This window comes from Streptomyces doebereineriae (assembly GCF_031845645.1).
Lineage (GTDB): Bacteria > Actinomycetota > Actinomycetes > Streptomycetales > Streptomycetaceae > Streptomyces > Streptomyces canus.
Map to the genome: position 1 here is coordinate 166,210 of NZ_JAVREZ010000014.1, position 54,318 is coordinate 220,527.

Annotated in this window: 62 protein-coding genes (2 of these 62 cut by a window edge); 28 read left to right on the forward strand and 34 right to left on the reverse strand. The window is 69.6% G+C overall.

Features of this window, described 5'->3' with window-relative positions; translation table 11 throughout:
- The 3 genes from phoU to RNB18_RS33965 all read left to right on the forward strand — a co-directional run.
- Positions 1 to 156 carry the 3' portion of a phosphate signaling complex protein PhoU gene (phoU, locus tag RNB18_RS33955; RefSeq protein WP_266563049.1) on the forward strand. The gene continues 534 nt to the left of window position 1, outside the view, so 156 of the gene's 690 nt are visible here — the last part of the coding sequence; its start codon lies off the left edge, out of view; the stop codon is at positions 154 to 156.
- A 155-nt stretch (positions 157 to 311) separates the two neighbouring features.
- Positions 312 to 470: a hypothetical protein gene (locus RNB18_RS33960; RefSeq protein WP_167348002.1), complete on the forward strand. Its 159-nt coding sequence runs from the start codon at positions 312 to 314 to the stop codon at positions 468 to 470.
- Between the two features lie 130 nt (positions 471 to 600).
- The gene (locus RNB18_RS33965; RefSeq protein ID WP_311717931.1) at positions 601 to 1,248 is read left to right on the forward strand and encodes an SAM-dependent methyltransferase; all 648 of its coding nucleotides are present in this window, start codon (positions 601 to 603) and stop codon (positions 1,246 to 1,248) included.
- A 33-nt stretch (positions 1,249 to 1,281) separates the two neighbouring features.
- Here the strand turns inward: RNB18_RS33965 and RNB18_RS33970 are convergent, their stop codons facing one another.
- Together RNB18_RS33970 and RNB18_RS33975 are read right to left on the reverse strand one after the other, a co-directional pair.
- Positions 1,282 to 1,908: an NADPH-dependent F420 reductase gene (locus tag RNB18_RS33970; RefSeq protein WP_311717932.1), complete on the reverse strand. Its 627-nt coding sequence runs from the start codon at positions 1,906 to 1,908 to the stop codon at positions 1,282 to 1,284.
- Positions 1,909 to 1,939: 31 nt separating this feature from the next.
- Positions 1,940 to 2,674, reverse strand: a complete 735-nt coding sequence (locus RNB18_RS33975; RefSeq protein WP_311717933.1) for an SDR family NAD(P)-dependent oxidoreductase — start codon at positions 2,672 to 2,674, stop codon at positions 1,940 to 1,942.
- A 172-nt stretch (positions 2,675 to 2,846) separates the two neighbouring features.
- On the opposite strand from RNB18_RS33975, the gene RNB18_RS33980 reads away from it, so the two are divergent.
- The gene (locus RNB18_RS33980) at positions 2,847 to 3,749 is read left to right on the forward strand and encodes a LysR family transcriptional regulator (protein WP_311717934.1); all 903 of its coding nucleotides are present in this window, start codon (positions 2,847 to 2,849) and stop codon (positions 3,747 to 3,749) included.
- Between the two features lie 124 nt (positions 3,750 to 3,873).
- Here RNB18_RS33980 and RNB18_RS33985 read toward each other — a convergent pair whose 3' ends face one another.
- Complete coding sequence (locus RNB18_RS33985) at positions 3,874 to 4,635, reverse strand: phosphoglyceromutase (RefSeq protein ID WP_057608717.1); 762 nt, start codon at positions 4,633 to 4,635, stop codon at positions 3,874 to 3,876.
- A 150-nt stretch (positions 4,636 to 4,785) separates the two neighbouring features.
- On the opposite strand from RNB18_RS33985, the gene RNB18_RS33990 reads away from it, so the two are divergent.
- Complete coding sequence (locus RNB18_RS33990) at positions 4,786 to 6,045, forward strand: MDR family MFS transporter (RefSeq protein WP_311717935.1); 1,260 nt, start codon at positions 4,786 to 4,788, stop codon at positions 6,043 to 6,045.
- A gap of 4 nt (positions 6,046 to 6,049) precedes the next feature.
- Here RNB18_RS33990 and RNB18_RS33995 read toward each other — a convergent pair whose 3' ends face one another.
- Entirely contained in the window at positions 6,050 to 6,475 is a 426-nt protein-coding gene (locus RNB18_RS33995; protein WP_311717936.1) for a DUF2000 domain-containing protein, read from the reverse strand.
- 49 nt (positions 6,476 to 6,524) lie between these two features.
- Between RNB18_RS33995 and RNB18_RS34000 the strand changes: the two genes are divergently transcribed.
- Positions 6,525 to 7,340 carry a helix-turn-helix transcriptional regulator gene (locus RNB18_RS34000; RefSeq protein ID WP_311717937.1) on the forward strand — a complete coding sequence of 272 codons (816 nt, stop codon included), beginning with the start codon at positions 6,525 to 6,527 and terminating at the stop codon, positions 7,338 to 7,340.
- Between the two features lie 57 nt (positions 7,341 to 7,397).
- Positions 7,398 to 7,904: a hypothetical protein gene (locus RNB18_RS34005; protein WP_311717938.1), complete on the forward strand. Its 507-nt coding sequence runs from the start codon at positions 7,398 to 7,400 to the stop codon at positions 7,902 to 7,904.
- A gap of 26 nt (positions 7,905 to 7,930) precedes the next feature.
- Here the strand turns inward: RNB18_RS34005 and RNB18_RS34010 are convergent, their stop codons facing one another.
- Both RNB18_RS34010 and mshA read right to left on the reverse strand, forming a co-directional pair.
- Complete coding sequence (locus RNB18_RS34010; protein WP_266517426.1) at positions 7,931 to 8,431, reverse strand: type III secretion system chaperone family protein; 501 nt, start codon at positions 8,429 to 8,431, stop codon at positions 7,931 to 7,933.
- Positions 8,424 to 9,761, reverse strand: a complete 1,338-nt coding sequence (gene mshA / locus RNB18_RS34015) for a D-inositol-3-phosphate glycosyltransferase (protein ID WP_311717939.1) — start codon at positions 9,759 to 9,761, stop codon at positions 8,424 to 8,426. The genes RNB18_RS34010 and mshA overlap by 8 nt, the downstream gene beginning before the upstream one ends.
- A gap of 217 nt (positions 9,762 to 9,978) precedes the next feature.
- Here mshA and RNB18_RS34020 point away from each other — a divergent pair, with 217 nt between their 5' ends.
- The 3 genes from RNB18_RS34020 (at position 9,979) to RNB18_RS34030 (ending at position 13,673) form a co-directional block, all read left to right on the forward strand.
- A complete protein-coding gene (locus tag RNB18_RS34020) occupies positions 9,979 to 10,809 on the forward strand; it encodes a class I SAM-dependent methyltransferase (protein WP_311717940.1) in 831 nt (276 codons plus the stop codon).
- Between the two features lie 217 nt (positions 10,810 to 11,026).
- The gene (locus RNB18_RS34025; protein ID WP_311717941.1) at positions 11,027 to 12,100 is read left to right on the forward strand and encodes a C40 family peptidase; all 1,074 of its coding nucleotides are present in this window, start codon (positions 11,027 to 11,029) and stop codon (positions 12,098 to 12,100) included.
- 274 nt (positions 12,101 to 12,374) lie between these two features.
- Entirely contained in the window at positions 12,375 to 13,673 is a 1,299-nt protein-coding gene (locus tag RNB18_RS34030) for a PP2C family protein-serine/threonine phosphatase (RefSeq protein ID WP_311717942.1), read from the forward strand.
- A gap of 42 nt (positions 13,674 to 13,715) precedes the next feature.
- Here the strand turns inward: RNB18_RS34030 and RNB18_RS34035 are convergent, their stop codons facing one another.
- The 3 genes from RNB18_RS34035 to RNB18_RS34045 form a co-directional block, all read right to left on the reverse strand.
- Positions 13,716 to 14,054: a DUF2516 family protein gene (locus tag RNB18_RS34035; RefSeq protein WP_030318102.1), complete on the reverse strand. Its 339-nt coding sequence runs from the start codon at positions 14,052 to 14,054 to the stop codon at positions 13,716 to 13,718.
- A gap of 144 nt (positions 14,055 to 14,198) precedes the next feature.
- Positions 14,199 to 14,876 (reverse strand): hypothetical protein, encoded by a 678-nt coding sequence (locus RNB18_RS34040; protein WP_266517411.1) that lies wholly within the window; start codon positions 14,874 to 14,876, stop codon positions 14,199 to 14,201.
- Between the two features lie 74 nt (positions 14,877 to 14,950).
- Positions 14,951 to 15,460 carry a helix-turn-helix domain-containing protein gene (locus tag RNB18_RS34045; protein ID WP_311717943.1) on the reverse strand — a complete coding sequence of 170 codons (510 nt, stop codon included), beginning with the start codon at positions 15,458 to 15,460 and terminating at the stop codon, positions 14,951 to 14,953.
- 110 nt (positions 15,461 to 15,570) lie between these two features.
- Here RNB18_RS34045 and RNB18_RS34050 point away from each other — a divergent pair, with 110 nt between their 5' ends.
- The 3 genes from RNB18_RS34050 to RNB18_RS34060 all read left to right on the forward strand — a co-directional run bounded on the left by RNB18_RS34050 (position 15,571) and on the right by RNB18_RS34060 (position 18,765).
- Entirely contained in the window at positions 15,571 to 16,311 is a 741-nt protein-coding gene (locus RNB18_RS34050; RefSeq protein WP_311717944.1) for a VOC family protein, read from the forward strand.
- Positions 16,312 to 16,444: 133 nt separating this feature from the next.
- The gene (locus RNB18_RS34055; protein ID WP_311717945.1) at positions 16,445 to 16,936 is read left to right on the forward strand and encodes a DUF3592 domain-containing protein; all 492 of its coding nucleotides are present in this window, start codon (positions 16,445 to 16,447) and stop codon (positions 16,934 to 16,936) included.
- A 74-nt stretch (positions 16,937 to 17,010) separates the two neighbouring features.
- On the forward strand, positions 17,011 to 18,765 hold the full coding sequence (locus RNB18_RS34060) for an ankyrin repeat domain-containing protein (protein WP_311717946.1): 1,755 nt from the start codon (positions 17,011 to 17,013) through the stop codon (positions 18,763 to 18,765).
- A gap of 6 nt (positions 18,766 to 18,771) precedes the next feature.
- Here the strand turns inward: RNB18_RS34060 and RNB18_RS34065 are convergent, their stop codons facing one another.
- The 3 genes from RNB18_RS34065 to RNB18_RS34075 are packed head-to-tail and all read right to left on the reverse strand — an operon-like array spanning position 18,772 to position 20,692.
- Entirely contained in the window at positions 18,772 to 19,497 is a 726-nt protein-coding gene (locus tag RNB18_RS34065; RefSeq protein ID WP_311717947.1) for a class I SAM-dependent methyltransferase, read from the reverse strand.
- Positions 19,498 to 19,541: 44 nt separating this feature from the next.
- Positions 19,542 to 20,045 carry an HAD domain-containing protein gene (locus RNB18_RS34070; protein WP_311717948.1) on the reverse strand — a complete coding sequence of 168 codons (504 nt, stop codon included), beginning with the start codon at positions 20,043 to 20,045 and terminating at the stop codon, positions 19,542 to 19,544.
- A 23-nt stretch (positions 20,046 to 20,068) separates the two neighbouring features.
- Entirely contained in the window at positions 20,069 to 20,692 is a 624-nt protein-coding gene (locus RNB18_RS34075) for an RraA family protein (protein ID WP_311717949.1), read from the reverse strand.
- A 157-nt stretch (positions 20,693 to 20,849) separates the two neighbouring features.
- On the opposite strand from RNB18_RS34075, the gene RNB18_RS34080 reads away from it, so the two are divergent.
- Complete coding sequence (locus RNB18_RS34080; protein WP_311717950.1) at positions 20,850 to 21,698, forward strand: nitroreductase/quinone reductase family protein; 849 nt, start codon at positions 20,850 to 20,852, stop codon at positions 21,696 to 21,698.
- Between the two features lie 85 nt (positions 21,699 to 21,783).
- On the opposite strand, the gene RNB18_RS34085 is transcribed toward RNB18_RS34080, so the two are convergent.
- From RNB18_RS34085 to RNB18_RS34120, 8 genes are all read right to left on the reverse strand, one after another.
- Positions 21,784 to 23,829, reverse strand: a complete 2,046-nt coding sequence (locus RNB18_RS34085) for a HelD family protein (protein WP_311717951.1) — start codon at positions 23,827 to 23,829, stop codon at positions 21,784 to 21,786.
- Positions 23,830 to 23,885: 56 nt separating this feature from the next.
- Complete coding sequence (locus RNB18_RS34090) at positions 23,886 to 24,494, reverse strand: TetR family transcriptional regulator (RefSeq protein ID WP_311717952.1); 609 nt, start codon at positions 24,492 to 24,494, stop codon at positions 23,886 to 23,888.
- Positions 24,495 to 24,524: 30 nt separating this feature from the next.
- A complete protein-coding gene (locus RNB18_RS34095) occupies positions 24,525 to 26,393 on the reverse strand; it encodes an aminoglycoside phosphotransferase family protein (protein WP_311717953.1) in 1,869 nt (622 codons plus the stop codon).
- Positions 26,394 to 26,596: 203 nt separating this feature from the next.
- A complete protein-coding gene (locus tag RNB18_RS34100) occupies positions 26,597 to 27,466 on the reverse strand; it encodes a GntR family transcriptional regulator (RefSeq protein ID WP_311717954.1) in 870 nt (289 codons plus the stop codon).
- A 132-nt stretch (positions 27,467 to 27,598) separates the two neighbouring features.
- A complete protein-coding gene (locus tag RNB18_RS34105; RefSeq protein ID WP_311717955.1) occupies positions 27,599 to 29,824 on the reverse strand; it encodes a phosphotransferase family protein in 2,226 nt (741 codons plus the stop codon).
- Positions 29,825 to 30,000: 176 nt separating this feature from the next.
- Positions 30,001 to 30,957: a GntR family transcriptional regulator gene (locus RNB18_RS34110; RefSeq protein WP_311717956.1), complete on the reverse strand. Its 957-nt coding sequence runs from the start codon at positions 30,955 to 30,957 to the stop codon at positions 30,001 to 30,003.
- A 162-nt stretch (positions 30,958 to 31,119) separates the two neighbouring features.
- Positions 31,120 to 31,905, reverse strand: coding sequence for an HAD family hydrolase (locus RNB18_RS34115; RefSeq protein WP_311717957.1), 786 nt, complete (start codon positions 31,903 to 31,905; stop codon positions 31,120 to 31,122).
- A complete protein-coding gene (locus tag RNB18_RS34120; RefSeq protein WP_311717958.1) occupies positions 31,854 to 32,735 on the reverse strand; it encodes a FadR/GntR family transcriptional regulator in 882 nt (293 codons plus the stop codon). The genes RNB18_RS34115 and RNB18_RS34120 overlap by 52 nt, the downstream gene beginning before the upstream one ends.
- 169 nt (positions 32,736 to 32,904) lie before the next feature.
- Here RNB18_RS34120 and RNB18_RS34125 point away from each other — a divergent pair, with 169 nt between their 5' ends.
- Positions 32,905 to 33,093: a hypothetical protein gene (locus RNB18_RS34125; protein ID WP_266517371.1), complete on the forward strand. Its 189-nt coding sequence runs from the start codon at positions 32,905 to 32,907 to the stop codon at positions 33,091 to 33,093.
- Positions 33,094 to 33,128: 35 nt separating this feature from the next.
- Here RNB18_RS34125 and RNB18_RS34130 read toward each other — a convergent pair whose 3' ends face one another.
- Positions 33,129 to 34,046: a winged helix-turn-helix domain-containing protein gene (locus RNB18_RS34130; RefSeq protein WP_311717959.1), complete on the reverse strand. Its 918-nt coding sequence runs from the start codon at positions 34,044 to 34,046 to the stop codon at positions 33,129 to 33,131.
- Positions 34,047 to 34,231: 185 nt separating this feature from the next.
- Here RNB18_RS34130 and RNB18_RS34135 point away from each other — a divergent pair, with 185 nt between their 5' ends.
- Positions 34,232 to 34,417: a hypothetical protein gene (locus RNB18_RS34135; RefSeq protein WP_057608742.1), complete on the forward strand. Its 186-nt coding sequence runs from the start codon at positions 34,232 to 34,234 to the stop codon at positions 34,415 to 34,417.
- A 211-nt stretch (positions 34,418 to 34,628) separates the two neighbouring features.
- Here the strand turns inward: RNB18_RS34135 and RNB18_RS34140 are convergent, their stop codons facing one another.
- From RNB18_RS34140 to RNB18_RS34155, 4 genes are all read right to left on the reverse strand, one after another.
- Positions 34,629 to 35,891, reverse strand: coding sequence for a GNAT family N-acetyltransferase (locus RNB18_RS34140; RefSeq protein ID WP_311717960.1), 1,263 nt, complete (start codon positions 35,889 to 35,891; stop codon positions 34,629 to 34,631).
- Positions 35,892 to 35,945: 54 nt separating this feature from the next.
- On the reverse strand, positions 35,946 to 36,596 hold the full coding sequence (locus tag RNB18_RS34145; protein ID WP_311717961.1) for an HAD family hydrolase: 651 nt from the start codon (positions 36,594 to 36,596) through the stop codon (positions 35,946 to 35,948).
- An 80-nt stretch (positions 36,597 to 36,676) separates the two neighbouring features.
- On the reverse strand, positions 36,677 to 37,534 hold the full coding sequence (locus RNB18_RS34150) for a winged helix-turn-helix domain-containing protein (RefSeq protein ID WP_311717962.1): 858 nt from the start codon (positions 37,532 to 37,534) through the stop codon (positions 36,677 to 36,679).
- A gap of 71 nt (positions 37,535 to 37,605) precedes the next feature.
- Complete coding sequence (locus RNB18_RS34155) at positions 37,606 to 38,235, reverse strand: RsiG family protein (RefSeq protein ID WP_311717963.1); 630 nt, start codon at positions 38,233 to 38,235, stop codon at positions 37,606 to 37,608.
- A gap of 158 nt (positions 38,236 to 38,393) precedes the next feature.
- On the opposite strand from RNB18_RS34155, the gene dtd reads away from it, so the two are divergent.
- Positions 38,394 to 38,819, forward strand: coding sequence for a D-aminoacyl-tRNA deacylase (gene dtd, locus RNB18_RS34160; protein ID WP_311717964.1), 426 nt, complete (start codon positions 38,394 to 38,396; stop codon positions 38,817 to 38,819).
- A gap of 15 nt (positions 38,820 to 38,834) precedes the next feature.
- On the opposite strand, the gene ygfZ is transcribed toward dtd, so the two are convergent.
- The 6 genes from ygfZ to RNB18_RS34190 all read right to left on the reverse strand — a co-directional run bounded on the left by ygfZ (position 38,835) and on the right by RNB18_RS34190 (position 43,570).
- Positions 38,835 to 39,800, reverse strand: a complete 966-nt coding sequence (gene ygfZ / locus RNB18_RS34165) for a CAF17-like 4Fe-4S cluster assembly/insertion protein YgfZ (RefSeq protein WP_311717965.1) — start codon at positions 39,798 to 39,800, stop codon at positions 38,835 to 38,837.
- 10 nt (positions 39,801 to 39,810) lie between these two features.
- On the reverse strand, positions 39,811 to 40,248 hold the full coding sequence (locus RNB18_RS34170; protein ID WP_057608747.1) for a Fur family transcriptional regulator: 438 nt from the start codon (positions 40,246 to 40,248) through the stop codon (positions 39,811 to 39,813).
- 32 nt (positions 40,249 to 40,280) lie between these two features.
- Positions 40,281 to 40,856 (reverse strand): FABP family protein, encoded by a 576-nt coding sequence (locus RNB18_RS34175; RefSeq protein WP_059206787.1) that lies wholly within the window; start codon positions 40,854 to 40,856, stop codon positions 40,281 to 40,283.
- 214 nt (positions 40,857 to 41,070) lie between these two features.
- A complete protein-coding gene (locus RNB18_RS34180) occupies positions 41,071 to 41,973 on the reverse strand; it encodes a hypothetical protein (RefSeq protein ID WP_311717966.1) in 903 nt (300 codons plus the stop codon).
- Entirely contained in the window at positions 41,970 to 42,815 is an 846-nt protein-coding gene (locus RNB18_RS34185; RefSeq protein ID WP_311717967.1) for a hypothetical protein, read from the reverse strand. Before RNB18_RS34185 ends, RNB18_RS34180 begins: the two co-directional genes overlap by 4 nt.
- A complete protein-coding gene (locus RNB18_RS34190) occupies positions 42,812 to 43,570 on the reverse strand; it encodes a hypothetical protein (RefSeq protein WP_311717968.1) in 759 nt (252 codons plus the stop codon). Before RNB18_RS34190 ends, RNB18_RS34185 begins: the two co-directional genes overlap by 4 nt.
- 183 nt (positions 43,571 to 43,753) lie before the next feature.
- Here RNB18_RS34190 and RNB18_RS34195 point away from each other — a divergent pair, with 183 nt between their 5' ends.
- The 6 genes from RNB18_RS34195 (at position 43,754) to RNB18_RS34220 (ending at position 47,328) form a co-directional block, all read left to right on the forward strand.
- Entirely contained in the window at positions 43,754 to 44,116 is a 363-nt protein-coding gene (locus tag RNB18_RS34195) for a DsrE family protein (RefSeq protein WP_037711040.1), read from the forward strand.
- A gap of 134 nt (positions 44,117 to 44,250) precedes the next feature.
- Positions 44,251 to 44,979 carry an LmeA family phospholipid-binding protein gene (locus RNB18_RS34200; RefSeq protein ID WP_311717969.1) on the forward strand — a complete coding sequence of 243 codons (729 nt, stop codon included), beginning with the start codon at positions 44,251 to 44,253 and terminating at the stop codon, positions 44,977 to 44,979.
- A gap of 410 nt (positions 44,980 to 45,389) precedes the next feature.
- Positions 45,390 to 46,229, forward strand: a complete 840-nt coding sequence (locus RNB18_RS34205; RefSeq protein WP_311717970.1) for a sulfurtransferase — start codon at positions 45,390 to 45,392, stop codon at positions 46,227 to 46,229.
- Between the two features lie 58 nt (positions 46,230 to 46,287).
- Positions 46,288 to 46,575 (forward strand): DUF1416 domain-containing protein, encoded by a 288-nt coding sequence (locus RNB18_RS34210; RefSeq protein ID WP_020122955.1) that lies wholly within the window; start codon positions 46,288 to 46,290, stop codon positions 46,573 to 46,575.
- Positions 46,576 to 46,649: 74 nt separating this feature from the next.
- Positions 46,650 to 46,910: a DUF3099 domain-containing protein gene (locus RNB18_RS34215; RefSeq protein WP_311717971.1), complete on the forward strand. Its 261-nt coding sequence runs from the start codon at positions 46,650 to 46,652 to the stop codon at positions 46,908 to 46,910.
- Positions 46,911 to 46,920: 10 nt separating this feature from the next.
- A complete protein-coding gene (locus RNB18_RS34220) occupies positions 46,921 to 47,328 on the forward strand; it encodes a VOC family protein (RefSeq protein ID WP_311717972.1) in 408 nt (135 codons plus the stop codon).
- On the opposite strand, the gene RNB18_RS34225 is transcribed toward RNB18_RS34220, so the two are convergent.
- From RNB18_RS34225 to RNB18_RS34235, 3 genes are read right to left on the reverse strand one after another with little or no spacing between them, the layout of a single operon-like run.
- Complete coding sequence (locus tag RNB18_RS34225; RefSeq protein ID WP_311717973.1) at positions 47,325 to 48,749, reverse strand: hypothetical protein; 1,425 nt, start codon at positions 48,747 to 48,749, stop codon at positions 47,325 to 47,327. The genes RNB18_RS34220 and RNB18_RS34225 overlap by 4 nt on opposite strands.
- Positions 48,750 to 48,751: 2 nt before the next feature.
- Positions 48,752 to 49,006, reverse strand: coding sequence for a MoaD/ThiS family protein (locus RNB18_RS34230; protein ID WP_007382997.1), 255 nt, complete (start codon positions 49,004 to 49,006; stop codon positions 48,752 to 48,754).
- A 37-nt stretch (positions 49,007 to 49,043) separates the two neighbouring features.
- Positions 49,044 to 49,943, reverse strand: coding sequence for an alpha/beta hydrolase (locus RNB18_RS34235; RefSeq protein WP_311717974.1), 900 nt, complete (start codon positions 49,941 to 49,943; stop codon positions 49,044 to 49,046).
- A gap of 119 nt (positions 49,944 to 50,062) precedes the next feature.
- On the opposite strand from RNB18_RS34235, the gene RNB18_RS34240 reads away from it, so the two are divergent.
- The 5 genes from RNB18_RS34240 to RNB18_RS34260 form a co-directional block, all read left to right on the forward strand.
- A complete protein-coding gene (locus tag RNB18_RS34240; protein ID WP_311717975.1) occupies positions 50,063 to 50,863 on the forward strand; it encodes a response regulator transcription factor in 801 nt (266 codons plus the stop codon).
- Between the two features lie 117 nt (positions 50,864 to 50,980).
- On the forward strand, positions 50,981 to 52,003 hold the full coding sequence (locus RNB18_RS34245) for a LacI family DNA-binding transcriptional regulator (protein WP_266562955.1): 1,023 nt from the start codon (positions 50,981 to 50,983) through the stop codon (positions 52,001 to 52,003).
- Positions 52,004 to 52,134: 131 nt separating this feature from the next.
- Positions 52,135 to 53,349: a S1C family serine protease gene (locus RNB18_RS34250; RefSeq protein WP_311717976.1), complete on the forward strand. Its 1,215-nt coding sequence runs from the start codon at positions 52,135 to 52,137 to the stop codon at positions 53,347 to 53,349.
- Positions 53,350 to 53,378: 29 nt separating this feature from the next.
- Positions 53,379 to 53,561 (forward strand): hypothetical protein, encoded by a 183-nt coding sequence (locus tag RNB18_RS34255; protein ID WP_311717977.1) that lies wholly within the window; start codon positions 53,379 to 53,381, stop codon positions 53,559 to 53,561.
- Between the two features lie 98 nt (positions 53,562 to 53,659).
- A protein-coding gene (locus tag RNB18_RS34260) for a response regulator transcription factor (protein WP_057608761.1) crosses the window boundary here: on the forward strand, positions 53,660 to 54,318 show its 5' portion. Its footprint extends 79 nt past the window's final position; only the first 659 of its 738 coding nucleotides appear in the window; it begins with the start codon at positions 53,660 to 53,662; the stop codon falls past the right edge of the window.

Genomic DNA, 54,318 nt, shown 5'->3' on the forward strand with positions numbered 1-54,318 from the left:
ACGGCGGTCGACGTGACGCTGCTCGGCCGCTACTACGAGCGGTTCGCCGACCACGCGGTGTCGGTCGCCAAGCGGGTGGTGTACCTGGTGACGGGTGAGCACGCGGACGACCTCCAGCAGGACATCCAGCCGGTGACGGGAGTGGAAGGGGCCTGACCCCTCCCGGAGTGTTCCCGGGTGTGCCGGGTCCCGTTCCGGCCGTGCGCAAGCCTCTGTGCGCCGTTGATGCGCCCAGTGGAGCGGGCATGCAATGGGTACAGGGCCTGGTCCGACAGTCGGGACGTTCTGGCCCTCGCCTCGAGGAGGGACCCATGGCCGAATCCCCCAGCACTCCCCAGCCCGACCCCACACAGGAACGTCCGACCGAGCAGCCCGCCGCGATCAGGACCCTGACGGTCATCGGCGCGTGCGGCTGCGGCTCGGGCTGCGGGTGCGGGTGCCAGTCGGGCAATCCGTGCCAGTGCGGCTGAATCCGGTACGGCTGGATCTCGTACGACGACGAGGGGCCCCGGGTGACGTCGGGGCCCCTCGTGGCAGGTCGGCTCGCGTCCCGCGAATATCGGTTGGAGCCACGTCCGGAACGCTCGTAGGGTCCCGCGCATGGACTGGCAGAAGTGGCACGACCGTTACGACGCCCCCCAGTCACCGCTGGCCCTGCGCCTGCGCGCGGTCCAGGACCGGATCCGCCTGGCCCTGGACGCCTCCCCACCCGGCCCGCTCCGGGTGGTCAGCCTGTGCGCCGGCCAGGGCCGCGACCTGCTGGGCGTGCTGCCCTCGCACCCACGGCGCGAGGACGTCCGCGCCCGTCTGGTGGAACTGGATCCGGCGAACGTGGCCGCGGCGAAGGCGACCGCCGCCGCTTTCGGCCTGCCCGGCGTCGAGACGCTCGCCGCGGACGCAGCCCTCCTCGACCACTACGCCGACCTGACCCCGGCCCATCTCGTCCTGCTCTGCGGGGTGTTAGGCAACATCACGGACGCGGACATCGAGCGCACGGTGGACGCATGCACGCACCTGTGCGCTCCCGGCGCCCGGGTCATCTGGACCCGCCACCGCAATCCTCCCGACCGAGTCCCGCAGATCTGCGAGTGGTTCGAGCAGCGGGGCTTCACCCGCGAGTGGCTCACGGACGCGGACCAGGTCCAGTCGGTCGGCGTACACCGCTTCGACGCGGCCCCTGTCCCCCTCCGACCGGGCACGCGGATCTTCGAGTTCGTGGGTTACGACCAGCTGTCGCCGAGTCGTTGATCAGGACTCGCCGACTGCTCGGCCCCGGGGGGCTCAGCCGGTGAATTCGTTGATGCCGAGGGCGAAGTCCCAGTGTCCGACCCCGTTGCCGGCGAGGCCCACCGTGACCAAGCCCATTCCTTCCAGCCAGTGCGCCATTTTCAGGCCGCCGACGTCCAGCGGGCGCAGCCCGAGGCTCTCGATGAATGCCGCCACGTCCGCCTTGGCCTGCTCATCGTCGCCGGCGATGAAGACGTTGGGCCGGCCCTTCTCCAGGACATTGCGGAAGATGGTGTTGAAGGCCTTCACCACGCCGGCGCCGGCCGGGGCCACCTTGGCGACCTCCTGCGCGATCGAGGTCTCCTCGCTGTGGGCCAGTCCGTCGAACGTGGCGTTGAAGGGGTTGCTGATGTCGACGATGACCTTGCCCGCGAGGGCGTCGCCGTACTCGGCGACGACCGGAACGACACCGTCGTACAACAGGGCCGTGATGACGATGTCCCCGGCCGGTACGGCGCCCCACTTGCCCGTCGTCGCGCCGCCGCCGCCCAGAACCTTGGCCAGGTCATCGGCCTTGGACTGATCGCGTCCCATGACCTCGACGGTGTTGCCGCCCGCCACCGCGAGCGTGCCGATGGTTCGGGCCATGTTCCCCGTACCGATGAGGGTGATGCTGCTCATGAGGTGTGCTCTCTTCCTGTTCTCGAGGAGTTCAGATGGCGGTGGTGCCGCCGTCGGTGACCAGTTCCAGGCCGTTGACGTAGCTGGAGTCGTCGGAGGCGAGGAACAGGGCGACGGTGGCGATTTCCTCGGGGCGGCCCATCTTTCCGCGGGGGATCAGGGACTCGAATTGGGCCCTGGTTGCCTCGTCGAACAGTTCCTCCTGCTTGGCCGTGGCGACCTGGCCGGGGGTCAGGACGTTGACCCGGATCTTGCGGTCGCGCAGTTCGTTGAGCCAGACGCGGGCCCAGGCCTGCTGGACGGCTTTGCTTCCCGCGTAGAGGCTCCAGCCGGGGAAGGCGCCGAGGGAGGCGTTGGATCCGGTCATGAAGATCGAGCCGTTGTCGTTGATCAGCGGCAGTGCCTTCTGCACGGTGAACAGGGTGCCGCGCGCGTTGAGCGAGAAGGCGCGGTGGAACTGTTCCTCGGTGATCTCGCCGAGGGCGGCGGGTTCGCCCATCCCGGCGCTGGCCCACAGCACGTCGATCGAGCCCTTTTCCCGCTTGACGGTGTCGAACAAGCGGTCCAGGTCGTCCAGTTCGGCCGCGTCACCCTGGACGGCGGTGACGTTGCGGCCGATCAGCTTGACGGCCTCGTCCAGTGCTTCCTGCCGCCGGGCCTGGATGAAGACGTGCGCTCCTTCCTCGACGAACAGTTTGGCGCCGGCCAGTGCCATGCCGGTGGATCCGCCGGTGATCACCGCTACCTTGCCATCGAGCTTTCCCACGATCACTCCATTGAATTGATGGATATCCGAAACAGTGCTTATTCTGGGTTGTGTCGAATTCACTTCGGCCCCAATAGGCACCTATTCAGGTTGCCATTGGCCTCAGCCGGGTGTCCAAGACTTCTTTTGGCCGTGGTGATACCCTTAAGGCATCACCGGCCTGGGAGATGCCATGGATCTGGACCTGCGTAAATTGCGTTACTTCGCCGCGGTGGCCGACCAGTTGCACTTCGGCCGCGCCGCCGATGAGCTGCATATCGCGCAGCCGGTGCTCAGCCGGCAGATCCGCGCGCTGGAGCAGGATCTCGGCGCTGCGCTGTTCACCAGGGATCGCCATGGCGTAGCGCTGACCGACGCGGGCCGACAGTTGCTGGCCGACGCCGGTCCGCTGCTCGCCTCCGCGCACGCGGTCCGCCGCCGGGTGTCCGCGGCAGCCCGTGGCAGCCGGCGGCTGGTGGTCGGTTTCCGGGCCGGCATCCCGGTCATCCCGGCGACGCGGGCGTTCGAGGCCCGGCACCCGGACGTGGTGGTGGACGTGCAGCGGATCGAAGGGGACGACCAGGCCGCGATGCTGCTCGACGGCCGCATCGACGTCGCCTATGTGCGGCTGCCCATCGACGAGACCGGCCTGCGCGTCACCCCGCTGTACGCCGAGCCGCGGGTGGCGGTGCTGCCCGCCGGCCACCGGTTGGCCGGCAAGGAGGAGGTCACCGAGGCCGACCTGGCCGGCGAACCGCTGGTCTGGCATGCCGACCCGAGCACGCAGCCCACCAGGCGCCCGCACCCCAACGCCGGGTACCTGGTGCGCGGGGTGGACGAGACGCTCGAGCATGTCGCGGCCGGCCGGGGCATCTCGTTCCTGGCCCGATCGGCGTCCGTGTTCTACTCACATCCGGACGTCATCTATGTGCCCATCCCGGATCTGGCGCCCGACCAGGTGTGCCTCGCGATGGCGGCATCGCGCATCTCGCCGGTGGTCGACGACTTCTTCACCGCGGCTCAGGAGACTGCCGAGATCACGGCAGAATGCGGGAACTATGAAATGTGGCAGCTTGGAAGCGATGCTGTTTCATAAACGCGGTCGAGCAGACCGGCTGACGAGCACCATATCGCTATTTCCATTCATCTCTTCCGTTCCCCAAAGCAAAAACGCCCCTGAGCCGCGCTATATGCGCGGGTCAGGGGCGTGATCGTAAACCCTACTTCTTCTTTCCCTGATTCTTGACCGCCTCGATGGCCGCCGCGGCCGCCTCCGGGTCCAGGTACTTGCCGCCCGGGGTGACCGGGTTGAAGGACGCGTCGAGTTCGTAGTACAGCGGGATGCCCGTCGGGATGTTGAGGCCCGCGATGTCGGCGTCGGAGACGCCGTCCAGGTGCTTGACCAGGGCGCGGAGGCTGTTGCCGTGGGCCGCGACCAGGACCGTGCGGCCCGTCAGGAGGTCCGGGACGATGCCGTCGTACCAGTACGGGAGCATGCGGACGACGACGTCCTTCAGGCACTCCGTGCGGGGGCGGAGCTCCGGGGGGATCGTGGCGTAGCGCGGGTCCGACGCCTGGGAGAACTCGGAGTCGTCCGACAGCGGGGGCGGCGGGGTGTCGTAGGAGCGGCGCCACAGCATGAACTGCTCCTCGCCGAACTCCGCGAGGGTCTGGGCCTTGTCCTTGCCCTGGAGGGCGCCGTAGTGGCGCTCGTTCAGGCGCCAGGAGCGGTGGACGGGGATCCAGTGGCGGTCCGCGGACTCCAGCGCCAGCTGGGCGGTGCGGATCGCGCGCTTCTGGAGGGACGTGTGGACCACGTCGGGCAGGAGGTCGGCGTCCTTCAGGAGTTCGCCGCCGCGGACTGCCTCCTTCTCGCCCTTCTCGTTGAGGTTGACGTCCACCCAGCCGGTGAACAGGTTCTTCGCGTTCCATTCGCTCTCGCCGTGGCGGAGGAGGATCAGCTTGTACGGTGCGTCGGCCATGCGTATGAGCGTAATCCACGCCTTCGATCCGGGTGGAGCCCGCTCGACAGACGGACGGTTGACGGGATCTGTTAATTGAGTGGCCCGCCGTCACCTCACTTTCGTAAGTTGTGCTCACTGTCTGAGCCACTTACGCACGGGGGATCGTCCATGCCACTCGCCACCCTGAGACGCGCCACCCGCGAGACCGTCTCCGGGCTACCCCGCGAGTTCTGGTGGCTGTGGACCAGCACCCTCGTCAACCGGCTGGGTGCCTTCGTCGCCACCTTCATGGCCCTGTACCTGACACTCGACCGCGGCTACTCCGCCTCCTACGCCGGTCTCGTCGCCTCGCTGCACGGGCTGGGCGGAGTCGTGTCGTCGATCGGGGCAGGGGTGATGACCGACCGGCTCGGACGGCGGCCGACCCTGCTCGTCGCGCAGTCCGCCACCGCCGCCTCCGTCGCGCTGCTCGGCTTCATGCACCATCCCGTCGCCATCGCCGCCGTCGCGTTCCTGGTCGGCATGGCCTCGAACGCCTCCCGGCCGGCCGTGCAGGCGATGATGGCCGACATCGTGCGGCCCGAGGACCGGGTCAGGGCCTTCTCGCTCAACTACTGGGCCATCAACCTCGGTTTCGCCGTCTCCTCCATGGCCGCCGGGTTCATCGCCGAGTACAGCTATCTCGCGGGCTTCCTGATCGAGGCCGCGATGACCGCAGTCTGCGCGGTCCTCGTCTTCCTCAAGCTGCCCGAGTCCCGGCCCGCCGCACCACGGACCACCCGGGCGAGCGAGGACGTCGGCCTCGGGACCGTCCTGCGCGACAGGCGGTTCATGAGTGTCGTGGGGCTGTCCTTCCTGGTCGCCGTGATCTTCCAGCAGGGTTCCATCGGACTGCCCGTCGCGATGGGCGAGGCCGGTTTCACGCCCGCCGACTACGGCCTGGCCATCGCGCTGAACGGCGTCCTGATCGTCGCGCTGCAGATCCCGGTGACCCGGTTCATCCAGGACCGGGACCCCCAGCGACTCCTCGTGGTCTCGTCCCTGCTGGCGGGATACGGCTTCGGGCTCACCGCCTTCGCCGGGTCCGTCGGCCTCTTCGCCCTCACCGTCTGCGTGTGGACGCTGGGCGAGATGATCAACGCGCCCACCCAGACCGGGCTCGTCGTCCGCCTCTCCCCCGCCCACGGCCGCGGCCGCTACCAGGGCATGTACACCTTGTCCTGGTCCGTCGCCGCCCTCGTGGCGCCCCTGATGTCCGGTTTCGTCATCGACCGGTTCGGGGCGGAGTGGCTGTGGGGGCTGTGCGCGGTCGTCGGGACGGTGGCGGCGGTGGGCTACGCCGCCCTCATGCGCCGCCTGGCCGGGGATACGGCCGCCGAGACCGCCGTATCCGAGAAGTCCGCCGCCACCGAGGCCAGCCCGGCCTGATCCGTCACGGATGCATCCGCGCACCCTTGAGCACCTTGTCCACGGCGTTGCGCGGCCCGTACACCGCGAGGCCCACCAGGTCCAGTTCCCCCGTCGTGACCGCCCGGACCGCCGCGCGGTTGTCCCGGTCGTTGCCCGTCGCGAACAGGTCGCTCGTGAAGAGCGCGCGCGGGAGCGAACGGGACAGCACGCGCGTGTGGGCCGTCTTCAGCGTCTCCTTGGTGCCCTCGAAGACCAGCACCGGCTGCCGGAACATCGGCATGTAGGGCACGCCGTCGGCGTCCTCGTACGGCTCGCCGACGACCTCCGGGGCCTGGGTGCCCAGGCCGCTGACGAGGAACGCGGTGACGTTCAGGCGCTGCCAGGTCTCCAGGTCCTCACGCAGCAGGACGGCGATCTTGGTGTCGAAGCGGATGGGTTCAGTACTCATGGGATGAGACTCGCGGGCGTCGTACGGCCTCGTCTTGTACGTTCTTTGCATGGCGGCCAGAACCATGCCCCCGCAGGAGGTCACCGCGTGGCGCCCCGCCGTTCCGGGCGTCACCGAGGTCTTCCACGCCCACTTCACCGAGTACGCCTACCCGATGCATGTGCACGAGGCGTGGACGCTGCTCATCGTGGACGACGGGGCCATACGGTACGACCTCGACCGGCACGAGCACGGCACGCCGGACGACACCGTGTCGCTGCTGCCGCCGCACGTCCCGCACAACGGCTCGCCCGTGTCCCCGGACGGCTTCCGCAAGCGGGTCGTCTATCTCGACGGCACCCATCTCGGCGACGAGCTCATCGGGCCCGCCGTCGACGGCCCCGATCTGCGGGATCCCGTACTGCGGCAGCGGGTGGGGCAGTTGCACACGGCGCTGACCAGGACCGGTGAGGAGTTCGAGGCGGAGACCAGGCTGACCCTCATCGGCGACCGGCTCAGGACTCTCCTACGGCCGTCGCTGCACGACGGGCCCGCGCGCCGCGATCCCGCCCTCGCCCGCCGGCTGCGCGAACTCCTCGACGAGCGGGTCGTGGAGGGGCTGTCGCTGGAGGCGGCGGCAGGGGTCGTACAGGCTCATCCGGCGCATCTCGTACGGGCGTTCAGTGCCGCCTACGGCATCGCGCCGCACCAGTACCTCAACTCCCGCCGTGTCAGCCGGGCTCGGCATCTCCTGCTCGCGGGGCAGAGTCCCGCCGAGGTCGCCGCGCTCACCGGATTCCACGACCAGGCCCATCTCACCCGGCACTTCAAGCGGCTGGTGGGAGTGACGCCGGGGCGCTATCGCAACAGCTCCAAGGCCGGATAAACAGGTGTTCGACGGAAGGCGTCCGTCCGCTGATCGGCACCGATTAGCGTCACCGGCATGGATGACAGACAGAACTCCTTACCGTTCAGACGTCTCTCCGTGGCCGTAGCGGGTGCGGCCGCCCTGGTCGCCCTCAGCGTCGGTGGCGCCATCGCCGCGAACTCGGACGACGAGCCCAGCGCCGAGCCGAGCGCGTCGACCACCCTCCCGCCGGACGACGGCACGGTGGGCGGCAGTGGTGGCACCGACGGCGGCACGGTCGGTGCCGGCGGTGGCGGCGACGAGAACACCACCGGCGGTTCCGATCCCACCCCGACCTCCACGTCCCCCGACGAACCCCCGGTCACCGACGAACCCTCCGCCCCGAGCGAGCTGGCGGAACTCAACCGCCGTATCGCCGAGCTCGACAAGAAGGTCGACGAGCTGCCCACCAAGAAGGAACTGGCGGACGCGCTACGGGCCTTCGCGGACCAGCTGGACAAGCCGGCCACGCCCGGGGATCCCGGCGGGACCGAAGAGCCGACCGACGATCCTCAGCCCACCGACTCACTTCCGCCCAACTAGGCCCAGGACCGCGGAAACGCCGGGGATCAGTCCTGCGAGCGCTGGGTCAGATGCGCGAACGCGTCCAGGTTGCGCGTCGACTCGCCCCGGGCCACCCGCCACTCGTACTCCTTGCGGATCGCGGTGGCGAAACCCAGCTCCAGCAGGGTGTTGAAGCTGCCGTCGGCCGCCTCCAGGACCTGACCGAGGAGGCGGTCGACCTCGTCGGCGGTGACCGCGGCGAGGGGGAGCTTGCCGGCGACGTAGACGTCACCGAGCCGGTCGACGGCGTAACTCACGCCGTACAGCTTGAGGTTGCGCTCCAGGAGCCAGCGGTGGACGCCGGGTTCGTTCTCGTCGGGGTGGCGGATGACGAAGGCGTTCAGCGACAGGGAGTGGCGGCCGACGAGGAGCGAGACGGTCGTCTTCAGCTTGCGGGTGCCGGGGAGCTGCACGACGTAGTTGCCGGGTGCGGGGCTCTCCCACTCGACCTCGGCGTCCTTGAGGACGCCCTCGATGACCTGCGCTGCCTTCTCTGCCTCAGCCATGGTGGGAGCGTACGTGACGCCGGTACGACTGCGCCGCGGCCACATACACGTCCGCCGTCGCCGCGGCGGCGGTGTCCCAGCCGAAGGACTGGGCGTGCCGTGCGGCCGCCTCGCCCATGCGGGGCGTGAGTGCCGGGTTGTCGGCGAAATCGCGCAGCACGCGCGCGTAGGCGGCCGGATCGTGTCCGCGTACGAGGAAACCGGTCCGTTCGTCGGCCACGGCCACCGGCAGTCCGCCGACCGCCGCCGCGAGCACCGGGGTGCCGGCCGCCTGGGCCTCTATGGCGACCAGGCCGAAGGACTCGCTGTAGGAGGGCATGACCAGCACGGACGCGGCCCGGAACCAGTCGGCGAGCTGCTCCTGGCCGACGGGCGGGTGGAACCGTACGACATCCGCGATGCCGAGGCGGGAGGCCAGTTTCTGCAGGCCCTCGGGTTTGGCGAGGCCGCTGCCGCTGAGGCCGCCGACGACCGGGACGAGGATGCGGGAGCGCAGGTCGGGGCGCTGGTCGAGCAACACCGCCACGGCCCGCAGGAGGATGTCCGGGGCCTTGAGGGGCTGGATGCGGCCCGCGAAGAGCGGAATCAGGGCGTCCTGGGGCAGACCTAGGCGGGCTCGGGCCGCCGCTCGGCCGTCCGCCGGGCGGAAGCGCTCGAGGTTCACCCCGGGGTGGACGACGGCGACCTTGGCGGGGTCGGCGGCATAGTGCCGTACGAGTTCCTCGCGCTCCTCGGCGGTGTTCGCGATGAGGCGGTCGGCGGCGGCGACGATCTGGGTCTCGCCGATGACCCGGGCGGCGGGCTCGGGGCTGTCGCCGTCGGCGAGGTTGGCGTTCTTGACCTTGGCCATGGTGTGCATGGCGTGCACGAGCGGGGTGCCCCAGCGCTGGGCGGCGAGCCAGCCGACGTGGCCGGAGAGCCAGTAGTGCGAGTGGACCAGGTCGTAGTAGCCGGGGCGGTGGCCGGCCCAGGCCTGCATCACACCGTGGGTGAAGGCGCACAGCTGGGCGGGGAGGTCCTCCTTGTTGAGTCCCTCGTAGGGGCCCGCGTCGATGTGGCGGACCAGGACGCCGGGGGCCATCTCGACGGTCGGCGGGAGACCGCCGGTCGTCGCGCGGGTGAAGATCTCGACCTCGATATTGATCGCGGCGAGGCGCTGGGCCAGTTCGACGATGTAGACGTTCATGCCGCCCGCGTCGCCGGTGCCCGGCTGGTGGAGCGGTGAGGTGTGCACGGAGAGCATGGCGACGCGGCGGGGGCGGCGGTGCAGGCGCAACCGGTGGGGTGCGGCCTGGGAGCGACGCTGGAGCCTGCTGACGTACTGGCTCACGTGGCGTTCCTCCTTGCTGCGGGCATGCCGGACGGAGGGTGTGGGGACCCTCCGAGGGAGGCAACACCGGAAGTCGGCATTCCCATTCCGTGCGGGGCGGTTTTTGCCGAGGTATTACCGTATTTCGCTCAACCGTTCGAGGATGGGGTGCGTCGCGGCCCGGCCCGGCCCGGGAGAGCGCGCGATGGCCCGGCGCCCGCCGCATACCCTCGTAGGCATGACATCCCGCGCCGCCTCGCGTCCTGTGGGCACGGTCACGCGCGGGACGACCAACCCCAACCGGCTGCGCCGCATGGACCGCTGGATCGCTGCCGCACACGGCGCCGAGCTGCGCCGCGCCGCCGATCCGGTCGCCGTCGATCTCGGGTACGGCGCCGCGCCCTGGACGGCCGTCGAGTTGCTCGCCCGGCTCCGTGAGAAAGCTCCACGCACGCGCGTGGTCGGTGTCGAGATCGAACCGGCCCGGGTGGCGGCGGCGAAGCCGTACGAGCGCGACGGACTCGTCTTCCGGCACGGCGGGTTCGAGATCCCGGTCCCCCAGCGGCCGCTGCTCGTCCGGGCGGCCAATGTGCTGCGCCAGTACGACGAGGCCGAGGTGGCCGCCGTATGGGAGCGGCTGTGTGCCCGGCTGGCACCGGCCGATCCGGCGCGGGGATCGCGCGGCGGGCTGCTCGTCGAGGGGACCTGCGACGAGATCGGGCGTCGGCACGTGTGGGTGGCGCTCGGTCCGGAGGGGCCGCGGACGGTCACCTTCGCGACCCGGCTGGGCTCGTTGGAGCGGCCCTCCGACCTCGCCGAGCGGCTGCCGAAGGCGCTGATCCACCGCAACGTCCCGGGCGAGCCGGTGCACTCCTTCCTGCGCGACTTCGACCGCGCGTGGGCGGCCGCCGCGCCCTACGCGTCGTACGGCACCCGGCAGCGGTGGATCCGGACAGTACGGGACCTGACGGCCGACTGGCCGGTGGTGGACGGGCCTTCGCGGTGGCGGCAGGGGGAAGTGACGGTGGCCTGGGGGGCGTTGGCACCGCGCGGGGTGCCGCAGTCGTGAACTCCGGTGCGCAGCGCGGGTGAACCCGCCCCGGGAGTGACCTGCGGGGAACGATCTGTGTGAGTCGTTCGTCACACAGGCGGGGAGATCGTTTTCGGGGGACGGGGAGAGGGGGAGGCACCGGGAAGGCCTGCCTCTGTCGCTTTCGACCATGGCGTGGCACGATCCCCCGAGCACCGTAAGTTACTGACGGTAAATCAGCTTTGGGGGCAGCGGTATGGGAACGGGCAAGCGCGGTCTGATCGCTACGACCATGACCGTGATCGGCGCGGTAGCCGTGCTGGCGGCACCGGGTACCGCCTTCGCCGCCCCGAGCCCGCCCCCCAGCCCCACGGCTTCGCCGACCGCCGTGACCAACAGGGACATCGAGGCCGTACGCAAGCAGCTCGACGCGCTCTACCACGACGCGGCCGTCGCCACCGACGCCTACAACGCCGCCGAGGAGAAGGCCGAGCAGCAGTCGGCGCAGATCGTCGCGCTGGCCCAGAAGATCGTCAAGGGCCAGGAGAAGCTGGCGAAGCTGAAGGCCCGCGCGGGCGCCGCAGCCGCCGCCCAGTACCGCAGCTACGGTCTGTCGGACGAGGCGCAGCTGATGCTGAGTGACGATCCGCAGGAGTTCCTGGACAACACCGGCCGGGTACTGCAGGGCCAGCGTGCCACCAAGGCGCTGATCGCGGAACTGACCCGGACCCAGCAGGACTTGAAGCAGTACGCCGACGACGCCTCCGCGCAGTGGACGAAGCTGGAGGCGAACCGCAAGGCGAAGGCGACGGCCAAGAAGCGGGTCCAGCAGCAGATCGCGGCGGCCGAGAAGCTCGAGTCCCAGCTGGAGGAGAAGGAGAAGGAGCGCCTCGCCGAACTGGAGGAGCAGGCCGCCCATCAGGCGCAGACCGCCTGGCTGGACTCCGGCATCCTCGACGAGATCGACGGCAAGGCGAGCGCGGCCGGGAAGCTCGCGGTCGCCTTTGCGACGACCCAGATGGGCAAACCGTACGAATGGGGCGCCGAGGGCCCCGACTCGTACGACTGTTCCGGACTGACCTCACAGGCCTGGGCGAGCGCCGGCAAGCCCATTCCGCGCACCTCGCAGGAGCAGTGGAAGCAGCTCAAGCACATCGACGTCAAGGACATGCGGCCCGGCGACCTGATCATCTACTTCGACGACGCCAGCCATGTGGCGATGTACCTCGGCGACGGCGCGATCGTGCACGCGCCGCGGCCGGGGCGGACGGTGACGATCGCCGGGGCGGGGTCGATGCCGATACTCGGGGTGGTGCGGCCGGACGCGTGAGCACCGCCGGGCGAGCGAGTGAGACGTGGACCATGTGATGCGGGGCACGCCTGACGACCCCGCAAACCTTCCGCGAACGTGACGTTCGTCATCCCCGCAGCACGCGCCATCTGTCCAACTGCGGTGGATAACGCGGCATATGACAGTGGCCACCGGCCAAGCGGCGTGTCTTACGCCATTCCTTTCCCGCCCCGGCACCCGCTATGGTCCCCGTCGGTGGATCGAGGTCCCTCGCTCCACCATGCCCTCGGGGGGAGGGAAGGAATCCGAGACCATGCCCGTACCCATACCGCGGCAGCGAGCGATCCCGGCCGTGGAGAGTGGTCAGGCGCCGGCCGCACCGAAGGACGCCCCCTCCAAGGAAGCCCCGCGCAAGGAAGTCACGGTCGACAACAACGCCACCACCCAACTGAGCCTGCTGGTGATCGAGGACGATCCCGGCGGGTCCACAGTCGTCCCCGAACTCCTGGACTCGGCCGGCAAGCCGATCCGCGTCCGCACCGCCCGTAACCTCACCGAGGCGGAGCGGCTGCTCACGGACGACGTGCACTGCATCCTGCTCGACCTCGCGCTGCCCGCGCCCGGCCGCTCCGATGACGACGACGAGCTCGCCGTACTCCGTCATGTCCTGGAGCTCGCACCGCGGCACGCCGTCCTCGCGCTCACCGCGTCCGGCGACGCCGAGCGCGGTGCGGAGGCGGTGCGGGTGGGCGCCCAGGACTATCTCTTCCGGGACGAGCTGGACGGACGGCTGCTGAGCCGGGCGATCCGGTACGCGGTGGAGCGGAAACGTTCCGACACGGCGGAGCGCAGGCTCGCCGAGGGACGGGTGCGGGCGCAGGAGAACCGGCGCCTGGAACGCGGGCTGCTGCCCACGCCGCTGCTGGAGGGGTCGTCGCTGCGGTTCGCCGCGCGGTACCGGCCGGGCCGGTCGCGTGCGCTGCTCGGCGGTGACTTCTACGACGTCGTACGGACTCCCGACGGGACCGTGCACGCGATGATCGGCGACGTCTGCGGGCACGGCCCCGATGAGGCGGCGCTCGGCGTGGAGCTGCGGATCGCCTGGCGTGCGCTGACCCTTGCGGGGCTGTGCGGGGACGAGCTGCTCGGCACGCTCCAGGAGGTGCTGGAGCACGAGCGCTCCGACGACGAGATCTTCGCGACGCTGTGCACGGTCGACATCGCGCCGGACGGGCGGCGGGCGGGGCTGTGCCTCGCCGGGCACCCGTCGCCGCTGGTGGCCCGGCCGGGGCGGCCCGCGCGGCTGCTGCCCTACGACAACAACGGGCCCGCGCTGGGCCTGCTGCCGGGGGCCCGGTGGCCGCGGATGCAGGTGGAGCTGGGGGCCGAGTGGAGCCTGATGCTCTATACCGACGGGCTGATCGAGGGGCGTGTCGGGGAGGGCGGGGAGCGGCTGGGGCAGGACGGAATGGTCGCCATGATCCGTCGCCAGCTGTCCGAAGGGCTGCGCGGTGAGGCGTTGCTGCGGGCCGCGGTGAACGAGGTGCGGTCGCTCAACGGGGGCGAGTTGGCGGACGACGTGGCGGTGCTGCTGCTCGACCGGGAGGGTTAGCGGTTGGCGCCCCTCGCGGGGCGCGACCCTCGGCCTGCATGATCACCTGCCGCCGTTGTACGGGCCGTAGGGACCGTCGCTGCTCGAACCCCTGCCCCGACCGCTGCGGCCGCCGCCCGGGAGGGCGCGGATCGCCGGGCGTACGTCGACCATGTAGACGATCGTCGCGATGAGGCCGATGATCGGCAGGAACGACAGGATGTTGAAGATCAGGTTCACCACGAAGGCGAGCCCGAGGATGATCAGCCAGAAGGGCTTGGTCTTCTTGTCGGCCGCGCGGTAGGCGTCCTCACGGCGGATGGCAGCGTCGAACAGCGCGAAGCCGCTGAAAACGATCAGGGCCATGCTCAGCAGCCACATGAAGCCTGCGAACCCCTGCATCAGCACAACGTCCACCACCTGACTCGGCTCGTCATTTCGCGATTACGCGGTCACCGTACCCGCTCCCGTGAGTCCGCTACCCGCAGAACGGGCCGGGCACTCGGTAAGTGCCCGGCCCTGAGTCCTGAAGCGTCCCGCGGTGCCTTACTTGGCGGGCGGGGTCGTCTTCTTCGCCGTGGTCTTGCGCGGGGTGGCCTTCTTGGCGGTGGGGGTCGTCTTCTTCGCCGGGGCCGGGACGGCGGCCGTGGCCGTGGCCGGGGTGGGCTTCGCGGCCGGAGTCGCGGTCGCCGGCTTCTTGACCTCGCCCGGCTCCGCGCTCGGCTCGACGGCGATGGCCAGTTCCTCGATCTCCTCGGCGGCCTCGCCACGCCAGGTCTTGACGGCCTGCTCGCCGTGCTCGGCGACCTTCTCGTAGGTCTCGCGGGCCTTGACGGCGTACTCGGCGGCGACGCCGACGCCGCGCAGGGCGAAGTCCTGGGCGGACTCGCCGAGCTTCTTCAGGTCCGCGTCGAGGGTGGTGCCGATCTTCTTGATGTCCCCGTCCAGGTTGGTGATGAACTCACCGACCTTGGTCTGGAGGGTCTCCTGCGTCTCCTTGACCTTGGCGCCGGCCTCCTTGGCACGGGCCTGGGCCTTCTCCTGGACCGCCTTCGGGTCGGTGCCGCGCACGGCCTCGATACGGGCCGGCGCCTCGGCGCGCAGCTGCTCCACCAGGCCGGGCACCTTCTTGGCCTCCTGGAGGGCCAGGTCACCGGCGCCGGCGAGGAAGTAGAGCGGGGTCGGGTCCTTGACGGCCTTGCGGATGTCGTCGGTGATGGCCATGGTGGTGGTCCTCCCGGATCGCTTTCTGATGAGGGTTTTGGGTCCCGCGGTGCCAGTGAGTCTCCGGTCGAGTCTCAACTGGCCGTCTGGTGCGGGTCGGCGTCGCTGCCGTCGGTCTTGCGGGGGTCTGCTACGGCGGTGTCGTCGTCCAGTACGTCACTGTCCTGGACGTCGCTGCCCCGAAGGGCCGTACCGTCGCTCTGCGCGGAGGGTGCCGCGTCCGGCGGGGCTATCTCGAACCCGTTCTCCTTGCGGAAGGATTCGTAGATCTGGATCAGCACCTGCTTCTGCCGCTCGTTGAGCGTGGGATCGGCGAGGATGGCCGCACGTGTCTCCACGTCGTCCCGGTCCCGCTCGGCGTCGAGGATGCCGGCTCGCACGTACAAGGTCTCGGCGGAGATCCGCAGGGCCTTGGCGACCTGCTGCAACACCTCCGCGCTCGGCTTGCGCAGCCCGCGCTCGATCTGGCTCAGATACGGATTGGACACCCCGGCGGCATCGGCGAGCTGCCTGAGCGACAGCTGCGCGGTGCGCCGCTGTTCACGCAGGTATTCACCGAGATTGCCGACGTTGAGCGATGCCATGTCCCCACTGTGCATCACCCGCGCTAACTATTGCAAGCAGGCGCTTGCAATAGTGTGTCACGCCACTCGTCTGCCTCATTCCTCTTCCGGACCTGCATAGGATCGCCGGTATGGCCCTGCGACCTGTTCAGGTGAACATCAAGGCTCTTGACGGGCCGACAACCGGCCGGTTCTGGGCGGAGGCGCTCGGCTGGAATGCCTACAGTCCCGGTGTGACCACCTACGTCGGCCCCGCGGGCGGTCTCGTGTGGCCGGACCCGGTCGGTGTCGGCATCGACGTCGTTCCCGTCCCGGAAGCCAAGACGGCGACGAAGAACCGTGTGCACCTCGATCTCGCCACCACCTCCGCGGGCCATCAGGCGGAGTTGGTCGCGCGCCTGGAGGCTCTTGGCGCGACGCCCGTCGACGTGGGCCAGGGCGAGGTTCCGTGGGTGGTCCTTGCCGACCCCGAGGGCAACGAGTTCTGCGTACTGGAGCCTCGCGAGGTCTACCGGGACACCGGGCCGATCGCCGCGATGGTGGTCGACTGCGCGGATCCGCGGGCCATGGCCCGGTTCTGGGGCACGGCGACGGACTGGACCCTGCACGAAGTGACCGACGATCAGGCGGTGTTGCGCTCCGCCGAGGCTGTCGGCCCGTATCTCGAGTTCCTCCGCACGCCCGACGAGAAGAGCGTGCCGGACCGCGTCCATCTCGACCTGCTGCCGTACCCCGGTGACGACCGGGCGGCGGAGGTGGCCCGGCTGCGTACCCTCGGCGCCACCGACCTCGACCTCGGCCAGGGCGACGTCCCGTGGACGTGCCTGTCCGACCCGGAGGGCCACGAGTTCTGCGTCCTCTCTCCGTCCTGACGCGGAACCGATGGACAGGACTGCGGCGCCGGAAGCGCCGGGTCACCCACTTGTCGTCCTCTCCGGGCCCCTCGCTCGGTGTGCTCCGGCGTTGGGATAGCGTCCCTGTCACTCCGCGTGAGCGGACCAGTGGATGAGCGAGGGGGATGGTGTGCGGGTTCCGTGGCGTGGGTGGGGTGCCCGGCAGTGGGTCACGTTCGGGGTGATCGCGTTCGGGTCGTTGTTCCTCGTCATCGGGTTGGTACTGGCGGGAGTGACGGTCTCGTTCCTGAAGGATGCGGAGAAGGCCCGGGGCACGGTGGTCTCGCTGGAGTGGCGCAACGACAGCGTCGGCACGTCATCCCGCAGGGCGAGGTCGAACGACAAGCCCGCGGCGTACCCCGTGGTCGAGTTCACGCCCGCGGGCGGCACGCCGCGGACGTTCCGCAGCTCGACGGGGTCCAATCCACCGTCGTACGAGGAAGGCGACCGCGTCGAGGTGCTCTACCGCGCCGATTCGCCCGACGACGCGGAGATCAACGGCTTCGCCTCACTGTGGCTGCTGCCTCTAATTTTCGGCGGGATCGGGCTGCTGTTCGCGGGGATCGGGACGGCCGTCGCGGTGGTGGGGCGCCGGCGTTCCTGACGTGGACGCCGAGCCCCCGGGTCAGGAATTCCCCGCCCCCGGGCATTGTCAGTGCCGTGTGCGACGCTCGGCGCATGGGGTTCTTTGACGATCTGGTGCTTGCTGAGGAACCGGCCGCCGAGCAGGCCGTGTTGGCCCGGTTACACCCACCGGGAGAGGACGACGGACGGTATGCGCCGCCCGTCGACCGGTTCGCGCCCGCGCTGTCGCCGCAGCTGGAAGTGGTCGGCGTGGGGGCCGAGACGCGGGTCCTGCTGACGGGGTGGTCCGTGTGGCCGCGGTCGGTCACCCTGCATCTGGCGGTGTTCCGCAAGATGCGTCGGCAGGGCGGGGACGCGCGTCGGCAGTCCGGGCTGCGGGTGGGGCTGCTGTTCTCCGACGGACGGCGAGTGACCTCGCTGGACGGCACCGTGATGCGGAGCATCTCCTGGACAGGGCCGCAGGGTCAGCCGCAGGAGGCGGCGACCGAGCAGGCGGTCGGGCTGATCCCGTTGGATCCGGGCCTGCACCACTCCCGCAGATCCCTGTTCAAGACGGACGTCGACCTGTATCTGGCAGAGCTCCCCCCGCCCGGAGAGACGCGGTTGGTCGTCGAGTGGCCGGACGAAGGCGTGCCCGAGACCCGTACTCCGGTCGACGTGGACGCGCTCCATGCCGCCGCACGCCGGGCGATCGAGGTCTGGCCCGGAATCCAGCCGCCGGAACAGGAGGAGCTGCCGGCTTCGTTCGCGACGCTGGAGGTCAGCGGACCCCCGGCACTCCTGGCGCCACCCCTCAACCGACGCCAACGCGAGGCCCTACGGCGTGCGGAGGAGGCGCGGCAGCGCTATGTACCGCAGGCCGACTGGCAGCGCATGGGCTACCGCGACTGGGGCGACGCGGCCCTGGTCAGGGCCCGGTTGGAGGCAGGCGCCCCGCCCGACGCCCGGGCGGGATGGCGTGGCGCCACCCCGCTGCACCTCACGGCGGAACAGGGCTCGGCACAAGCGGTGGCCGCACTCCTGCCCCACATCGCGGACGTCGACGTACGCGACGACGAAGAGCACACCCCGCTCTGGTACGCCGTACAGAGCATGGACGAGGCCACCGTGCGCGCGCTGATCGACGCCGGGGCGGACGTGTGGACACCGCAGGCGGAGCCCTGGTCGCCGGGGCGGCTGCTGCTGACCACGCCGCTCGCTCCGCTCGTCCAGCACCTGCCGGGGGCGGTGGAGTTACCGCCGGAGGAGGTCGCCGCCCAGCAGGCCGCGGACGCGCTCATCGCGGCCTTCGGTACGGAGCCGATGTGGACCGAAGGGCTCGGTGTCTGCTTCGTACAGGGCCTCGACGAGGACGAGTTGATACGGCGGCTCGGCGCCGATCCCGCGCAGTGCCCGAGGACCGATCCCGACGACGCGCCCTTCGACCCGATGGACTACGACGAGTCCCTGCGCTACGTGGGCGTCACGGGCGTCGACGGCGCCCCCGGCGGCTGTGTGATCACACAGGACGGGTACATGCCGAGCGATGACGCCGTGCTGCGGGCGATATCGGCGGGCACCACCGCCTACGGGGTGTACTTCAACCCCAAGGGCGGCACGTTCGGCGCCCTGGCCCGTGACGGCGAGATCGTCGCCGGCGACGAGATCCACATCGGGCCGCACGAATCGGACCCGGCCGCCTACTGGACCTTCCGTTTCTGGCAGCGCAAGCACGCGTTTCCCTACGGCGCCGATGTCCTCGCCTACTGCTGCGACAAAGCCGGTCTGCGGATCAGCGAGGGGCGGGACGCGGTCGAGGGCCAGGCCCCCCGCCGCTGGGTGCCCCTGCCGACGCGACTTCAACGCTAAGCCTGCTCAGGGGCGCCGCGCCACGAAGACCAGTTCCTTGCCCGGCCGGTCCGGCGCATCCCGTACCTCCTCCACCACCAACCCCCGCGCGACCAGCTCCGCCTCGACCTCCCCCCGCTCCCGGAAGCGCAAGGTCGAGTCCGAGGTCAGGGTCCGCCCGTCCGCGGCGAACACATAGCTCCACCGGAACGTCACCAACTGCCCGTCCACACCGATGACTTCGACCCAGCTCTCCACCGCTCCGACACCGGGCACGTCCGTCACGGCGTACGACGCCTCCCGGTGCCACTCCTCCCAGGCCCGCCGGGCGGGGTCCCGCGTCTCGAACACCAGCCGCCCACCGGGCCGTAGCGCCGTGTACGCACCCCGCAGCGTCTCCCGCCAGGCATCCGCTTCTACGATCTGCTGGGCGACGTTGGCCGTCATGGTCACCAAGTCGACGTGCAGCGGCGGGAGTTCGGATGCGACCCCATGGATCCAGCGAACCCGCTCACTCCCCGGCTTCCCCCGGGCCACGTCGAGCGAGGCGAGGGCGGGGTCGACCCCCACCACCTCGATCCCCCGCCCGGCCAGCAACAGCGCGAACACCCCCGTCCCACAGCCGATGTCCAGCACCCGCCGCGCCCCGAACTCCTCCACCATCCGGACATACGCGTCGAGGTCGCCGCGATCGGGTTCGACCGCGTCATAGATCGCGGCGAGCCGGGGATGGGTGAAGCCTTCGTCAGCCATGCGGGCGACCGTAGGGGGAGCGGGGCTCGGCCGACCACTCGATATCACCCGGCCCGGTCACGCCCTCCTCTCGCCAGCCACTCCTCCAGCACCGCGAAGTCCTCTTCGGTGAGTCCCGCTCGGTGATCCACTCGGTGCAGGAGAGCCCGTTCGGGATGGTGGGCCGCCACCCAGGCCCGGTCGGCGTCGGTGATCTCGTCGTCGACCCAGACGAACGGCCGTCCGGCCGCCCAGGAGACGAGGGGGCGGGTCTTCCAGTGCGGGCCGGTCGTCTCGTCGTCGTCCGAGTCCGGCCAGTCCACGAGCGGCAGCCGGGGCAGTCCGAGCCAGGGCGCCAGATCGGTGTTGGCGTCGTCCCCCCAGGTCGTGGCCCACACCAGATCACAGCCCAGCGACGTCAGACGCGCGCCGAGCGCGGGGTCGACACGGTTCAGCAGCGGATGGTCGGTGCCGGTCCCGGCTTGCGGAAAGGCCGGCTCGTACAGCGGATACGGCCTCGCCGCCCCGAACGGCAGCAGTGTCCCGTCGACGTCCAGGAAGAGAAGCACCCTCGGCCTCCAGCCCCCGTCCGTCATCCCTCGAACCCGGCCTCCGCAAGGATCTCGTCGATACGCGCCCGATGCGCCGCCTCCCACGCGTCGAGCGTCTCGGCCGCCTCCTTCGCCAGCTTGGCGCGGGCAGCGGCAAGGACGTCGGACCGACGCGCGGCGGGGACCGCCACGACCCCCTCCTCGTCGGCGACCACCACGTCCCCGGCCTCGACCCGCACCCCGCCACAGCGCACCCGCCCGCCCAGCGGCGCCACGGCCTTCTTCGCGCCCGGGATCGGGATGACCCCTCGGGCGAACACCGGGAAGCCGGCCTCCCGCACCTCGGCGAGGTCGCGGATCAGCCCGTCGGCGACGAACCCCGCGATCCCCCGCCGCTGCGCGACCGCACACACGTTCCCGCCGGCCAGGGCGTAGTCGAGGTCCCCCGACTCGACCACGACGACCGAGCCGGCCGGCGCCCGGTGGATCGCGGCGTGCAGCATGAGGTTGTCGCCGGGCGGGCACCGTACGGTGAACGCCGGCCCCGCCACCCTCGGCACCGGCCCCCACAGAGGCCGGATCCCGATGTCCATGACCTGGTCCCGACCGAGCAGATCGGCCAAGGTGGTCGTGGGAATGTCCGCAAACTCGGTGGTCTCGATCATGCCGCGGACGTTACCGTGCGTGCATGACTGCCGGGTCGGCCTTGTGCCGTGAGCGAGTTGGGTGCCCGGCCTCTGAGTGAGGCCAGGGCGGGCCAGGAGTCCGCCGCTTTCTCTGAGTCGTCCAGGAAATGACCGGAGACCAGAGAGAGCAGAGAGAGTGACCCATCCCATCCAGGACTTCAACCAGCGGATCATCGACGAGTTCCGCGCCCACCACGGCCGAGTCGGCGGCCCCTTCGAGGGCGGCCGCCTGATCCTCCTCACCACCACCGGCGCCCGCACCGGCACCCCGCACACCACCCCCGTCGGCTACCTCCCCGACGGCGACCGCATCCTCGTGATCGCGTCCGCGGGCGGCTCACCGCGCCACCCGGACTGGTACCGCAACCTCGTCGCGCACCCTCAAGTCACCGTCGAGAGCGGCGTGTTCACATACGAGGCGAAGGCGGTCGTCCTGGCGGGCGAGGAGCGGAACCGGGCCTTCGCACGGGCCGTGGAGTCGGAGCGCGGCTGGGCCGCGTACCAGGAGAAGACCGACCGCGTCCTCCCCGTGGTCGCCCTGCACGAGATCACCCGCCCGGGGCCGCCGAACATCAACGCCTCGTCCCCGGGCGAGGCCATCAGGCTCGTCCACGACGCCTTCCGCCGCGAACTCGGCCTGATCCGCAAGGAGTTGGCCTCCACGTCCGATGGGTCCAGCACCCTCGGCGCCCAACTCCGCGTCAACTGCCTGACGTTCTGCCAGGGTCTGCACAACCACCACACCGGCGAGGACGTGGCGATGTTCCCGTTCCTGGCCGACCGCCACCCGGAGGCGGCTCCGGCCATCGACCGCCTGCGCACCGAACACGAGCACATCGCGGCCCTGGTCGAGGAGTTGCGCGAGGCGCTCTCCGGCACCGACCTCGATACCGTCCGCACGGAGGTCGACCGCCTGACGACCGAGTTGGAGGCGCATCTGACGTACGAGGAAGAGCAGTTGATCCCCCTCCTCGACCGCGCCTGACCCCACCACGGGCGGCCCGCCACCAGGTGGGCTGCCCGTGGCGGCCGCCAAACCCGGCGTGCGGCCGCCTGCGGGCAGCACCGCGCTAGAACGGCAGTGGCCGCCCGTGCACCACCACCAGCCGCGACACCGCCCGGGTCAGCACGACGTACAGCCGGTGCAGCCCGCGCTCCTCCGCCTCCGCGATCGCGGCCGGCTCGACGGCCACGACATGGTCGTACTCGAGTCCCTTGACCAGCCCGGCCGGTACGACGCTCACCCGCGCACCGAGCTCGTCCGGTCCGGCGGCGACGATCCCGGCCGCGTCGAGGGCCTGCCGTACGCGTTCCACGTCGGCGTCGGCGGCGACGACCCCCACGGACCCCTCGTGCGCGAGCGATTCCCGTACGGCGTCCACCACCGCGCCCGGCAGGGCGTCCAGGGATGTGGGACGCAGCCTCAGCTCCCCGTCGCCGCGCAGGGACCGCCCCTCCGGCACCGCCACATCCAGCTGCGCGAGGAGCCGGTTGGCGAGCTGGACGACGGCCTGCGGGACGCGGAAGCCGATGGTCAGCGGCACGACGGCCGCGTCCGGTTTGCCGAGATGGCGCAGGACGGTGTGCCACGAGCGGGCCGCCCAGGGCGTGGTCCCCTGCGCCAGGTCACCGAGCACGGTGATCGACCCGAAACGGGCCCGGCGGGCGATCGCCCGACACTCCATGGGAGACAGGTCCTGCGCCTCGTCCACGACGAGATGGCCGTACCCCTCAGGATGCTGCACGAGCCCGGCGACCTCGTCGAGCAGCACCAGATCGGCCGCCGACCAGCGCGCCGACTTCCAGGACCGCGGCGGCTTGGCCCACAGCAGGTTCTTCTGCTCCTCGGAGTCGAGGAGCCCGTCTGCGGCGGCCGCCAACTCCTCGCGGTCACTGAGCAGTTCGGTCACGACCTCCTCGGGCCGCGCCTTGGGCCACACGCCGTCGAGGAACGCCCCGAGCACCCGGGACCGCGAGACCCGCTGCACCCACGCACCGCTCTGCGGCCCGGCCCGCCGCTCGGCCTGCAGCTGCACACTCCGCACCACCCGGCTGCGCACCCGCTCCCGCCCGGTCGAGTACGGCGGTTCCTCCTCCCGTACGTCCCCCACGATCCGCGCGAGTTCACCGGCCCCGACCCGCCACTGGTACGACCCGTCCTTGATCTCCAGGGAGTTGACCTGCGCGGTCGACACCCGCGCGTACAGCGCCCGGCGCAGCACCTCCGCCATCCGGGGGTCGTGCTTGAGGACGGCGGTGGGGTGGGCGTCGGTGGCGGTGACCCGGTGGCGGGCGATCTCGTCCTGGAGCGTGGACTGCCGTACGCCGGTCTCGCCCAGCGCGGGCAGCACCTGCGCGATGTAGGAGAGGAAGGTCCGGTTGGGCCCGAGGACGAGGAGCCCGCCGCGCCGCATCCGCTGCGGGTGGGTGTAGAGGAGATAGGCGGCCCGGTGCAGCCCGACGGCGGTCTTGCCGGTCCCCGGAGCCCCCTGGACGCACACGGAGACGGCGAGGCCCCCTCGTACGAGATCGTCCTGCTCGGGCTGGATCGTCGCGGCGATGTCCCGCATGGGGCCGACACGGGGCCGTTCGATCTCGCGGGTGACGATGTCGCTGACCTGCGGCGGCCCGCCGTCCCGGAGGTGCTCGTCCTCCAGCCCGGTGAGATCGGCGGACTCCCCCTTACTCCCCGGCGCCCACCCGAACCGCCGCCGCACGGCGACACCCTGCGGATCGCGGGCGCCGGCCTGGTAGAAGGCGCGGGAGACGGGCGCGCGCCAGTCGACGACGAGGGGCGGGGCGGCGGGATGCTCGGTGATCCGCAGCCGGCCCAGGTGATACGCCTGCCCGGCATGGTCGCCGTGGTCGAAATCCAGCTTCCCGAAGAACAAGGGCCCTTCGGGCAGCTCCCGCATCTCCTTGGCCTGACTGCGCAGCTGATACCCGAGCACTTCGGCGTCCGCCCCGGAGGCGGAGACGTCCTCGCCGACGACGACCTGCTCCTGGGCGCCGTCGATCATGGCGGCGAGAGCGGTACGGCAACGGTCGTGGTGGATGCGCTCGCGGTGGAGGGCACCTTTCAGGGCGGGATGCGGAGCGGGGCCGGCTGACGTCATGAGGGCGAGCCTACGTGAGAAAATGAAACCGGGTTAAATTTTTTACTCGATCTTACTCAGCTGAGCCACGGCAACCCGGCCGCCAGCACCCCGAAGGCCCGCTCGGCCGCGGCCACGGCATCCCCCCGCACGTCCTCCATGCGCTCCCCCGCCGAGATCCGCCGCCAGTTCTCCATGGCGAGAATCCGCCGCACGGCGATGATCTGCCCCGCCGCCAGCCGCGCGTCGAGATCCCCTCCGAGCACCTCGGCGAGCGCGGCCTCCTGCCGCTCCAGGTGCCCGTGGGCGCGGGCGACGAGGGCGGGGGTGCCGTAGAGCAGCGAGTGAAAGGCAAGAACCTGGGGGTGATCATTGAGCCCGGTGACGGGGTCGTCCCGCTCCAGCCCTTCGAGGAAGTGCCGCCGCAGAGCGACCAGGGGCGCCTCGTCCGACTCCACCACGACCCGCGCGGCCTCGTCCTCGTGATCGGCGATCCGGTACAGAACGAGGTCCTCCTTGGCCGGGAAGTACCGGAAGAGGGTGGGCTTGGAGATCTCGGCGGCGGCGGCGATCTCGGCCACGGAGACGGCGTCGAAGCCCTTCTCCAGGAAGAGACGGATGGCGATCTCCGACAGGGTCTCGTACATCCGCTGCTTCTTGCGCTGGCGCAGGCCGAGGTCATTCATGGCCGTGAGCCTACGCACTGGGGCCGGGAGTCAGGACAGCCTGAGCGACGCCGGCGCCTTCGGCGCGACCCGCCTGCGCAGCCCCAGAGAGCCCGTGGCGGCGGACAGGGTCATCTCGTACGCGTCGACGGCCAGCCGTACGTTGGGGGCGCTCAGTGCGGCCCCCGTCGTCATCCGGTCCAGGTCGACGTATGCCGAGCGGATCTGCTCGATCCAGCGGTAGACGCGCCAGTCACGCTCCCACCCCACGACACACCCGGCAGGAAGCTTCCCGCTCCAGCGCTCGAACATCCGCATCCGCATCTCCGTGCGCGTCGGCGTCAGATGCAGATGGCGTACGAGGTCGTACAGGGGATCGCCGATCATCCCCATTTCCCAGTCGATGATCGTCAGCCCTCCCCGGCGCCCGGCACGCACCAGATTCCAGGGGTTGAGGTCGCCGTGCAGCAGAGCGGGGGTGCGCTCGGTCACCGCGTAGCGGCCGAGGATCCGCCGGAGCACTTGGCCGTCCGGCAGCCCCCGCTGATCTGCGGCCCGCAGGGTCTCGACGGGGAGATCGTCGACGAAGCCGGCGAGCCGTCCGGTCAGCCAGCGGTAGAAGCCCCCCTCCGGCTCGCAGGACGGCAAGGACGAGTGATCCACCTTCGCGAGCGCGGCGAGTGCGTCGACGAGTTCGTCCGCCTCAACTGGCAGCAGCCCGTCGACGGGATGTTGTGGAGCCCGGTTCTCGGGACCCTCGTATGTGTGGATGGCGAAGTGACGCCCACGAGCGTCGTACCCGAGCGCCAGGATTCGCGGTGCCCGGATCTGCGCGCCGGACTGCTCGATCACCTGCAGCACAGCGTGTTCCGGGAGGAGCACTCGCTCACGACGAGGAGCCGCCGCGGTTTCGCGACGAACCACCACGGGTCCCGGAGAGTCCTCCAAGTGGACGACGGTGTTGAGATGAGCCGTCCCGCGGAAGACCCGGTCGGCCGGGGCGACGCCCTCCACCGACAGCGCACGGCGCACCAGGTCTGACGGGAAGTCGGCCCGCTCCGGAACGCGGGAGTCGCGCCGCCACCTGAAGAGCATGTCCCGCAACCCCTCAGCGTCCCGCGCGACGCGCGACGCCTGCCAGCGGAACAGGGCGTCCGCGATCTCCTTCTCGGGCGCTACCTCGGACATGCCGAGCAGGCCGGCCGCACGCTCGAGAGCCGTACCGATGTCGGCGGACACCGCCAGCAGCCGGCGGTCCTCGACCGAGTCGCCGAGGGACTTCGCCGCGCGGATCACATCGTCGTATGCGGCGTGGATGCGCTCGAAGTCGACGTAGTACCGAAAGTCCCGGCCGAGACCGCTGACGGCGAGGGGCCTGGTGCACCGCATCTCGGACGCCCACTCCTGGACGACCTCTTCCACCTGGTCCTCGGGGTAACGCATCCGCACCACGTGACTGGCGAGACCGTGCAGCGGATCTCCGTACGACGCCGAGGTCCAGTCGAGACGGGCAACCGAGAGCTTGGGGCCTTCCAGGATGATCACGTTGTCCCGGGCGAGGTTCGTGAGCATGAGGCCGTAGGGGCGACGGGACAATGCGGGAACCTGCTCGGCGTACCGGGCCAGCGCGTCGCCCGGTACGCCGAGCACGGCGAACAGCCCGCCAATCGCAGTCCAGTCGGGGGCGAACATGCGCTGCTTCGCATGGCGCACGAGCGTGTCCAGATAGGCCCGGCTGTCCCTTTCGTTGCGCGACCACTCGGCTGGCAGCGGAGGCAGTGCGTCCTTGCGCACGAGGGCCAATCGCGTGAGGAACCGGGTCAGGAGGCCGACGACCAAGGAGTCGATGGGCTTGTCGGGCGGGCAGGTCTTGGCCAGCACGTCGGCCCCCGGCCCCGGGGAGACCATCGGCGCTCCCACGGAGATCTCACCTATGTATCCACTCCTGCGAAACGCCGTAAGAGCAGCATCCCGGGCTTCGCCCCCACGGTCAGGCCAAGCACAGATCGCCATTTGTGCTCCTGAAAACGCTAGTTCTAAACAGCGAAAGCGATACGCAGCCAGAAAATTGATGCACACGATAGTGGTGCGCATCCCTCCGCACGGCCGCGAAGCGTCCTTTGTTATGTCGCCAGCAGCCGCCAAGTCGAGTCGAACCATCTCTGCCAGTTGCTCACGATCAATGAGTCCTGGGAGTGCGGGTCGGCGTCCTTCACCCAGTGGGTCAGCGTGGAGTCGAAACCCATGACGTCGACGACGTCGAGGGTGGTGCCGTCATCGAGCGTGATCGGCCGCTCGGACGGCACATACGGCCCGGTCACCACCTCGGCCTCATTGAAGATGTAGAGCTTCGAGTAGGGCACGAGAGGAACTCGGCGGATCTCCACCGCGGCGGTCAGGCCGTCGATGTCCCTGTCGAGTTCCTGAAGGCGGCGGGCCAGGTTGTCCGTGTGGTATCTCCTGATGTCACGGAGATGCCTCTGCGGCCTGTTGTCGCCCCGGTCGCCCCGGGCATAGGGGAAGGGCAGCGGCTGGTCGTCGGACGGTACGAGCATGCGAATGGTGATCGTGGCCGGACGGATCTCACCTGCCCGGATGAGCTCCTCCTGCGCCCGAACGTGGGTGTAGAGGACCTCTGACGTGAGCGTGAACACATCCAGTGCGACATGGGATGCCTTGAAGGCGGCAGCAATCAGCGGACCGAGTGTCAAGCGTCGCGCGGCGAAGTTCCCGCGTGCGCTCGACCGAACGGTCTGCGTGCGCAGCACCATCGAGCCCCTGCCTTGACGCGACTCGATCCAGCCTTCGTCGGCCAGAACTGCGAGCACACGTTGGACTGTGTCCCGGGACACTCCATGCTTCGCGGCGAGCTCGCGCTGTGACGGCAGGAGTGTTCCTTCATCGAACCCGCCCTCTGTGATCTCCGCGAGCAGGGTGCTCTTCAGTTCCTGGAACTTCCGGCCACCGTCATCGGCCCCACTCCCGGTACCCACACGCCGATCCTACCGATCCCGGTCAGATATCCGTCCATTTTCAGTCAACCAGCCCATTGGGGCAGTCGACCTGTGAGCTGGGATGCCGGACTCGCGAAACTACGCACGTCGCCTCGCAGACCAGCTTCTGGGTCATGCCCCTGAGTGATTCCCGGCCGGGGCCTTCTCCTGATCCACATGCGGGAGCGCAAGCGCGAGGTACGGGTTGGCCGTCGACTTGGCCCTGATCCCCAGCGTCGCGGTCGCCGCGTCCAGAGTCATGGCGTAGGTGTCCACGGCGCGGCTGACGTTGGGGGCTTCAAGACTGTCCCGGGTCACCAGCCGGTCCAGGTCCACATAGGCGGAGCGCACGGTCTCGATCCAGCGGTAGACGCGCCAGTCGAGACGCCAGCCCCTCGTGCAGTCCTCCGGCAGCAGCTGCGACCACCGGTCGAACATGCGCGTTCTGATCTCGGGGAGGGTCGGCGTCAGGTGCATGTGGCGGACGAGGTCGTACAGAGGGTCGCCCACCATCGCCATCTCCCAGTCGATCAGCGTCAGTCCCGTGCCGTCCTCCCGGCGGATCATGTTCCACGGGTTGAGGTCTCCGTGGAGAAGTACGGCACGTCGAGGCGTCACCATGTGCCGGCGGAGAAGCTGTTCGAGGCGAAAGCTGTTCGTGGGAAGGCCGAGTTGCCCCGCCAGCTGAAGCGTCTCCTTCGGCAGTTCCGACACCATCCGGATCAGTTCGCCGCACAGTTGCTCATGGAACCCCGCGACCGGCGCGTACCAGTCCTCGGCAAGTTTCGCGCAGTCAACTTTTGTGAGGGCGTGGAGCTGGTTCACGAGGTCGTCCGCCTCGTGCGGCAGAAGACCGCTCGCGGGGTGATCGGGATACCGGATCTCACCCTCCGATCCCTCGAAGGAGTGGATGGTGAACTGGTCTCCGAGTTCACTGGTTCCCAACGCCAGTACACGCGGCGCGCGCACCGCCACGCCCGAGTCCTCGATCGCCCGCAGCACGACGTGCTCGTTCAGGAACCGCCGCTCACGTGAATTGCCGGATCCCACCTTGCGCCGCACCATCACCGGGTATGGCACGCCTTCCACCCGCACCGCCGTACTGAGATGTGCCGTCCCCTTGAACACTCGGTCGGCCGAGGCGGCGCCCTCCTCGAAGAGCGCTTCCTGTACCGCCGCCGCCGGGAACTTCGGATGCTCGGGGACCCTGGGATCACGTACCCAGGAGATCGACGAGACCGCACGGTCACGGCTGTGGCGCTTGCCGTGGGAAACGTTCCAGCGGAAGAGAATGCGCTCGATGGCCTTCTCGTCCGGAACGTTCTTCAGCCGCAGGGGTTCCTCGGCCACCTGCAACGCCCAGTACACCGCCTCGGTCGCGGCGTCCAGGTCCTTCTGGTCGAACGATTCACCCAGAGATGTGGCGGCGCGCATCACGTCCGGGTAGACCGACTGGGCGCGCTCGAAGGCCACATAGTGCCGCAGGTCGCGCTCCAGGCCGTTGACGGCCTTGGGGCGCCTCAACGCCATCGCCGAGCGCCATGCGTCGACAGCCTCGTCCCACTGCCCCTCGGGGTAGCCCATGCGCACCAGATGGGTGGCGAGGTCGTGCAGCGGGTCGCCGTAGGTCGCCAGTTCCCAGTCGACGCAGATCAACGGGGGACCCGACTCGTACGACACGATGACGTTGTCGCGGTGCAGGTCCGTGTGGAGGAGGCTGAAAGGGCGGCTGATCATCGCGGGCACGCGCTGGGCGAACCGCACCATGGCGTCCTCGGGGATGCCCAGCATCGCGAACAGTCCGCCGAACCTGTCCCAGTTGCGCTGGCGGACCTGCGTTTCCGTCGCCAGGGCCAGCGTCCGCAGAAAGGCCCGGCTGTCCCGGCTGGACCGGGGCCAGGCCTGCGGCAGGGACGGCAGCTCTTTCCTGCCGACCTGTGTCATGTCCGCCAGCAGTTCGGCGAGAGCCCGGACCAGATGCTGGTCCACCGGCTTGCCGTTGGGACAGACACTCGACAGGGGTACGCCGTCCACGTAGCTCATGAGCGCGATGTCGCCGTATTTCAGCAGGCACCGCGGCACATGTGGAAGGGCACCGCCGATCGCCTTGAGGATTCCCGCCTCGTCCTGCCAGGTCCGGATCACCACCGGCAATGCGGAACGCTGACGCTCACGCACCATGACGAACTGGTGATCCGTCAGCGGACCGAGCCAGGGCGGGAGCGGGACGATGTAATTCAGGTTGTGGTGACCGCGGGTGAGTCTCCCCGCCGTCCTGGCGTGAGAAACCAGCTCACCGAGTGCCTCGCGGGCCGCCCGCACCGCGAACGCGGTAGCGGGCCCGGATGGACCACCCACGGGCACTCCTGAGCAACTATGCAGCGCCTCCGATTTTCATGCGCAGCACGAGAGGGACCACACTGTAGTGCCCAAGTGACCCCGGCGGGGCTTATTCGGGACTTGCTACCCGGATGAAACAGTCTTCACTCCTGGGGTTCACACCGTTCGAGGAATGTAACGAACAGCGACCTCGGTCAAGACGGTTCATAACGGCGCCAACAGGAGTCGAACCATTCCTGCCAGCTCTTCATGAACACGGAGCCGATGGCGTTGGGATCACCCTCGTCATAAACGAGCCGAATCAGGGTCGACCCCAGTCCCAGGACGTCCCAGGCGTCGACCTCGGTGTCGTCCTCCATCAGGATCCTGCGCTCCACGATCTTGTAAGGACCGATCAGCCCTTCGACACCGTGCCGCAGATACAGCTTGTGGGTCGGAACAAGCGGCACCTCGCGGACGGAGACCACCACGTCGGGCACCAGTCCATCCGTCTTGAGGTTGCGCAGGGCATCGCGCAGGGAGGAGGTGTGCCGTCGGATGATCTCCCGCGTACGCGCCTGGAGGATCCGGTCCAGCTCCTTCACGTCGTCGGTGGAGTCCACCGGCACTCTCGCCCGCGGATAGGGCAGTTCGGTCGACTCGGAAGGCAGCAGTATCCGGACAGCGATGCGCTCAGGGGCGGGAATCTGCCCGTTGCGGATTGCATCGGCCTGCACCCGCATGTGGGTGTCGAGGCTCTCCGAGGTGAACGTGAAGACATCCAGTTCCACGACGGACTGAGCGAAGGCGCGTGCGACGAAAGGTCCGAGTGCCACACGGCCAGGGGACACCTTCGGCTGCGTCGTCACGTGGATGGGGAGCGTCACCCGAACCTTCGAACCGCTGCCCTGACGGGATTCGATCCAGCCTTCGGTCTTCAGCTCCTCCAATACGCGCTGGATCGTGTCCCGCGAGACCTCGAACTCGTCGGCCAGAGCACGCTGCGGGGGCAGGTGGTAGCCCGGTCGGTACTCGCCATCGGAGATACGCGACCGCAGCGTTGCCAGGATGGTGGCCCCTTTGCCGCGTTCTTCACTCACACCGCGACGGTACCTCCCCCTCCGGCCATGCAAACCACTTTCGGTCCGCAGACAGTCAAACCCGTCAGCCAACAGCCCAATATTTGAAGGGTGGTTAGTCGATCAAGCGGTCGGGGCACAACCAGATTTGAGGCAACCAGTCCAATTGGACCGCAAGTTGATCAGCCTCATGGAAGTGGACGGGGGGTTGACCGCATGGTGGACCGGTTACGTGCACATGGTGCGGTCGGCAACTCAGGAAAGCTTGCGCAGGACTTCCAGCACCTGCTCCAACGAGCGCACCACGACCTCGGCACCAGCACCCCTGAGGACTTGCTCCTTCTCCGCATTACGCGCGTAGCCGAGGAACGACACCCCGGCCCGCTGGGCGGCCTGGAGGTCCGTCGCGGTGTCACCGATCATCAGCGTGGCCGACGGAACGGCGCCCATGGCCTTGATGGCCTCTTCCAGGCAGTGCGGGTTCGGCTTCATCAGATCGAGGTTCGCCGTGCGGCCGTAGACGTGGGGGAAGCAGTCCGCCAGTCCGCGGCTCTCGACGTATGCCGCTGCCGCGACTGCCGCGTTGTTGGTGGTGATCGCGAACCTGACCCCGCGCGCCGACCATGTCCTGATCAGCGGGTCGGCATGCGGGGTGGGCATCGCCTTGGAGACGGCCTCCAGTTCGCGCCGAGTGAGCCACTCCTCCAGCGCGAGAACCAGATCGCTGCCGCGATGCCGTTCATGGACACCGCGCAGCGCTACGTGTGGATCGTCGCCGGATCGTTCCTGCGCGGTCAGGAGGGCGCCCATGCCCAACCCGTCGATCATGGCGACCAGTTCCCCGGCTATCTCATGCGCCGGATACCCCGCGAACAACTGGCACATCGGCCCGTCCATGTCCCAGAGCACGTACCGAGCGGAGGAGACCAGTGATGCGAGTCGTGTTGTCTCTGCTGTCACCGGTTCAGTGTGCGTCGTTTCAGGAGTCACTAGGAGAGTGTCAGGTCCGTCGTGATGGTTTCCCAGAGGGCGTCGAACCACTTCTGCGATTGAACGACGAACGCGGCGTCACGCTCGCCGGCGTTCTTCGCGAAGGAGAAGAGGAGCGATTCCGTGCCGAGGACGTCGTACATGTCGAGAATTCCCGCATCCGTGGCCTCCTCCCGGCGCGCGACCATGTAGTACGCGATCAACGCCTCCGACTGGTTGAGCAGGTACAGCTTCACCGGTGGGGTGAACGGCAGGGCGCGGAACCTGACCTTGACGTCGATCCCGTGGGAGGAACGCAGCGCACGGAGGTTGTGTCGCAGCACGTGGCCCTGGGCGTTGCGCATCTCCAGCCAGCGCTGGTGGACCGGGTTGTCGTCGTCGGGAGCCTCCACCGGTACGGGGAAGGCCAGGTTGATGTCGCGGGAGGGCAGCAGGATGCGGACATCGATGGACTCGGGGTGGATCCGGCCCTCGTGGATGAGGCGCACCGGTTCGCTCAGGGCCACCATCAAGGTCTCCGCCGTGAGGCAGGCCGCGTCGATCCGGACCTGTGGGCTGGAGAAGGCGTCCGTGAGGCGGGGGGCCAGGCCGACCATCGTCGGCTGCGGCTCCCCCGCCGACCCTGGCACCCGCTCCGCGATCCGCGGCGGACTCCCCTTGCTCACATTGCTGAGCAACCCGTCCTCCTGCAGTGCGCGCAGCGCCTGGCGGACCGCGCCCCGCTCCACGCCGAACTCCTCCGCGAGTTCGGCCTGGGTGGGGAGGCGGTCGCCCGCCCTGAGGTCACCCACGCGGATGCGTTCCCGCAGGGTGTCGGCGATTTCCTGGGGCGAGAGCCTTCTGCTGCCGTTCACTGCCACGTTCTCCTGGGTCACGACCAAACGTTACAACTCCAATCCATCTATGGGGAGTTGTCTGGAAGTTGTTTATCAACCCCAACCAAGTGGGGACAACATAGGCAGAGTTGGTTGCCAACTTGGATGAGTTGGCGGAAGTTTTACCTTCTCGTCGCCCGCCTCGCCCGCCCGTAAGTCCGAAGGGGGAACCAACATGCCGGCCCTCGCCATCCTCTCCGCCGTCTTCGTAGTCGGCGTCGAGCAGACCCTGCAGTGGAAGTACGGCGCCAGCGGCATCATCGGGATGCTTCTGCTCACCATCGGCATCAAGGCCAAGAACCCCGCGATCAGTTCGACCGGGGCCGTGGTGCTCGCTCTGCTGGTGGCGGGGCCCGCCCTATGACCCGAACGCGCCCGGATCCGCCACTGTGGGAGACGTCAGCTCGTGAGCGCCAGCTCCGAACTGATCGTCTCCCACAGTGCGTTGAACCACAGGTGGGACTGCTCCACGAAGGTCGTGTCCCGCAGGCCGGCGCCCTGTTCGAAGGCGAACAGCATCGACTGGGTGCCCTCGGAGTCGTACAGCTCCAGGTGCTCGTGGTCGATCTCCTCCTTGCGGCGCGTCAGCGTGTAGTACGCGAACAGCGCCTCCATGCCGTTGAGGAGGTACAGCTTCACCGGTGGTGTGAAGGGCAGGGCGCGGAAGGAGACGTGGACGTCGATGCCGTGCGTGGCACGCAGGGCCAGAAGGTTGTGCCGGAGGACCTGCCCCTGCGCGTTGCGCTGGGCCAGCCAGCGCTCCTGGACCGGGTCGTCGTCGCCACGGTCCTCGACGGACACCGGGAAGGCGAGGTCGATGTCCCGGCCCGGCAGCAGGACGCGGACGTCGATCTTGGCCGGATTCAGTCGTCCGGCGTGGATCTGACGCAGCCCCTCACCGATGGCGAGGTTGAGGGACACCGACGTCAGACACAGGGCGTCTATCTCGACGTGCGGGGCCGCGAAGGCGGTGGCGATCCGGGGACCGAGGGCGACCATCGTGGGCTGCGGGGCGGCTCCGGGGCCGGTGGGCGCCCCGTTGAGCCCCAGGTCGGGGGCGACGGTCGCCGGGCTTCCCTTGGAGACGTTGGTGAGCAGGTGTTCCGTCTGCAGCAGGTGCAGCGCCTGCCGTACGACCCCGCGCTCGACGCCGAACTCGTCGGCCAGCCGCGCCTGTGTGGGCATGCGCTGACCTGCCCGCAGCGTGCCGGACCGGATCCGGGCGCGGAGCTCGTCGGCCACCTCGCGAGGTGACGTGTGTGGCCGCTGTGACCTCTTCCGTCCATTGACGGAGGCGTGTTTCGGGTCCACAACCAAACACTACAACTTCCCGCCATCTTTGGGCAGTTCACCGGAAGGTGGTTATGAGCCGCATCCAAGCGGAGATAAGTACAGTGAAGTTGGTCGCCAACTTGAGCAACCTTGAGAAACATGGTCAAAACTTCACAAGGTTGGCCACCTCGGCGGCCGACAGGGGCCACCGTCCCGAAGGGGGGACCGTCATGCCGTTCATCGCAGTCGCCATCGCCGCCCTCGCCGTCGGCTTCGAGGCACTTGTGCAGTGGAAGTGGGGTGCGATGGGCATCGTCGCGTTCGTCGCGCTGACCATCGGCGTCAAGTCCAAGAACGTCGCGATCGGCGGCATCGGAGCGGTCATCCTCGTGATGCTGCTCGCCCAGTCCGGATGACGCCCGCCCGCCGGGCCCAGGATCCGGCTGATCGGGCTCCCTTCCGGAGGGGAGCCGGGAGCCCGGTCGGTCTGCACAGTCACAACTGAACACCGACAACTGAACAGCAGCGACAGCTGCACACACCGCACAGCCACAACTGAACAGCCACAACTGAACAGCTCGCTACGGATGCGAAGCAACAGCCCACCCGTCCCCGCCAGAAGGGAGCTCAGAACATGTCCGGGCACCAAGGACGCCTGGATGTATACAGCAGGGCGTCGGCCCCCCGGCCGGCGCCCGCTCGTTCTTCCCGCACTCGCCCGAGCGCCACGAGCCGCGCCACCGACTCGTCACCGAGCCACAGCGTCGCCAACTCCCGCACGTCCAGCGTGAGATCGGCGCTCTGCGTCGTCGCCGTACAGCTGGCCCCGGCGGGCGAGGCCTCCAGCCGGTACCGGCCGCCGGCCATCCCGGAGCCGTCCACGACCTCCAGCACCAGCGCGCCCTCACCCTCGTACGTCCGCGCCTCCAGGGCCCGTACGACATCCAGGATCCGCACCCACAGCCAGTCCGACTGCATGGTGATCCCGGCCGCCCGGGGGTTGAGCAGCAGGTGCGGGAGCAGGTCGTCGGGGGCCCGCCAGCCGCTCTTGACCCGCATGACCCAGTCGATCGAGCACAGGTAGTGCCACAGGGCACGCTCGGCGGCCGGAGTCGAGGCGATCAGGCTGCGCACGCTCGCCGTGTTCAACGGCTGCATGGTGTCGGCCCACTTGTCGTCCACCTCGTACGCCATCAGCCCCTCGACCGTGCCGTCCGCCGCCCGGTACACGGCGAAGAACGGCTCGGTCCACTTCGGGTCGGGGCGTACGGCCCCCGTATTGAGCTGCCAGAACCAGTCGTCCCGGCTGATCGCCCCCGGCGTGGCACGGCGCATCCGGTCGTGCAGTTCCGGACCGAGCTTGCGTACGTCGCCGGCCTCCACCAGCTCGATACGGCCGCCGGCCAGATCCGGGCCACGGGGGTCGAGGCCGGCGCGCGTGACGTCGATCGTCCACTCGGCGGCCGAGGTGGCGGGGCCGAAGCCGTGGCGGCCGTAGATCCGGTACTCGGCGGCGATCAGCGTCGCCAGGACGTCTCCGCGCTCCTTCGCGGCGGCGAGGTCCTGGTTCATCATGCGGGTCAGGAGCCCGCGCCGGCGGTGGGTGGCGGTCACGGTGACGGCGGTGATCGCGTCGGCGGCCACGAACTCACCACCGACCGCCGTCACCTCCTGCGCGAAGGACCGGAAGGTCGCCACGCAACGGTCCCCGTCGAAGGCCCCGAGCAGCCGCCCCGGCTCGAACTGGCTACTGCGGGCCTCCAGTTCCGCCTCCGACACGGCCGGCTCCCGCAGAAACCCGGCATGCACGGCACGCAGCCATTCGGGGTACTCGGCCTCGGTGATGGGTCGGACGTCTATGTCGTTGATGTGAGAGTGCGCGCGGGTCATGAGGTCACGGTAGGCCGACGGCGTGGATGGTGTCGTGCGGAAATTCGGGGCAGTTCAGGTGGACCGGATGACGTCCAATACCTGTTCCAACGAACCCACGACGACCTCGGCCCCCGCGTCCCTCAGGAGCCCCTCCTTGGACTGGTTACGCGCGTAGCCCAGGAACGCGACACCCGCCCTGCGCGCAGCCTCGAGGTCCGTCGCCGCGTCGCCGAACATCAGCGTGTCCGAGGGAACGGCTCGCATTGCCTTGATGGCCTCTTCCAGGCAGTGCGGGTTCGGTTTCAACAGATCGAGGTTCGGCGTGCGGCCGTAGACGTAAGGGAAGCAGTCCGCCAGCTGACGGCTCTCGACATACGCCGCTGCCGCGACTGCCGCGTTGTTGGTGGTAATCGCGAACCTGACCCCGCGCGCCGACCATGTCCTGATCAGCGGGTCGGCGTACGGGGTGGGCATCGCCCTGGGAACAGCCGACAGTTCGCGCCGGGCCAGCCACTCCTCCAACTCGAGGACCAGGTCACTTCCCCGGTGTCGTTCATGAACGCCACGCAGGGCTTCCTGGGGGTCGTTGCTTGATCGTTCCTGCTCTGTCAGCAGGGCACCCATACCCAACTGATCGATCTTCTGCATGAGTTCCCCGGCTATCTGATGCGCCGGATACCCCGCGAACAACCGGCAGATCGGACCGTCCAGATCCCAGAGCACGTACCGAGCGGAGGAGACCAGTGATGCCAGTCGTGCTGTCTCTGCTGTCACCGGTTCAGTGTGCGTCGTCTCAGGAGTCACTAGGAGAGTGTCAGGTCCGTCGTGATGGTTCCCCAGAGGGCGTCGAACCACTTCTGCGATTGCTCCACGAACGCGGCGTCACGCTCGCCGGCGTTCTTCGCGAAGGAGAAGAGGAGCGATTCCGTGCCGAGGACGTCGTACATGTCGAGAATTCCCGCATCAGTGGCCTCCTCCCGGCGCGCGACCATGTAGTACGCGATCAACGCCTCCGACCGGTTGAGCAGGTACAGCTTCACCGGTGGGGTGAACGGCAGGGCGCGGAATCTGACCTTGACGTCGATCCCGTGGGAGGAACGCAGCGCACGGAGGTTGTGTCGCAGGACGTGGCCCTGGGCGTTGCGCATCTCCAGCCAGCGCTGGTGGACCGGGTTGTCGTCGTCAGGAGCCTCCACCGGCACAGGGGAAGCCAGGTTGATGTCCCGGGAGGGCAGCAGGATGCGGACATCGATGGACTCGGGGCGGATCCGGCCCTCGTGGATGAGGCGCACCGGTTCGCTCAGGGCCACCATCAGCGTCTCCGCCGTGAGGCAGGCCGCGTCGATCCGGACCTGTGGGCTGGCGAACGCGTCGGCCAGGCGGGGCGCCAGGGCCACCATCGTCGGCTGCGGGCCCCCCTGAGTGACCGGCACCTCCGCGGTCCGCGGCGGACTCCCCTTGCTCACATTGCTGAGCAACCCGTCCTCCTGCAGCGCGCGCAGCGCCTGGCGGACCGCGCCCCGCTCCACGCCGAACTCCACCGCGAGTTCGGCCTGCGTGGGGAGGCGGTCGCCCGCCCTGAGGTCACCCACGCGGATGCGTTCCCGCAGGGCGTCGGCGATCTCCTGGGGCGAGAGCCTTCGTCCGCCGTTCACTCCCATACGGGCTCCTCATATTCGGCCAACCCCTAGCCTGCGCCGCAGAGACCCCGTGGAGAGGGCGATCAGAAAACCTAGGTCAGCAGATCCGCCACCCGCGCCTCGCCCTCCCGGTACCGCCGCGCGATCTCCCCGCTGCACTCGTCCGCCGTCCGCTGCAACCGCTGCCGCCGCCCGGACACCTGCTGCTCGTACCGCACGAGCCGACCCATCGCGGTGCTCAGTTCCAGGTCGGTCCGCGCGGACAGGTCCGACAGCTCGACCTCGGCGAGCGTCTCGGCGGCCAGCAGCCGGTACTCCTCGCTGTGCGGGGTGCCCAGCGTGACGTGGCGGGCCGAGGAGCGGTGGCGGGCCGGGGCGTCGGTGAGGATCTCCGGGAGCCGGTCGAACACCGAGGCCTCGGGGAGGTGCTCGAGCACCGAGCCCGCGCCCGTCGGGGACCGGCGCAGCAGTTCCGCGCGGAGGATGTCGATACGGCCCTGCAGCAGCCGTCGGACGTAGCTGAGGTCGGCCTCGTCGCGCTGGGCGTCCCGGCGCAGAATGCGCAGCTCGGGCAGGCTCAACGTGGCGAGATCATGTTCGATCGGATCTGGGGGCAGCAGGTGACTGTCCGTACGCTGCGCGGGCGGCCGGGGTGTCTCCGGCTCCGCCCTGTGGGCAACGCGGACGGGCGGCCCCTGCTGCCCGGTACTCGGTGTGCTCATGCGCCTCTACCGTCCCCTCGACCGGCGTGTGGAAGCATCGTGCCACCCCAAGTGGCCGCTATGTGACCGAGTGCCCCCGAACGGCCCCAGATGGGGGGTTAAGGATCAAAAATAAACCCGAACACGGGTACTTCCTGCGCGACCGGCATGATGGGCACATGCGTGCAGTGGTACAGAGGGTGGACGGCGCGAGCGTCGTCGTCGACGGTGAGACGGTCGGGGAGATCAGCGGCGAGGGGCTGTGTGTCCTGGTCGGGGTCACCCACGAGGACACCAAGGAGAAGGCGGCCCAACTCGCCCGCAAACTCTGGACGGTGCGCATGCTGCACGACGAGAAGTCGTGCAGCGACATCGACGCCCCGCTGCTCGTGATCAGCCAGTTCACCCTGTACGGCGACGCCCGCAAGGGCCGCCGCCCCACCTGGAACGCCGCCGCCCCCGGCGACATCGCCGAGCCGCTCGTCGACGAGGTCGTCGCCCAGCTCCGCTCCCTGGGAGCGACGGTGGCCACCGGCCGCTTCGGGGCGCGGATGCGGGTGTCCCTGACGAACGACGGCCCGTTCACGGTCCTGCTGGAGATCTGACCCTTCGCGGTGGTCCTACGGCTCCACGACGACTTCCTGGGCCGCGGCCGTCGTGTCGGCGACGAGGCGCGCGTCCAGGGGGACGTTCCGCTTGACCAGGGCGAGCGCCACCGGGCCGAGCTCGTGGTGCCGTACGGACGTGGTCACGAAACCGATCTTGCGGCCGTCGGGCCCCTCGTCCGCGAGCCGGATGTCGGTCCCTGCGGGCGGCAGGTGCACCTCGCTGCCGTCCAGGTGCAGGAAGACCAGGCGCCGCGGGGGCTTGCCCAGGTTCTGCACCCGGGCGACGGTCTCCTGCCCCCGGTAGCAGCCCTTCTGGAGGTGCACCGCGGTGCCGATCCAGCCGAGCTCGTGCGGGATCGTGCGGTGGTCGGTCTCGAAACCGAGGCGCGGGCGGTGGTGCTCGACCCGCAGCGCCTCGTAGGCCAGCAGGCCGACCGCGGGACCGGACTTCTCGGCGTACGACTCCAGGTCGGCGCGCGGCAGGAAGAGATCGCGGCCGTACGGCGTCTCGCGTACGACGACCCCCTCCGGCACCTCGGCGATGGAACCGGCGGGAAGGTGGACGATGGCGAACTCGTCCGTGCGGTCGGCGACTTCGACCCGGTTGAAGAACTTCATCGACTCCAGGTAGGCGACCAGCGCCCCCTGGGTGCCGGGTTCGACGTGCGCCCAGACGGTCGTGCCGTCGTCGACGAGATACAGGGCGTGCTCGATGTGACCGTGCGCGGAGAGGATGAGCGCCTCGGTGGCCTGGCCCGTCGGGAGGTCGCTGACGTGCTGGGTGAGCAGCAGGTGCAGCCAGCTGAGGCGGTCGTCGCCGGTGACGGACACGACCCCGCGGTGCGAGAGGTCGACGAATCCAGTGCCTTCGGCGAGGGCGCGCTGCTCGCGGAACAGGTCGCCGTAGTGCGCGGCGACACCTTCGTCCACACCCTCGGCGGGGACGGCACCGGGCAGGGACAGCAGAGGGCTCTTCATATGACTAAGCCTACGACTCGGTAGTTGAAGCCTTGAGAGAACAGTCCTTGCAGCGGCCGAAGATCGCGAAGTGCTTCATGTCGGTCTCGAAACCGAACTCCTGCCGGAGCTTCGCGGTGAAGTCGGCGGCCACCTTGATGTCCGCCTCGATGACGTTCTGGCAGTCGCGGCAGACCAGGTGGATGTGATGGTGGCGGTCGGCGAGGTGATACGTCGGCGCCCCGTGCCCGAGATGGGCGTGGCTGACCAGACCGAGCTCCTCCAGGAGCTCCAGGGTCCGGTAGACGGTGGAAATGTTGACCCCCGACGCCGTCTTCTTCACTTCCGTGAGGATGTCGTCGGGGGTCGCGTGCTCCAGGGTGTCCACAGCTTCGAGGACAAGCTGGCGCTGCGGGGTCAGCCGGTAGCCGCGCTGCCTCAGGTCGCTCTTCCAATCGGTGCTCACCACACCGGAAAGTCTATGACCACTCGGCGGAAGGCTTACTTGAAGAAGGCGATCCCGTCGTCCGGAAGATCGTCGGGCAGGGCCTTGGCCCAGCGCTCGACCTCCTCCGGGGTGACGACCTTCTTCAGGTGGGCCGACATGTAGGGGCGCAGCTCGACCTCGGGGGTCTGCTTCTCACCGACCCACATGAGGTCGCTCTTGACGTAGCCGTACAGACGCTTGCCGCCGGTGTACGGCCCCGAGGCGGCCGTACGCGCGACGGCATCGGTCACCAGGTCGATCTGCGGCTTCTGGGCGGCCATCTCGCCGTACCAGATCTCGACGACACCGTCGTCGCGGACCATCGTCACCTCGACCTTGCGGTCGGCGTCGATGCGCCAGAAGCCGTGCTCGGACTCCAGCGGGCGGACCTTGTTGCCGTCGTTGTCCAGCACCCAGGTGTGGGACGCGTACTCCAGGAAGTCCCGGCCGTCATGGCCGAAGGTCACCTCCTGGCCGAAGTTGCACTTCTCCGAGCCGGGGAAGTCGTGCACGCCCGCGCCCGCCCAATTGCCGAGCAGGAAGGCGAGCGGGACGAGGTCCTTGTGGAGGTCGGACGGGATCTCGATCATGAGTGGCGGTTCCTAGAGGGGGGTCAGCGCTGGCCCTGGTACAGCTTCTTCACGGTCAGCCCGGCGAAGGCGAGAACGCCGACGCAGACCAGGACCAGCAGGGCTTCGAAGAAGATCTCCACGGGGTGCTCCTCGGATGAGCGTGGTGCGATGCATGTACACGGGCCGGGCCCCAGCTTACGCGGCCGGGGCCCGGGGGGCCGTAGGGGTCTCCTCAGCCGAGGAGCTGGGACTGGAGGGTCACGGTCTGCTGGAAGGGGACGGGGTTCGCGGCGCCCTTGCGGGACTGGACGACCAGGGCGAGTACGTCACCGGAGGACAGGTAGGCGTGCCGGGTCTGTTCGCTGCCGTACGGCTTGGACTCGACGTAGACGGAGGCAGTGATGTCCTGGATCCGGGCCGCGCTCGGGAAGTGCTCGTCGGAGACGGACGTGGCGGCGTCGCGCAGTTCGTAGCCGGGGCTGCCGTACGGGGCGATGTCCTTGCCGAACAGGTCGTCCACGACGGCCGCGGTGTCGAACTGGAGCAGATAGATCCGGGTGTGCGTACCGTCCGGGGTGGTCCAGCCGCGGGCCGCGATGTGCCGCAGACCGTTGTCGGAGAGCTTGTCCCCCAGTTCCTCGCGGTCCTCCTTCTCGCCGTACTCCGCGAGGAGGTCCTTCGGCGCGAGCCAGCCGTCCTTGCCGCGCAGTGCCTTGTCCTCGGTCGCACCCTTCGGTGCGGGCAGCACCAGGGCCCGCAGATCGGCGTAGTGACTGCCGGCCTTGTTCTCCTTGGCAAGCGGTCCCGGCTTTCCGGAGGGCAACGGCGCCTTCGTCAGCGTCGGATACACCCACCGCCCGTCCGCCTTCGTCGCCAGTCCCGGTAGGTCCGTCCGCTCCATCCCCGAGATCCCGTACGCGGTACCGGCTCCGACCACGGCGAAGGTGAGCACCGCGGCGGTCCAGCGCAGGGTCGCCCGGAGGACACGGCGGTCCTTCGGGGCGGGGGCGGGTGCGGGGGCGGGTGCGGGCTCCGGTGCGGAGAGGGGCGCGGTGCCGGGTACGTCGAGTACGGGCACCGCTTCGGGCTCCGGCTCCAACACGAGGTCAGGCTTTTCTTCCGTCTGGTCGGTCATACCGACTCCCCCGGCTCCGCGATCCGGTCGAGCTGCTCGCGCAGGAGCATCGAGATCCCCCTCTGCTGCATGGGCCTGGCGCTGTCGGCGGTGAAGTCGACCAGGACGTTTCCCTGGAGGGCGAAGCAGTACATCGAGTCCAGCTTGGTGTCGGCGTCCTTGGGCGTCAGGAAACAGCGCGCGTCCTTGTGGCCCTCGATCCGTGGCCCGTCGCGCAGAACATCGCCGAGCGCGTCGAGGAAGTCGTTCTGGAACTTCGTGATCCCGCGCGCGGCCGCCTTGTTGTCCAACTGCGTCAGCTCGATGGTGACCGTGGAGGCCTTGTCCGTGTAGACGGAGGCGAACTGGTCGGTGCTGACGTAACTGCGCATCGCGATGCCCGTGATGCGCTGCTTGTCGATCTGCTTCTCCAGCGCCTTGCGCTCGGTCCGGGGCAGCCCGCTCAGCGACTCCTTGTTCAGGGCGACGGCCTCGGCCCCGCTGAGCTGGGCCTCGTAGCCGTACTGCCCGATGTCGGGCCCGCGGCTCCACCCGTCGGCGCCGTACGGCACGAGCATCCCCGCGAGCCCTTTCAGGGGCGCCGCCGTCGTCTTGGCGACCCCGCCCTTCGGGAACTTCCACACGGGAGCACCCGCGTCACGGTCGGCACCGTCGACGGTGACCACGGTGCAGCCCACCCCGGCGACGGCGGCGGCGACCAGCACCACGGACCCGATGACTGCGGCGACACGGCCACGGCGGACGGGCTTCGCGGCAGGCGCTCCCGGCTCGACTGGCTCGCTTGAGGCGGTGAGCTCGGCGGGGCCGACCTCACCCACCTGCTGGTTCTCGCTCTCGCTCACAGCTTCTTCACCTGCCGCTCGGCCAGATCCATGATCTTCGCCTTCGATATGGGCTTGGTGTCCCAGACGAAGATCTTCATGAGGATGTCCCCGCGCCAGGCGACGGCCGCGGCGTTGTACTGCGGCAGATAACCGGGCTCGGTGTCCGGCCTCGTGTGGACGTACGCCGTGGCGTTCCCGCTGCCCGGCACCGGCCAGCTGTTGGTACCGGCCTTGGAGTCCTCGTAGTAGTTCTCGCCGTCGGCCGCGTCGGAGGCCTCCGGCGTCTCCTCCTGCCGGTACTGCACGAGGCGGATCTCGACGCCGTACGTGCTGCCGACCCGCCAGCCGGTGTCCGCCGCGCGGCGGAACTCCTTGGAGACGAGGTCGCCGAACGCCCCGCCCGGCTTGTCGGCCGTCTCCGCGACTTCGGCCAGCGTCATCCAGCGGTCGTCACTGACCCAGTCGCCGGTCTTCGCTCCGGCCGGCTTCTTCAGCAGCAGCTTGCGCAGATCGCCGTCGGTCTTCACCCGGCGGTCCTGGGAGACGGACAGCGGCTCGGGCGCCGGGCCCTTCGCCTGGGCGAGCGTCGGCTGGGAGAGCGAGGCCAGCTTCGTCGGCTCACGGTCGGCCTGGATCAGATATCCCGTGCACGTCCCGGCGACGACACCGAGTACGGCCGCGGCGGCGATCAGCAGTGTCGTACGGCCCCGGCGTCGCGCTCGGGGTCTCTCTTCGGGTATCTCGGGCTCTTCGGGTACTTCGAGTACGTCCAACGCGTTCCCCACAAGACGTGAAGCGCGCATTCCGTATGCGCGCTTCACAGGAGACTGCTGGTCAACACCGAGGGTTGTACGCCGACTTGATCACGATCCGGACACGTGGGCAACGTCCAGGCACTCGCCGCCGTCCGGGTTGCGTCGCGGCGACGTGACCGCCGTACGCACTACGCTGCCGGCATGGCGAAGAAGCTCGTGATCAAGGTGACCGCCGGGGCCGATGCCCCCGAGCGCTGTTCGCAGGCGTTCACCGTGGCGGCGGTGGCCGTGGCCAGTGGGGTGGACGTCTCGCTGTGGCTGACCGGGGAGTCGGCGTGGTTCGCGCTGCCGGGGCGGGCCGCCGAGTTCGAGCTGCCGCACGCGGCCCCGCTGCCCGACCTGCTGGACTCGATCCTCGCCGGCGGACGGCTCACCCTGTGCACGCAGTGCGCGGCCCGCCGGGACATCACGGAGAAGGACGTCATCGAGGGCGTACGGATCGCGGGGGCGCAGGTGTTCGTCCAGGAGGCGCTCGCCGAGGAGACGCAGGCGCTCGTCTACTGAGCGGACACCGAGCCGGACCGCGGCCTGTCACAGGTGATCGACAATTTGCCGGGCGTCTTACCCGGCGGGGTTAGTCTCACGCTGGACGGCCACCCGTCCGTCGACAAGACCGCCGCCCCGGGGGGACCCACCGCATGCGCGCCCTGCGAATACTTCTGATCATCGCCGTGATTCTCGGCGGGCTGTTCGTCGCCGCCGATCGTCTGGCGGTCCACTTCGCGGAGGGCGAGGTCGCGGACCGGCTGAAGGCGCAGGAGGGGCTGACCACGACGCCGAGCGTGGACATCAAGGGGTTCCCGTTCCTGACCCAGGTGGCCGGCGGTGAGCTCGACGACGTCGAGGTCGGGATGAAGGACTACGACGCGGACACCGGGACCAGCGGCGGCACGATCCGCATCGACGACCTGAACGCCGCCATGAAGGGCGTCGCGTTCTCCGGCGACTACAGCTCCGCCACCGCCTCCACCGCCGCCGGCTCGGCGACGATCGCCTACGACCAGCTGCTGAAGGCGGCCAAGTCGGAGGAGACCCAGCTGCCGCTGGGCGTCACCGCCAAGGTCGTCGGCCTCTCCGACGGCGGCAACGGCAAGATCAAGGTCGACATCAAGGTCAGCGCCCTGGAGCAGCCCGTCTCCGTGCTCAGCACCGTCAGCGTGGTGGACGGGGACACCGTGCGGGTGCACGCCGACTCGATCCCGAGCTTCGGCAACATCACCCTCGCCGACTCCGACGTCCGTTCGATCGCCGACTTCGACCAGAAGATCGAGGGCCTGCCGGGCGGTATCAAGCTCGACAAGGTCGAAGCGGGTGCGGACGGTGTGGAGATCGCGGTGAAGGGTTCGGACGTCAAGCTCGCCGGGTAGGACGAGGTCGGGCCGTACGCGGTACCCGGCACGCCGGACGCCGCGCGTCCGACAGGCGAGACGGTGACGTCCGTACCGTAGATGTGATGACGACTACAGCCGCCCGGGGACCGTGGGACCACGGCCGGGCGGCTTTCTGGTCCCATATTCCGGACGATCGCATCTCAGCATGCGACACACCGGTGACATGCCGGTATGTCCGTCCCTACGATCGACCACTATGAAGCGACAGGCGGATCTCACGAAGCGGCGGGCAGTAGACCTGTGCCGCGTCGCCGCCATGCTCTGTCGCCCCTTCTGAGCGGACGGCATCGACCTCCGCATCCCCTCGCCCTGGCGCCCCAGGGCATCCGTGCGCCCCGCGCACCCTTCCGCACGCCCCGCCGCAACTGCCCCGGAGGAGAAAGAGCATGAGCCGCAGCGACGTCCTGGTCGATGCCGACTGGGTCGAGGCCAACCTCGACAACCCCGACATCGCGATCGTGGAGGTGGACGAGGACACGTCCGCCTACGAGAAGAACCACATCCGCAACGCGATCCGCATCGACTGGACCAAGGACCTGCAGGACCCGGTCCGCCGCGACTTCGTCGACCAGGAGGGCTTCGAGAAGCTCCTGTCGGCGAAGGGCATCGCCAACGACACCCTGGTGATCCTCTACGGCGGCAACAACAACTGGTTCGCGTCCTACGCCTACTGGTACTTCAAGCTGTACGGCCACGAGAACGTCAAGCTCCTCGACGGCGGCCGCAAGAAGTGGGAGCTGGACGCCCGCGAGCTGGTCGAGGAGGTCCCGGACCGGACCGAGACGACCTACTCGGCGAAGCCGCAGAACAAGTCCATCCGCGCCTTCCGCGACGACGTGGTGGCGGCCATCGGTTCGCAGAACCTGGTCGACGTCCGTTCCCCCGACGAGTTCTCCGGCAAGCTGCTCGCCCCGGCCCACCTGCCGCAGGAGCAGTCGCAGCGTCCGGGCCACGTCCCGTCCGCGCGCAACATCCCGTGGTCGAAGAACGCCAACGACGACGGCACCTTCAAGTCGGACGACGAGCTCAAGGAGCTCTACGCCGAGGAGCAGGTCGACCTCGCCAAGGACACCATCGCGTACTGCCGTATCGGTGAGCGCTCGGCCCTGACCTGGTTCGTGCTGCACGAGCTGCTGGGTGTCGAGAACGTCAAGAACTACGACGGCTCCTGGACCGAGTACGGCTCCCTGGTCGGCGTTCCGATCGAGCTCGGCGCCAACAAGTAAGACACCCGTCCAACCCGACCGGCCTTCCTTCCGGTCAGACCCCTCTTTGGAGAAAGACATGTGTGGAGCGAAGGCCGGCGGCCCGGACGCCTCGACGATCAAGCCCGGTGAGACCACGATCCAGGGTCAGGTGACGCGTGACGGCGAGCCTGTGGTGGGCTACGTCCGCCTCCTGGACTCGACCGGCGAGTTCACGGCGGAGGTCCCGACCTCCGCGACGGGCCAGTTCCGCTTCTACGCGGCCGAGGGCACCTGGACCGTCCGCGCCCTGGTCCCCGGCGCCACCGCCGACCGCACGGTCGTCGCCCAGCAGGGCGGCCTGGCCGAGGTCGCGATCGCGGTCTGAGGCACCTGACCGACACCGGAGGGCCGTACCCCTGGGGTACGGCCCTCCGGCCTTTCCAGGCCTACGCTGGACCTATGTTGGCGCGACGACGGCATGTCTACTTCGCCATGATGGGCACATGCATCGGGCTGTTCGTCCTGGCCTGGGGAGTCGTGCGGCTCTGGTCGGTGCCGGTGGCCGTGGGAATGTGCGTGGTGGCGATGGTGATCCCGCCGCTCGCCGCGGTCGTCGCGAACCGGCGCGGGCCCGACGACCGCTGGTGGGACGACCCCTCCGGCGACCCGAAGTCCGACGAGTGGTGGAACGAGCTGGACGGGAAGAAGCCGCGGCAGTAGGAAGGCCCCCATGTCTTCTTCCGCGAGGCTGTCCACCGTCGTCCTCGACGCGCACGACGCACACCAGCTGGCCGCCTTCTACCAACGCCTCCTCGGGTACGTGGTGCGCGCCGAGGAGCCGCACTGGGTCCTCATCGGACCGCCGCCCGGTACCGAGGGCACCTCCCTGGCCTTCGAGACCGAAGCCGAGTACGTGCCGCCCGTGTGGCCCACCCGCAAGCCCGGCGAGCAGCAGATGATGCTGCACCTGGACATCGAGGTCGACGGCGGCCCGGACGCCTTGGCGGCCGAGACCGCGCGAGCGGTGGCGGAAGGGGCGCGGCTCGCCGAGTACCAGCCGCAGGACGACGTCCGGGTCCTGTTCGACCCGTCCGGGCACCCCTTCTGCCTGTGGACCGAGACGCCTGGGCCGACCTAGCCGATCGCCCGGCCCAGCACGTACACCGCCGGAGCCGCCGCTGCCAGCGGCAGGGCCACGCCCGCCGTGAAGTGCACGAAGCGGGACGGGTAGTCGTAGCTCGCGACCCGGTGGCCGATCAGCGCGCACACCGCGGCGCCCGCGCCGAGGAGGGCGCCCTTCGGGCCGAGCCCCGTCATCCCGCCGACCGCGATGCCCGCGCCCGCCGCGGCGAGCAGGGAGACGACCACCGAGGCCGGGGTCGGAAGGGGCAGCGTGCGGGCCAGGACCGCGACGGCCACGGCGGCCGCGCCGACCGTCACCGCGTCGGGGTCCGCCGCGAGGTGGCCGGTCGCCATGATCGCCAGTGCCGCCGAGGCGACGGTCGCCATCAGGCCGTACATCCGCTCGTCGGGGTCGGCGTGCGAGCGGAGCTGCATCACCAGGCTGAGCAGGACCCAGACGCCGAGGGTGCCGAGGATCGCGGCGGGCGCGTTCTCCCGGCCGGCCGCCAGGAGTGCCGCGTCCGCCACCAGCGCCCCGAGGAACGCCAGCGCGATGCCCTGCCGGGCGGGCCACATGCCGTTCAGGCGGAACCAGCCGGCCGCGGTGACGGCCTGGAGGACGACGAGGGGCACGAGGAGGGCGTACGACCCGATGGCCGCCGTTCCGGAGAGCAGCAGGCCGAGCAGCGCGGTGAGGGCGGCGGGCTGGATGCCGGGCTCGATGATCGGGGAGCGGCCCTCGAGACGGGCACGCTGGGCGTCGGTGACGCGGGCGTTGCCGGCGACGGTGGCGGGTCCGTACCCGGAGGGGTCGGACGCGGACCCGTGCGGGGCGGTGCCGGGATGTGCCTGGGCGGATCCATGGACGGGGCCCGCGCTCGCCGGGGCGTAAGCGTGCCCGGCGGGGCCGGTAGCCATCGGCGCAGGTCCATGACCGGCCGGGCCGGGGGCCGTATGGCCTGGCCCGTGACCGGCGGGGCCGGGAGCCGTCGAGGCATGCCCATGACCCGCGGGATCAGGAGAAGTCGACGCCGAGCCATACCCGGCCGAGCCATACCCGGCAGGACCGGAAGCCGCCGACGCATGCCCATGACCCGCGCGGTCGGAAGAAGTCGGCGCGGAGCCGTACGCCTCAGGGCCGGAGGTCGCCTGGGGGCCGTACGCCGGGTCGGGAGCCGCTGCGGAGCCGTACGCGCCGGCCCCCGGGGCCCCCTGCGCGGGCCCGTACCCCTGAGGCTCGCCCGCGTAGTCCTGCTGCGGGATATACGCCGTCTCCGGCGCGGCCTGGACCGGTCGGTGCACCTGAGTGTCCCAGGTCTGGCCCTGCCACTGCTGCGTGTGCTGCTGGGCTGCCTGGGCGTCTTCGTCGTACCCCTGCTGGGCCGGCCAGCCCTGCTGCTGATACCGCTCGTGGTCCTCGTACGGCTGGTTCGTCATCGTCACCCTCCTGCGAACGGCGGGAGCACCTCGACCGTGCCGCCGTCGGCCAGCCGTACCGTCTCATGTCCGCGGGTGCCCACGGGGTCACCGTCGACGAGGAACGAGCATCGCCGCAGGACGCGCACCAGTTCACCGGGGTGTCGCTCGCGCGCCGCGTCCAGCGCCTCGGCGAGCGTGGCCGCGTCGAAGGGCTCCTCGGCGATCCCGGCCGCGGCCTTCGCGGCGGCCCAGTAGCGCACCGTGACCTTTGGCATCCGCTTCCTCAATCGATCGATGGTGTACGGGGCCAGGCTAGCCGCCCGCTGTGACAGCCCAGTCCCCGATACGGCCCAGCAGCTCGTCGTCGGCCGCGTGCTCGGCGTGGCCCATGGGCTCGATCCACAGCTCGCCGTGGTCACCGGCGGCCTCCGCGAGCATCCGCGGGTGGTCGAGGGGGAAGTAGCCGTCGCGGTCGCCGTGGACGATCAGCAGCGGGGTGGGAGCGATCTTCGGGACCGCCTCGACCGGGGAGAGCGGGACGGGGTCCCAGTCGCGGTGATAAATCCTCGTACGGAATCCGTAGCGGCTCACCAGGCGGCCCTCGGGCCGGGTCACCAGCCAGTGGAGTCTTCGCATGGGGGCCGTGCCGCGGTAGTACCAGCGGGCCGGCGCACTCACCGAAACCACGGCGTCCGGGTACGCGTCCCTGCGCCTCTCACGCCCCGTGCGCCCTTCGCGCACCGGCCCGTCCGGACCACCGTCGGGCCGGTACAGCGCCGCGTGCCGCAGCGCCACCGAGCCGCCCATGGAGAAGCCGATGGTCGCCACGCGCGCGTGGCCGAGTTCGCGGGCCCACGCCACCGCGGCGGCCAGATCCAGCACCTCGCGGTCGCCGACCGTCGAACGCCCGCCGGAGGCTCCGTGGCCGCGGAAGGAGAAGGTGACCACGGCGCCGTACCGTGTGAACACGTTCACCACCCGGCGAACATGAGGACGATCCACATCGCCGGTGAAACCGTGCGCGATCACGAACACCAGGTCACGCGCAGGTGGCCGGGAGGCGTCGTATACGAGGGAGGGCGGATCGTATACGGAATCGATCGTCACACCGTCGTCGGTGTGCAGAAACGTCCGTATAGGTGCATGTCTGCGCGTCTCAGAGTGCGGACTACCCGTGGAACGCGCCACACGACCTGCCGGATCAATGCTCATGTGGGCTATTCTCGTCGGAAGAGGACTCGGGCAACGCAGCCCCCGGGTCCTTTTGTGCTTTCGGATACCCCTGTATACGAAGGCCGTGACCCTCGCGGGACCGAGGAGGAACCAGACATATGAGTTCTCTGCTGCTCCTGACCAATGCCCTCCAGCCATCGACGGAGGTGCTGCCTGCCCTCGGCCTGCTCCTGCACAACGTGCGTGTGGCTCCGGCGGAAGGCCCCGCCCTCGTCGACACCCCGGGCGCCGACGTCATCCTCATCGACGGGCGCCGTGATCTGCCGCAGGTCCGCAGCCTGTGCCAGCTCCTGCGCTCCACGGGGCCCGGCTGTCCGCTCATCCTCGTCGTGACCGAGGGCGGCCTCGCCGCCGTCACCGCCGACTGGGGCATCGACGACGTCCTCCTGGACACCGCGGGACCGGCGGAGGTCGAGGCGCGTCTGCGGCTGGCCATGGGCCGCCAGCAGATCGTCAACGACGACTCCCCCATGGAGATCCGCAACGGCGACCTCTCGGTCGACGAGGCGACCTACTCCGCGAAGCTCAAGGGCCGGGTCCTCGACCTCACCTTCAAGGAGTTCGAGCTCCTCAAGTACCTCGCCCAGCACCCCGGCCGCGTCTTCACGCGCGCGCAGCTGCTGCAGGAGGTCTGGGGCTACGACTACTTCGGCGGCACCCGGACGGTCGACGTCCACGTACGACGGCTGCGCGCGAAGCTCGGACCCGAGCACGAGTCGCTGATCGGGACCGTCCGGAACGTCGGTTATCGATTCGTTACGCCGGAGAAGGGCAGTGTCGGCGCGAGCGACGACGCCAAGGCCAAGGGTGCCGTGACCGGTACTTCCGGCCAGGCAAACACGGAGGATGCGGACGAGAGCGCCGCCCTGGACGCCTCCGAGGTACCGGCCGAGGCATAGCGGGTTCTCCGCCTGGGCACGGCTCCCGCACCGGCTACTTCCCGGTAGGCCTTTGCGGGGGCACAGTGCCTCCTTCACGCCCTGCCCAGAGCGGGTCCATCCGCGTAGACTCCGCGCGTGGCCAAGGTAACCAGGGATGATGTGGCGCGACTGGCGGGAACGTCCACCGCCGTAGTCAGTTATGTCATCAACAACGGACCCCGGCCGGTTGCCCCGGCCACGCGCGAGCGTGTCCTCGCCGCGATCAAGGAGCTGGGCTACCGGCCCGACCGGGTCGCCCAGGCGATGGCGTCCCGGCGTACGGATCTCATAGGCCTGATCGTGCCGGACGCGCGCCAGCCGTTCTTCGCGGAGATGGCGCACGCGGTCGAACAGGCCGCGTCCGAGCGCGGGAAGATGGTGCTCGTCGGGAACTCCGACTACATCGGCGAGCGCGAGGTCCACTACCTGCGGGCGTTCCTCGGGATGCGGGTGTCCGGGCTGATCCTGGTCTCCCATGCGCTGAACGACAACGCCGCCGCCGAGATCGAGGCGTGGGACGCCCGGGTCGTGCTGCTGCACGAGCGGCCGGAGGCGATCGACGACGTCGCCGTCGTCCTCGACGACCTCTCCGGCGCGAAGACCGCCGTCGAGCATCTGCTGGGGCACGGATACCCCTACGTCGCCTGTATGGGCGGTACCGCCGACACCCCCGCCGTGGGCGACCCGGTCTCCGATCACGTCGAGGGCTGGCGACGGGCCATGGACGAGGCCGGGCTTCCCACCGAGGGACGGCTCTTCGAGGCGCCGTACAACCGCTACGACGCGTATCAGGTGGCCCTCGGCGTGCTCTCCGGGCCCGATCGCCCCCCGGCGATCTTCTGCTCCACCGACGACCAGGCGATCGGCCTGCTGCGGGCCGCGCGCGAGCTGCGCATCGATGTGCCGGGCGAGCTGGGGGTCATCGGGTTCGACGACATCAAGGAAGCCGCGCTCGCGGATCCACCGATGACGACGATGGCGTCGGACCGGTCGGCGATGGCCCGGGCCGCGGTGGATCTGGTGCTGGACGACGGGCTCCGGGTCGCGGGGTCCCGCCGGGAGCGGCTGAAGGTGTTCCCGTCGAAGCTGGTCGTGCGGCGGTCCTGCGGCTGCGAGTGAGTTCCCTTAAAGGCGCCTGAGAACGCGGCGCCGGAGGCCAGCGGCGGCTTTATATCGGGCATACGAGGTTCTGCCGGGCTTCTCAGGGAGCACTCAGGGAGCTCTCATGGTGGGGCGACAAGCTTTTTGCCATGACCGAGAGCTTCCGCCGCGACGGCGAGTACGAGCAGTACGAGACCCCCTACCAGGGCGCCCAGCAGCACGCTTCCTCGCCCGTGAACCCCGAGTGGCCGCCCCCGCCGGCCCAGCCGCCCGCAACGCCCGCACAGCCCGCGGCGCCGGTTCAGCAGCCGGTCGTCGAGCCGACGACCGTGTGGCCGGGCGGGCAGCAGGCTCAGCCCGCCGCCTTCGCCCAGCCCGCCGCCTTCGCCTCCGGGGGCGCCGGTTCGTACGGCGGAGACGGCAACGGCGGCGGGACCGCTCTCCTCACCGCGCCCCCGGCCGAGCCCGCGCCCCCCGCGCCGAAGAAGCGCACCCGCGGCCCCCTCGCCCTCCTCGCCGCCGTCGCGATCGTCGCCGCGGCGATAGGGGGCGGCACCGCCTACGGCATCCAGGAGCTGACCGGCAACGACACGGTCGCCTCCAGCAGCAGCACCAGCACCAGCGTGGTGCCGTCCTCCGCCAAGGGCACGGTGTCCGGGGTCGCCAAGGCGGTCAGCCCGAGCATCGTCGAGATCAACGCCACCTCGAACGCCGGTGAGTCCACCGGCTCCGGCGTGATCATCACCAGCGACGGCGAGATCATCACCAACAACCACGTCATCTCCGGCGCCACCGCCATCAAGGTGAGCACCAGCGACGGCAAGACCTACACCGCGAAGGTCGTCGGCACCGACAGCAAGAAGGACCTCGCCCTCATCAAGCTGGAGAACGCCTCCGGTCTGACCGTGGCCACCCTCGGCAACTCCGACGGCGTGCAGGTCGGCGACGAGGTCGTGGCGATCGGTTCCCCCGAGGGCCTGACCGGCACCGTCACCAGCGGCATCGTCTCCGCCCTCGACCGGGACGTCACCGTCTCGACGGACGAGAGCCAGGACCAGGGACAGGGCCAGGGCGGCGGCAGCGGTCAGTGGCCCTTCGAGTTCGGCGGCCAGCAGTTCAACGGCGACACCGGTTCGTCCACGACGACGTACAAGGCGATCCAGACGGACGCGTCCTTGAACCCCGGCAACTCCGGCGGCGCGCTCATCGACATGAACGGCAACATCATCGGCATCAACTCCGCGATGTACTCGGCCAGTTCGGACTCCTCGACGGCCGGCAGCGCGGGCCTCGGCTTCTCCATCCCGATCAACACCGTCAAGTCCGACCTGGCCACGCTGCGGGCCGGCGGCGCCGACAACTGACACCCCCTGACCTTCGCGAGGAGTACGTCATGATCAAGCAGGTTTCGCACCCGTCGGCCGGCACCGACCCGGCCGGATTCGCCCTGGCCCTTGAGGTGGCGTACGCACTGCACCCGCCGGTGACGCGGGCGCCCGAGGTGGCGTCCGTGGCGGTGGCCCGCCGCGGGGTGAGCGCCGCCCGCAGCCGCCGCCGCACCCCCGCACGCGGCTGATCCCCGCCCATGACGCACCGGCCGGGAACCATGCGAGGCTGAAAGCGTTCACTGTTTCAGCCCCCTGCCGTCCCACCGCACCCGAGGAATCCCCAGCCATGAGCCCCGCCGAAGGCGACCGTGACCCCCAGCGCATCCTGATCGTCGACGACGAGCCGGCGGTGCGCGAAGCACTCCAGCGCAGCCTCGCCTTCGAGGGCTACGACACCGAGGTGGCGGTGGACGGCGCGGACGCGCTCGACAAGGCGACCGCGTACCGGCCCGACCTGGTCGTCCTCGACATCCAGATGCCCCGCATGGACGGACTCACCGCCGCCCGGCGCATCCGCGGCGCGGGCGACACGACCCCCATCCTGATGCTGACGGCCCGCGACACGGTCGGTGACCGGGTCACCGGGCTCGACGCGGGCGCCGACGACTATCTGGTCAAGCCGTTCGAGCTCGACGAGCTGTTCGCCCGGGTCCGTGCGCTGCTGCGGCGCAGCTCGTACGCCGCGGCGGCCGATGCGGGGTCCGTCGAGGACGACGAGGCGCTCACCTTCGCCGACCTGCGGATGGATCTCGCGACCCGTGAGGTCACGCGTGCGGGGCGGCCGGTGGAGCTGACCCGTACCGAGTTCACCCTGCTCGAGATGTTCATGGCGCACCCGCGCCAGGTGCTGACCAGGGAACAGATCCTGAAGGCGGTGTGGGGCTTCGACTTCGAGCCGTCGTCCAACTCGCTGGACGTGTACGTGATGTACCTGCGCCGCAAGAC

Bases quoted from the DNA above. Each gene is read 5' to 3' on its own strand.
- RNB18_RS33960 (WP_167348002.1), top strand. From the start codon at position 312: ATGGCCGAATCCCCCAGCACTCCCCAGCCCGACCCCACACAGGAACGT.
- RNB18_RS33965 (WP_311717931.1), top strand. From the start codon at position 601: ATGGACTGGCAGAAGTGGCACGACCGTTACGACGCCCCCCAGTCACCG.
- RNB18_RS33970 (WP_311717932.1), bottom strand. From the start codon at position 1,908: ATGAGCAGCATCACCCTCATCGGTACGGGGAACATGGCCCGAACCATC.
- RNB18_RS33980 (WP_311717934.1), top strand. From the start codon at position 2,847: ATGGATCTGGACCTGCGTAAATTGCGTTACTTCGCCGCGGTGGCCGAC.
- RNB18_RS33985 (WP_057608717.1), bottom strand. From the start codon at position 4,635: ATGGCCGACGCACCGTACAAGCTGATCCTCCTCCGCCACGGCGAGAGC.
- RNB18_RS33990 (WP_311717935.1), top strand. From the start codon at position 4,786: ATGCCACTCGCCACCCTGAGACGCGCCACCCGCGAGACCGTCTCCGGG.
- RNB18_RS33995 (WP_311717936.1), bottom strand. From the start codon at position 6,475: ATGAGTACTGAACCCATCCGCTTCGACACCAAGATCGCCGTCCTGCTG.
- RNB18_RS34000 (WP_311717937.1), top strand. From the start codon at position 6,525: ATGGCGGCCAGAACCATGCCCCCGCAGGAGGTCACCGCGTGGCGCCCC.
- RNB18_RS34005 (WP_311717938.1), top strand. From the start codon at position 7,398: ATGGATGACAGACAGAACTCCTTACCGTTCAGACGTCTCTCCGTGGCC.
- RNB18_RS34010 (WP_266517426.1), bottom strand. From the start codon at position 8,431: ATGGCTGAGGCAGAGAAGGCAGCGCAGGTCATCGAGGGCGTCCTCAAG.
- RNB18_RS34020 (WP_311717940.1), top strand. From the start codon at position 9,979: ATGACATCCCGCGCCGCCTCGCGTCCTGTGGGCACGGTCACGCGCGGG.
- RNB18_RS34025 (WP_311717941.1), top strand. From the start codon at position 11,027: ATGGGAACGGGCAAGCGCGGTCTGATCGCTACGACCATGACCGTGATC.
- RNB18_RS34030 (WP_311717942.1), top strand. From the start codon at position 12,375: ATGCCCGTACCCATACCGCGGCAGCGAGCGATCCCGGCCGTGGAGAGT.
- RNB18_RS34035 (WP_030318102.1), bottom strand. From the start codon at position 14,054: ATGCAGGGGTTCGCAGGCTTCATGTGGCTGCTGAGCATGGCCCTGATC.
- RNB18_RS34040 (WP_266517411.1), bottom strand. From the start codon at position 14,876: ATGGCCATCACCGACGACATCCGCAAGGCCGTCAAGGACCCGACCCCG.
- RNB18_RS34045 (WP_311717943.1), bottom strand. From the start codon at position 15,460: ATGGCATCGCTCAACGTCGGCAATCTCGGTGAATACCTGCGTGAACAG.
- RNB18_RS34050 (WP_311717944.1), top strand. From the start codon at position 15,571: ATGGCCCTGCGACCTGTTCAGGTGAACATCAAGGCTCTTGACGGGCCG.
- RNB18_RS34055 (WP_311717945.1), top strand. From the start codon at position 16,445: ATGAGCGAGGGGGATGGTGTGCGGGTTCCGTGGCGTGGGTGGGGTGCC.
- RNB18_RS34060 (WP_311717946.1), top strand. From the start codon at position 17,011: ATGGGGTTCTTTGACGATCTGGTGCTTGCTGAGGAACCGGCCGCCGAG.
- RNB18_RS34065 (WP_311717947.1), bottom strand. From the start codon at position 19,497: ATGGCTGACGAAGGCTTCACCCATCCCCGGCTCGCCGCGATCTATGAC.
- RNB18_RS34075 (WP_311717949.1), bottom strand. From the start codon at position 20,692: ATGATCGAGACCACCGAGTTTGCGGACATTCCCACGACCACCTTGGCC.
- RNB18_RS34085 (WP_311717951.1), bottom strand. From the start codon at position 23,829: ATGACGTCAGCCGGCCCCGCTCCGCATCCCGCCCTGAAAGGTGCCCTC.
- RNB18_RS34090 (WP_311717952.1), bottom strand. From the start codon at position 24,494: ATGAATGACCTCGGCCTGCGCCAGCGCAAGAAGCAGCGGATGTACGAG.
- RNB18_RS34125 (WP_266517371.1), top strand. From the start codon at position 32,905: ATGCCGGCCCTCGCCATCCTCTCCGCCGTCTTCGTAGTCGGCGTCGAG.
- RNB18_RS34135 (WP_057608742.1), top strand. From the start codon at position 34,232: ATGCCGTTCATCGCAGTCGCCATCGCCGCCCTCGCCGTCGGCTTCGAG.
- RNB18_RS34140 (WP_311717960.1), bottom strand. From the start codon at position 35,891: ATGACCCGCGCGCACTCTCACATCAACGACATAGACGTCCGACCCATC.
- RNB18_RS34150 (WP_311717962.1), bottom strand. From the start codon at position 37,534: ATGGGAGTGAACGGCGGACGAAGGCTCTCGCCCCAGGAGATCGCCGAC.
- RNB18_RS34155 (WP_311717963.1), bottom strand. From the start codon at position 38,235: ATGAGCACACCGAGTACCGGGCAGCAGGGGCCGCCCGTCCGCGTTGCC.
- dtd (WP_311717964.1), top strand. From the start codon at position 38,394: ATGCGTGCAGTGGTACAGAGGGTGGACGGCGCGAGCGTCGTCGTCGAC.
- ygfZ (WP_311717965.1), bottom strand. From the start codon at position 39,800: ATGAAGAGCCCTCTGCTGTCCCTGCCCGGTGCCGTCCCCGCCGAGGGT.
- RNB18_RS34175 (WP_059206787.1), bottom strand. From the start codon at position 40,856: ATGATCGAGATCCCGTCCGACCTCCACAAGGACCTCGTCCCGCTCGCC.
- RNB18_RS34180 (WP_311717966.1), bottom strand. From the start codon at position 41,973: ATGACCGACCAGACGGAAGAAAAGCCTGACCTCGTGTTGGAGCCGGAG.
- RNB18_RS34195 (WP_037711040.1), top strand. From the start codon at position 43,754: ATGGCGAAGAAGCTCGTGATCAAGGTGACCGCCGGGGCCGATGCCCCC.
- RNB18_RS34200 (WP_311717969.1), top strand. From the start codon at position 44,251: ATGCGCGCCCTGCGAATACTTCTGATCATCGCCGTGATTCTCGGCGGG.
- RNB18_RS34205 (WP_311717970.1), top strand. From the start codon at position 45,390: ATGAGCCGCAGCGACGTCCTGGTCGATGCCGACTGGGTCGAGGCCAAC.
- RNB18_RS34210 (WP_020122955.1), top strand. From the start codon at position 46,288: ATGTGTGGAGCGAAGGCCGGCGGCCCGGACGCCTCGACGATCAAGCCC.
- RNB18_RS34215 (WP_311717971.1), top strand. From the start codon at position 46,650: ATGTTGGCGCGACGACGGCATGTCTACTTCGCCATGATGGGCACATGC.
- RNB18_RS34220 (WP_311717972.1), top strand. From the start codon at position 46,921: ATGTCTTCTTCCGCGAGGCTGTCCACCGTCGTCCTCGACGCGCACGAC.
- RNB18_RS34225 (WP_311717973.1), bottom strand. From the start codon at position 48,749: ATGACGAACCAGCCGTACGAGGACCACGAGCGGTATCAGCAGCAGGGC.
- RNB18_RS34230 (WP_007382997.1), bottom strand. From the start codon at position 49,006: ATGCCAAAGGTCACGGTGCGCTACTGGGCCGCCGCGAAGGCCGCGGCC.
- RNB18_RS34235 (WP_311717974.1), bottom strand. From the start codon at position 49,943: ATGAGCATTGATCCGGCAGGTCGTGTGGCGCGTTCCACGGGTAGTCCG.
- RNB18_RS34240 (WP_311717975.1), top strand. From the start codon at position 50,063: ATGAGTTCTCTGCTGCTCCTGACCAATGCCCTCCAGCCATCGACGGAG.
- RNB18_RS34250 (WP_311717976.1), top strand. From the start codon at position 52,135: ATGACCGAGAGCTTCCGCCGCGACGGCGAGTACGAGCAGTACGAGACC.
- RNB18_RS34255 (WP_311717977.1), top strand. From the start codon at position 53,379: ATGATCAAGCAGGTTTCGCACCCGTCGGCCGGCACCGACCCGGCCGGA.